The organism is Glycomyces albidus (genome assembly GCF_009451885.1).
GTDB lineage: Bacteria > Actinomycetota > Actinomycetes > Mycobacteriales > Micromonosporaceae > Glycomyces > Glycomyces albidus.
The window spans coordinates 114759-172429 of the sequence record NZ_WIAO01000004.1 but is presented as its reverse complement, the minus strand read 5'-3'; the positions used below and the strand labels follow the sequence as shown (position 1 = coordinate 172429).

At 70.5% G+C, this 57671-nt stretch carries 48 protein-coding genes, 2 pseudogenes and 1 riboswitch (1 of these 51 only partly in view); of the genes and pseudogenes, 35 read left to right on the top strand and 15 right to left on the bottom strand.

The genetic code is table 11. The annotated features are described in order from the left end of the window. Positions 1-2622, bottom strand: partial view of a LamG-like jellyroll fold domain-containing protein gene (locus tag GFD30_RS05425; protein WP_153024182.1) — the start only. 3312 nt of this gene lie to the left of the window's left edge; 2622 of the gene's 5934 nt are visible here — the first part of the coding sequence; the start codon lies at positions 2620-2622; its stop codon lies beyond the left edge, outside the window. A 213-nt stretch (positions 2623-2835) separates the two neighbouring features. On the opposite strand from GFD30_RS05425, the gene GFD30_RS27785 reads away from it, so the two are divergent. Beyond that, positions 2836-9768 (top strand): RHS repeat-associated core domain-containing protein, encoded by a 6933-nt coding sequence (locus GFD30_RS27785; RefSeq protein ID WP_153024181.1) that lies wholly within the window; start codon positions 2836-2838, stop codon positions 9766-9768. Between the two features lie 3 nt (positions 9769-9771). Then, positions 9772-10269, top strand: a complete 498-nt coding sequence (locus GFD30_RS05415) for a hypothetical protein (protein ID WP_153024180.1) — start codon at positions 9772-9774, stop codon at positions 10267-10269. 25 nt (positions 10270-10294) lie between these two features. Here the strand turns inward: GFD30_RS05415 and GFD30_RS05410 are convergent, their stop codons facing one another. The 3 genes from GFD30_RS05410 to GFD30_RS05400 form a co-directional block, all read right to left on the bottom strand. Then, a complete protein-coding gene (locus GFD30_RS05410) occupies positions 10295-11413 on the bottom strand; it encodes an ARPP-2 domain-containing protein (protein WP_153024179.1) in 1119 nt (372 codons plus the stop codon). Further along, complete coding sequence (locus GFD30_RS05405) at positions 11401-12852, bottom strand: hypothetical protein (RefSeq protein ID WP_153024178.1); 1452 nt, start codon at positions 12850-12852, stop codon at positions 11401-11403. The genes GFD30_RS05410 and GFD30_RS05405 overlap by 13 nt, the downstream gene beginning before the upstream one ends. A gap of 195 nt (positions 12853-13047) precedes the next feature. Then, positions 13048-14232 (bottom strand): homogentisate 1,2-dioxygenase, encoded by a 1185-nt coding sequence (locus GFD30_RS05400; RefSeq protein WP_322632976.1) that lies wholly within the window; start codon positions 14230-14232, stop codon positions 13048-13050. Positions 14233-14409: 177 nt separating this feature from the next. Here GFD30_RS05400 and GFD30_RS05395 point away from each other — a divergent pair, with 177 nt between their 5' ends. The 3 genes from GFD30_RS05395 to GFD30_RS05385 all read left to right on the top strand — a co-directional run bounded on the left by GFD30_RS05395 (position 14410) and on the right by GFD30_RS05385 (position 17641). Beyond that, the gene (locus GFD30_RS05395; RefSeq protein ID WP_153024176.1) at positions 14410-15213 is read left to right on the top strand and encodes a hypothetical protein; all 804 of its coding nucleotides are present in this window, start codon (positions 14410-14412) and stop codon (positions 15211-15213) included. Then, a complete protein-coding gene (gene fahA / locus GFD30_RS05390) occupies positions 15210-16433 on the top strand; it encodes a fumarylacetoacetase (protein WP_153024175.1) in 1224 nt (407 codons plus the stop codon). The genes GFD30_RS05395 and fahA overlap by 4 nt, the downstream gene beginning before the upstream one ends. 176 nt (positions 16434-16609) lie before the next feature. Next, positions 16610-17641, top strand: a complete 1032-nt coding sequence (locus GFD30_RS05385; RefSeq protein WP_322632975.1) for an SAM-dependent methyltransferase — start codon at positions 16610-16612, stop codon at positions 17639-17641. A 6-nt stretch (positions 17642-17647) separates the two neighbouring features. On the opposite strand, the gene GFD30_RS05380 is transcribed toward GFD30_RS05385, so the two are convergent. Further along, positions 17648-18145 carry an Lrp/AsnC family transcriptional regulator gene (locus tag GFD30_RS05380; RefSeq protein ID WP_153024173.1) on the bottom strand — a complete coding sequence of 166 codons (498 nt, stop codon included), beginning with the start codon at positions 18143-18145 and terminating at the stop codon, positions 17648-17650. Positions 18146-18293: 148 nt separating this feature from the next. On the opposite strand from GFD30_RS05380, the gene hppD reads away from it, so the two are divergent. From hppD to GFD30_RS05345, 7 genes are all read left to right on the top strand, one after another. After that, on the top strand, positions 18294-19457 hold the full coding sequence (gene hppD, locus GFD30_RS05375; RefSeq protein ID WP_153024172.1) for a 4-hydroxyphenylpyruvate dioxygenase: 1164 nt from the start codon (positions 18294-18296) through the stop codon (positions 19455-19457). A gap of 32 nt (positions 19458-19489) precedes the next feature. After that, a complete protein-coding gene (gene hutU, locus GFD30_RS05370) occupies positions 19490-21127 on the top strand; it encodes a urocanate hydratase (RefSeq protein WP_153024171.1) in 1638 nt (545 codons plus the stop codon). Beyond that, the gene (locus GFD30_RS05365; protein WP_153024170.1) at positions 21127-22377 is read left to right on the top strand and encodes an allantoate amidohydrolase; all 1251 of its coding nucleotides are present in this window, start codon (positions 21127-21129) and stop codon (positions 22375-22377) included. The genes hutU and GFD30_RS05365 overlap by 1 nt, the downstream gene beginning before the upstream one ends. Continuing rightward, positions 22371-23681, top strand: coding sequence for a formimidoylglutamate deiminase (locus tag GFD30_RS05360; RefSeq protein WP_322632974.1), 1311 nt, complete (start codon positions 22371-22373; stop codon positions 23679-23681). The genes GFD30_RS05365 and GFD30_RS05360 overlap by 7 nt, the downstream gene beginning before the upstream one ends. Next, positions 23678-24850: an imidazolonepropionase gene (gene hutI, locus GFD30_RS05355; protein ID WP_153024169.1), complete on the top strand. Its 1173-nt coding sequence runs from the start codon at positions 23678-23680 to the stop codon at positions 24848-24850. Before GFD30_RS05360 ends, hutI begins: the two co-directional genes overlap by 4 nt. 14 nt (positions 24851-24864) lie before the next feature. Beyond that, positions 24865-26403: a histidine ammonia-lyase gene (gene hutH, locus GFD30_RS05350; RefSeq protein ID WP_153024168.1), complete on the top strand. Its 1539-nt coding sequence runs from the start codon at positions 24865-24867 to the stop codon at positions 26401-26403. A 193-nt stretch (positions 26404-26596) separates the two neighbouring features. Then, on the top strand, positions 26597-27376 hold the full coding sequence (locus GFD30_RS05345; RefSeq protein ID WP_153024167.1) for a CHAD domain-containing protein: 780 nt from the start codon (positions 26597-26599) through the stop codon (positions 27374-27376). Positions 27377-27401: 25 nt separating this feature from the next. Here GFD30_RS05345 and GFD30_RS05340 read toward each other — a convergent pair whose 3' ends face one another. The 3 genes from GFD30_RS05340 to GFD30_RS05330 form a co-directional block, all read right to left on the bottom strand. Then, complete coding sequence (locus tag GFD30_RS05340; protein ID WP_322632973.1) at positions 27402-27809, bottom strand: type II toxin-antitoxin system VapC family toxin; 408 nt, start codon at positions 27807-27809, stop codon at positions 27402-27404. Continuing rightward, a complete protein-coding gene (locus tag GFD30_RS05335; protein WP_153024166.1) occupies positions 27806-28063 on the bottom strand; it encodes a type II toxin-antitoxin system Phd/YefM family antitoxin in 258 nt (85 codons plus the stop codon). The genes GFD30_RS05340 and GFD30_RS05335 overlap by 4 nt, the downstream gene beginning before the upstream one ends. A 160-nt stretch (positions 28064-28223) precedes the next feature. Continuing rightward, the gene (locus GFD30_RS05330) at positions 28224-28910 is read right to left on the bottom strand and encodes an IclR family transcriptional regulator (RefSeq protein ID WP_030157516.1); all 687 of its coding nucleotides are present in this window, start codon (positions 28908-28910) and stop codon (positions 28224-28226) included. Positions 28911-28977: 67 nt separating this feature from the next. Between GFD30_RS05330 and leuC the strand changes: the two genes are divergently transcribed. The 3 genes from leuC (at position 28978) to GFD30_RS27475 (ending at position 32083) form a co-directional block, all read left to right on the top strand. Next, the gene (gene leuC / locus GFD30_RS05325) at positions 28978-30405 is read left to right on the top strand and encodes a 3-isopropylmalate dehydratase large subunit (protein WP_153024164.1); all 1428 of its coding nucleotides are present in this window, start codon (positions 28978-28980) and stop codon (positions 30403-30405) included. Between the two features lie 15 nt (positions 30406-30420). Continuing rightward, positions 30421-31020 (top strand): 3-isopropylmalate dehydratase small subunit, encoded by a 600-nt coding sequence (gene leuD, locus GFD30_RS05320; RefSeq protein WP_153024163.1) that lies wholly within the window; start codon positions 30421-30423, stop codon positions 31018-31020. A 241-nt stretch (positions 31021-31261) separates the two neighbouring features. After that, entirely contained in the window at positions 31262-32083 is an 822-nt protein-coding gene (locus GFD30_RS27475) for an HU family DNA-binding protein (protein ID WP_322632972.1), read from the top strand. Here GFD30_RS27475 and GFD30_RS05310 read toward each other — a convergent pair. From GFD30_RS05310 to GFD30_RS05295, 4 genes are all read right to left on the bottom strand, one after another. Further along, positions 31990-33258, bottom strand: coding sequence for a D-arabinono-1,4-lactone oxidase (locus tag GFD30_RS05310; RefSeq protein WP_322632971.1), 1269 nt, complete (start codon positions 33256-33258; stop codon positions 31990-31992). The genes GFD30_RS27475 and GFD30_RS05310 overlap by 94 nt on opposite strands. A gap of 138 nt (positions 33259-33396) precedes the next feature. After that, a complete protein-coding gene (locus tag GFD30_RS05305) occupies positions 33397-34287 on the bottom strand; it encodes an NUDIX domain-containing protein (RefSeq protein ID WP_153024161.1) in 891 nt (296 codons plus the stop codon). 131 nt (positions 34288-34418) lie between these two features. After that, complete coding sequence (locus GFD30_RS05300; RefSeq protein WP_153024160.1) at positions 34419-34631, bottom strand: cold-shock protein; 213 nt, start codon at positions 34629-34631, stop codon at positions 34419-34421. Between the two features lie 113 nt (positions 34632-34744). Continuing rightward, positions 34745-34960 carry a hypothetical protein gene (locus GFD30_RS05295; protein WP_153024159.1) on the bottom strand — a complete coding sequence of 72 codons (216 nt, stop codon included), beginning with the start codon at positions 34958-34960 and terminating at the stop codon, positions 34745-34747. A 324-nt stretch (positions 34961-35284) separates the two neighbouring features. On the opposite strand from GFD30_RS05295, the gene GFD30_RS05290 reads away from it, so the two are divergent. The 14 genes and pseudogenes from GFD30_RS05290 to GFD30_RS05225 all read left to right on the top strand — a co-directional run bounded on the left by GFD30_RS05290 (position 35285) and on the right by GFD30_RS05225 (position 47386). Next, positions 35285-36055, top strand: a complete 771-nt coding sequence (locus GFD30_RS05290) for a lysophospholipid acyltransferase family protein (protein ID WP_322632970.1) — start codon at positions 35285-35287, stop codon at positions 36053-36055. Between the two features lie 11 nt (positions 36056-36066). Then, entirely contained in the window at positions 36067-37071 is a 1005-nt protein-coding gene (locus GFD30_RS05285) for an NAD(P)H-dependent glycerol-3-phosphate dehydrogenase (protein ID WP_153024157.1), read from the top strand. Further along, positions 37064-38125, top strand: coding sequence for a D-alanine--D-alanine ligase family protein (locus GFD30_RS05280; RefSeq protein ID WP_153024156.1), 1062 nt, complete (start codon positions 37064-37066; stop codon positions 38123-38125). Before GFD30_RS05285 ends, GFD30_RS05280 begins: the two co-directional genes overlap by 8 nt. A 174-nt stretch (positions 38126-38299) precedes the next feature. Beyond that, positions 38300-38944: a 30S ribosomal protein S4 gene (gene rpsD, locus GFD30_RS05275; RefSeq protein WP_153024155.1), complete on the top strand. Its 645-nt coding sequence runs from the start codon at positions 38300-38302 to the stop codon at positions 38942-38944. A gap of 440 nt (positions 38945-39384) precedes the next feature. Continuing rightward, the gene (gene infA / locus GFD30_RS05270; RefSeq protein WP_026929479.1) at positions 39385-39606 is read left to right on the top strand and encodes a translation initiation factor IF-1; all 222 of its coding nucleotides are present in this window, start codon (positions 39385-39387) and stop codon (positions 39604-39606) included. A gap of 26 nt (positions 39607-39632) precedes the next feature. Beyond that, positions 39633-39749 carry a 50S ribosomal protein L36 gene (gene rpmJ / locus GFD30_RS05265; protein WP_091053360.1) on the top strand — a complete coding sequence of 39 codons (117 nt, stop codon included), beginning with the start codon at positions 39633-39635 and terminating at the stop codon, positions 39747-39749. 168 nt (positions 39750-39917) lie between these two features. Beyond that, positions 39918-40292: a 30S ribosomal protein S13 gene (rpsM, locus tag GFD30_RS05260; RefSeq protein ID WP_153024154.1), complete on the top strand. Its 375-nt coding sequence runs from the start codon at positions 39918-39920 to the stop codon at positions 40290-40292. A gap of 11 nt (positions 40293-40303) precedes the next feature. Beyond that, the gene (rpsK, locus tag GFD30_RS05255; RefSeq protein WP_091053358.1) at positions 40304-40702 is read left to right on the top strand and encodes a 30S ribosomal protein S11; all 399 of its coding nucleotides are present in this window, start codon (positions 40304-40306) and stop codon (positions 40700-40702) included. Positions 40703-40827: 125 nt separating this feature from the next. Continuing rightward, complete coding sequence (locus GFD30_RS05250) at positions 40828-41874, top strand: DNA-directed RNA polymerase subunit alpha (protein ID WP_322632969.1); 1047 nt, start codon at positions 40828-40830, stop codon at positions 41872-41874. A gap of 66 nt (positions 41875-41940) precedes the next feature. Further along, positions 41941-42288: pseudogene (rplQ, locus tag GFD30_RS05245) on the top strand (50S ribosomal protein L17); the annotation flags it as partial. Positions 42289-42389: 101 nt separating this feature from the next. After that, on the top strand, positions 42390-43211 hold the full coding sequence (gene truA, locus GFD30_RS05240; protein ID WP_322632968.1) for a tRNA pseudouridine(38-40) synthase TruA: 822 nt from the start codon (positions 42390-42392) through the stop codon (positions 43209-43211). Positions 43212-43553: 342 nt separating this feature from the next. Next, positions 43554-44603: a glycerophosphodiester phosphodiesterase family protein gene (locus tag GFD30_RS05235; RefSeq protein WP_153024151.1), complete on the top strand. Its 1050-nt coding sequence runs from the start codon at positions 43554-43556 to the stop codon at positions 44601-44603. 222 nt (positions 44604-44825) lie between these two features. Further along, positions 44826-46325: a cytochrome ubiquinol oxidase subunit I gene (locus GFD30_RS05230; RefSeq protein ID WP_153024150.1), complete on the top strand. Its 1500-nt coding sequence runs from the start codon at positions 44826-44828 to the stop codon at positions 46323-46325. Further along, positions 46325-47386, top strand: coding sequence for a cytochrome d ubiquinol oxidase subunit II (locus tag GFD30_RS05225; protein WP_153024279.1), 1062 nt, complete (start codon positions 46325-46327; stop codon positions 47384-47386). The genes GFD30_RS05230 and GFD30_RS05225 overlap by 1 nt, the downstream gene beginning before the upstream one ends. A gap of 99 nt (positions 47387-47485) precedes the next feature. Here GFD30_RS05225 and GFD30_RS26175 read toward each other — a convergent pair whose 3' ends face one another. Both GFD30_RS26175 and GFD30_RS05215 read right to left on the bottom strand, forming a co-directional pair. After that, positions 47486-48517, bottom strand: coding sequence for a proprotein convertase P-domain-containing protein (locus GFD30_RS26175; protein WP_194201855.1), 1032 nt, complete (start codon positions 48515-48517; stop codon positions 47486-47488). Positions 48518-49052: 535 nt separating this feature from the next. Next, positions 49053-50009, bottom strand: a complete 957-nt coding sequence (locus GFD30_RS05215; RefSeq protein ID WP_153024149.1) for a hypothetical protein — start codon at positions 50007-50009, stop codon at positions 49053-49055. 379 nt (positions 50010-50388) lie between these two features. Between GFD30_RS05215 and GFD30_RS05210 the strand changes: the two genes are divergently transcribed. Continuing rightward, positions 50389-51003 carry a class I SAM-dependent methyltransferase gene (locus tag GFD30_RS05210; RefSeq protein WP_153024148.1) on the top strand — a complete coding sequence of 205 codons (615 nt, stop codon included), beginning with the start codon at positions 50389-50391 and terminating at the stop codon, positions 51001-51003. 95 nt (positions 51004-51098) lie between these two features. Here the strand turns inward: GFD30_RS05210 and GFD30_RS05205 are convergent, their stop codons facing one another. Continuing rightward, positions 51099-53192 carry an RICIN domain-containing protein gene (locus GFD30_RS05205; RefSeq protein WP_153024147.1) on the bottom strand — a complete coding sequence of 698 codons (2094 nt, stop codon included), beginning with the start codon at positions 53190-53192 and terminating at the stop codon, positions 51099-51101. Between the two features lie 237 nt (positions 53193-53429). Continuing rightward, positions 53430-53538: riboswitch (TPP riboswitch) on the top strand. On the opposite strand from GFD30_RS05205, the pseudogene thiE reads away from it, so the two are divergent. The 5 genes and pseudogenes from thiE to thiD form a co-directional block, all read left to right on the top strand. Next, a pseudogene (thiE, locus tag GFD30_RS05200) lies at positions 53532-54218 on the top strand (thiamine phosphate synthase); the annotation flags it as partial. It overlaps the preceding riboswitch by 7 nt. 356 nt (positions 54219-54574) lie before the next feature. After that, positions 54575-55837, top strand: a complete 1263-nt coding sequence (thiO, locus tag GFD30_RS05195) for a glycine oxidase ThiO (RefSeq protein ID WP_153024145.1) — start codon at positions 54575-54577, stop codon at positions 55835-55837. Next, positions 55834-56025, top strand: coding sequence for a sulfur carrier protein ThiS (gene thiS, locus GFD30_RS05190; RefSeq protein ID WP_322632966.1), 192 nt, complete (start codon positions 55834-55836; stop codon positions 56023-56025). The genes thiO and thiS overlap by 4 nt, the downstream gene beginning before the upstream one ends. 2 nt (positions 56026-56027) lie before the next feature. Then, positions 56028-56822 (top strand): thiazole synthase, encoded by a 795-nt coding sequence (locus GFD30_RS05185; protein ID WP_153024144.1) that lies wholly within the window; start codon positions 56028-56030, stop codon positions 56820-56822. Further along, positions 56819-57646, top strand: a complete 828-nt coding sequence (gene thiD, locus GFD30_RS05180) for a bifunctional hydroxymethylpyrimidine kinase/phosphomethylpyrimidine kinase (RefSeq protein ID WP_322632965.1) — start codon at positions 56819-56821, stop codon at positions 57644-57646. The genes GFD30_RS05185 and thiD overlap by 4 nt, the downstream gene beginning before the upstream one ends. Positions 57647-57671 lie beyond the last annotated feature (25 nt).

Sequence of the window (57671 nt, the reverse complement as noted above, 5' to 3'; positions counted from 1 at the left end):
GTAGGAGAAGACCCCGGTGACGTGATACCAGACGCCCGCCTCGGCGGTGATCTCCGAGCCGGCCGACACGGCGAGCAGTCCGCTCGAGTTCGAGTCCTGATTGGACGCCACCATGAGGAACGTGTGGCTCTCGCCGTCGTACTTCAGCATGAACGCCGAGTTCACGATGCCGTCCTGGGAGGCGATCGTGTAGTCGACGTCGGTCTGGTGGATCCGGACCCACGCCGAGACCGTGTACGAGGAGTTCGTCGCCACCACCGGAGCGGTCGTGACCGCCTGGTCGTTCCCGTCGAAGGTCAGGTACCGGAGGTGGTCGTCCGCCGCGTCGGCAGGGGTTCCACCGGTCCACTCGCCGCCGGTGACGGTGAGCGGGCGCGTCACGTCAGACGGGAACTCGGGGTAGTTCGTGTCCGCGGCCGTGGCGCCCTCGGTCTCGTCGAGCTTCCAGTGCGCGACGGGGGAGCCGTTCGGGTTGACCCTGAAGGTGTATGTGGTCTTGGTCGAGACGTTCCCGTGCGCGTCGAAAGCCCACACGCTGAGGTTCTGCACCCCGCTGGCCGCGGGGTCGAGTGCGATGGTCGCCGGGCCGCCCGGGGTCGACACCGGGGCGGTGTTGTCCCCGTACGCGTCCTGGAGGCTCCACGAGTAGCCGGCGGTGTCCGAGGACGTCGAGTCGACGGTGAAGCGGCCGGTCATCCCGACCGCGCCGTGTATGTTCCCGTCGGATGGATAGTCCGTCGAGGACACCGTCGGCGCCGCCGGCGGCGTTGTGTCGATGAGGACGGTGCAGCCGCCGGCGCTCGCACCGGTGGCGCGGGAGTCCTTGGCGGCGACGGTCGCCGTGTAGCTCTGTCCTGGTACGTCCGAGGACTTCACCGTCCAGGTGGCCCTGGCGCGGTCGGCGCCGGAGGAGGGCCACTGCTTGGCGACTCCGGTGCTCTTGTCGGTCCAGGTCAGGAGACCGTCCATGTTGTCGCCGTCGTCGTCGGTGAGTTTCGCGGTCACGGTCCACGAGGTGCCGGCGCCGAGCTTGACGGTCTTGCCCGAGGTGCACGACTGGCCGTCGATGGTGAACGAACCCGGCTTGTTCGGCGGTGTGTTGTATTTCACACTCAGGTAGAAGCCGGTGTTGCCGTCGCCGACCTTCTCGGGGCCGAATCGCCGGAAGCCGGGGCAGTTGTTGTACGCCGGGCAGGACTCCGAGGACGCCTGGAGTCCGAACTGGATCTTCCGGTCGCTGGTTCGGGCCACGTCCTGGACGTAGTCGGTCACGTCGGTCCAGAGCTGGCGGGGAGCGCCGCAGCCGGAGGCGACGCCCTCGTCGCGGGAGGCGATCTTGGTGCCCCAAGTGCCCTGGTCGTTCCAGGTCCAGTTCTTCAGGTTCCCCGCGTCGAGCTCGTGCAGGTCGGCGGTCACGTCGAGTCCGTCGCACGAGCGCACCCACGAGTAGGTCATGGTCATGCGCAGGTTCGCGTCGATGATGTCCTTGCCGCGGAACTTCGAGGTGCTGAACTCGAAGGCCAGGCGCCAGGTCTGCTCCATCGAGCCGTCGGCCCGGTGCGCGCGGCCGAGGCGGGCGGTGCCGTTGGGGTCCTTCTCGAACGAGCCGCCGTTGTAGTAGCTGCGGTTGCGATAGTCAGGGTAGTTCGAGACCATCGCCCAAGCACTGGAGTCGATCTTGACGACCTCAGGATCGATCCTGATCGGATAGACCGCGGTCGGGTCCGCCAGCATGGCCGCGTCGGGCGTGAGGGTGAGCTGCCCGCCGCTGTAGGCGGTGGCCACCGCGGCCGTCAGCGAGTACGTCGACGGCGACCAGTCGGTCGAGACGGCGTCGCCGACGCCTTCGTCGGGTGCGGCCGAGTCCCACATGGTCGGGGTGGGGCCGCCGTAGACGACGTTCCCCTCGTAGTCGCTGATCTCGAGCGCACCGGTCGCCCCGACCGCCGCGGTGTAGCCGTCGAGCGCGAGGCCGAGTCCGATGCTCGCGACGTCCGCGGAGGCGGCGGCCTCGGGGGTCTTCACCTCGAAGACCTTCGCGAAGCCCGTGTTCGTCGCCCGGACCTTCAGGTCCACGCCGGGGATGACCTCGGCGTACGTGGCCGTGTCGCCGTCGACCGTCGGCGCCGGAAGCGCCTGGTGCCAGGTGTAGGCGACGCTGCGGCCGTGGATGTCGGTGATGGTGATGAGGTCGGTGTCGCCGCCGTCCGAGAGCTTCAAGCCCAGGTCAGAGTTGAGCGGGGCGAAACCGCCGCCCTCGGCGGGAACCAGCGTGTTGTCGATCGCGGCCCAGACGCCGTCCTCGGTCTGCGCCTGGTACGCCTCCAGCGCGATCTCCTCGACGAACGTCCCGTCGGGCGCGGCGAAGACCTCCGATTCGGCGGTGGCGAGCGACTGGATCTCGACGTTCGCGCCGGTCTCCGCCGCCTCCTCCACCGCGTCCGCGATCTCGGTGTCGGTCTCGGTCTGGGAGGAGTCCTCACCTGGAGGGACGCCCTCGCCGGGAGGCAGGGTCTCTTGCGCGTACACGGGGGGCGGGGTCAGGAAGACCGACAGTGCTGCGGCGCCGACGGCCAATGCCGTCGCGCGCAGTGCCCTCGGCCTGCGGGGTATGGATCCCAAGGGAGGCTCCCTATTCGATTGGTTCGGGGTTGCCCGCAGCGACGTGACCGCTACGCGACAGCCGAGAGTATGCCAGAGAACTGTCGCGGTGGGACAGACGATGTCCCAAGAAATGGTAGATGCTCAGGTTTAACCCAAGAGTCGTTGATGTTCTGTGACGGCTCTGATACTGTCTCGCCGAAACAACTTCATGTAACCCCTTGGAGACCCCCTGTGGACGACGCCTCGCGCACGCCCTCTCCCCAACGCCCCCACGACGAACCCCGCTCACCGCGATCTGCGGGAACGGCCGGATCGGACCTCCCCTGGCGCGCCTCGCCGAAGACGCTGGCCAGGCGCGGTCTCGCGTTCGGCGCCATCGCCGCGCTCGTCACCGGGTTCCTCATGTGGGTGGGCGTATGGGAACCGGAGTACCGTCCTGAGGCGATCGACCAGGAATCCTCAGTGCCCGGTTCGGATTTCGAACCGGAAGACGCCGATCTCCCCGAGGACCACACCCAGGGGCAGGCGCTCGAAGGCGATCAGGCCGTCTCGTTCCCGGCACTCGATTCGGCCGAAGTAGAGCTTCACCCCGGAGAACCGGTGGAGATCGAGGCACTCGGCGTCACCCTCGCCCCGGCCGGCGAGCACCCGCCCGCGAGCGTCGAGATCGCACTCGACTCGGCATCGGCGGCCGACGGCCTCCACTGGGAGATCGAGCGCACCGACGGCTCGACCGAAGCAGGCGCCGTCGCCGTCACCTTCGACTACGACGGCTACCGGAACGCCGGCGGCGCCGACTGGGACGACCGGCTCAAGCTCTACGGCGCCGACGGCACCGAGATCCCCTCGGCGCACAACGCGATCGAAGGCACGCTCACCGCCGAGATCCCGCTGGCACCCGGCCGCTCCGGCGGCGGCTACGCGCCCGCAGGCGACACGGACGGCGGCGGCGCCCAGACCTCCACCGCGGCGGCCTCGGTCACCATGGCCGCCTCCGCATCAGGCGCCAACGGCACGTTCGCGGCGACCAGCCTCGCGCCGTCGTCAACCTGGTCGGCGGGCAACCCGACCGGCGACTTCGCGTGGTCCTACCCGCTCGACACGCCCTCCTCTGCGGGCGGCCTCGACCCTTCGATCGCCTTCGCGTACTCGTCCTCCGCCGTCGACGGCCGCAACGAGTCGACGAACAACCAGCCGTCGACCATCGGCGAGGGCTTCTCGTTCGACCCCGGTTACATCGAGCGCAACTACACCGCCTGCCAGATGGACGACGAGGACGGCGCCAACAACCCGCCCGAGGCCGAGACCGGCGGCGACCAGTGCTGGGCCACCGACAACGCCGTCCTCTCGCTCAACGGCTCCGGCGGCGAACTCGTCCGCGACGACGCGACCGGCGTATGGAAGATCGAGAACGACGACGCCTCCAAGGTCGAGAAGCTCTCCGGTGCGAGCAACGGCGACGACAACGGCGAGTACTGGAAGGTCACCACCGGCGCCGGCGTCCAGTACTTCTTCGGCCTCAACCGCCTGCCCGGGTACGGGACCGGCGACGCCGAGACCGAGTCCACCTCCACCGTCCCCGTCTTCGGCAACCACGACGACGAGCCCTGCCACGCGACGGCGTTCGAGGACTCGTGGTGCCAGCAGGCGTGGCGCTGGCGCCTCGACTGGGTCGTGGACACGCACGGCAACGCCATGGCGTACTTCTACGAGGGCGAGGCCAACCACTACCTGCTCGACCTCGACGCCGACAACCCGGTCGGGTACGACCGCGGCGCGAACCTGACCCGCATCGACTACGGCCTCCGCAGCGGCGACGCGTACGCCCAGGCGACCAACCGCGTCGTGTTCGACCTCGCCGACCGGTGCCTCGCCGGCGCCACGTGCGACTACGACCACCCCGAGAACTGGCCGGACGTCCCGCTCGACCAGTACTGCGACGGCACGGTCGCCGACTGCGAGGGCATCTACTCGCCGACGTTCTTCACCGACCAGCGCCTCGCCTCGGTCACCACGCAGGTCTACACCGGCGGGACCTGGAAGGGTGTCGACTCCTGGGCGCTCGCGCAGTCCTGGCCCGACCCGGGGGACTCCACCCGGGCCGGGTTGTGGCTCGACGGGATCACCCGCACCGGCCTGGCCGGGACCGAGCCGATCGCGCTGCCCGCGGTCACCTTCGACGGGGTGCAGCTCTACAACCGGGTCCAGAAGACCCTGGACACCAAGGCGCCCATGAACTGGTTCCGGATCTCCGCGATCCGCAACGGCACGGGCGGCGTCACCACGGTCAACTACACCGAGACCGAATGCGACGCGAAGACCGGCGTCATGCCCTCGAGTCCCGAGAGCAACGACATGCGCTGCATGCCGGTCGTGGTCACCACTGCGGAGGACAACGGCGGCACGCCCGAGTACGACTGGTACCACAAGTACGTCGTCACCGAGGTCGCCGACATCGACACCACCGGCGGCTCGCCGCCGGTCACCACCGCATACGAGTACGTCGGCAAGCCCGCCTGGCGGTACACCGACGACGACGGCCTCACCGACCCGGAGTACAAGACCTGGTCGGAGTACCGCGGCTACTCGGCGGTCCGGACCATCACCGGTGACGGCTCGGACGACAAGAGCGTCACCGAGACCACCTACTTCCGGGGCCTGGACGGCCAGAAGCTTCCGGGCGGCGGCACCACCGACATCAAAGTGGACGGCATCGACGACCACGACGAGTTCGCCGGCCGCCCCCGCACGGAGACCACCTACCTTGACGGGCAGGCGATCTCGAAGACGGTGACGACGCCGTGGCGCTCGGAGCCGACCGCGACGCGCGTCCGCGACTGGGGAACCACGTACGCCCGACACACCGGTACGAGTGTGGTCGCGTCCTCTTCGGTCCTCGCCGACGGCACGTGGCGGACGGTGACGGCGAAGACCACGTACGACTCGTACGGCATGGCGGTCTCGACCGAGTCCTCCGGGGTCGTCGGCGTCGACGGCGACGAGCAGTGCGTCAAGATCACATACGCGCGCAACACGGCCAAGTGGATCGTGAACCTGCCGGTGCGCACCGAGACGTTCTCCGCGAAGTGCGCGGGGCCGGTCTCGTACCCCGACGACCTGATCTCCGACGAGCGGGTCTACTACGACTACGCGACCTCGCACACCACCCCTCCGACCAAGGGCGACATCACCAAGACGGAGACCGCCAAGGACTACGCGAACGGCGCTCCCGTCTACCTCGTGACCGGTTCGATCACGGTGGACCAGTACGGGCGCGGCCTCACGTCGACCGATGTCCGCGGCTTCGTCACCACCACCGCGTACACGCCGGCCACCGGCGGCCCGGTCACCGAGGTGCTCACGACCAACCCCCTCGGGCACACCAGCAGGCAGGTCATGGACCCCCTGCGCGGCAACGTGCTCAAGTCGTTCGACGCGAACGACAACATGACCGAGATGGAGTACGACGCCCTCGGCCGCATCACGGCGGGCTGGACGCCCGACCGCACGAAGGCCGGCGGCTACGGGCCGGCGGCGGAGTTCGAGTACCTGCTGCGCGACGACTTCGCGTCGGCCACGATCACGCACGGCATCAACGCCAACAACACGTACACGACGACGATCGAGCTGTTCGACGGTCTGATGCGCCCGCGCCAGACGCAGATCCCGGCCCCCGACGGCGGACGCCTCATCACCGACACCGTGTACGACACGCACGGCCTCGTCCACAAGCAGTACGGCGCCTACTACAACGAGGAGGCGCCCTCGACCGACCAGTTCACGGCCTCGGACAACGACATCCCGGGGATGACCGCCTACGAGTACGACACGGCGGGCCGCGTCACCGCGGAGGTCTTCCTCTCGCACGGCATCGAGCAGTACCGGACCACCACGATCTACGACGGCGAGGAAGTCACCGTCATCGACCCGGACGGGCGCGGCGCGACCTCCGTCGTGGACGAGTCCGGCAACACCGTCGAGGTCCGCAACCTCCACACCGCGGACCCGAACGGCACCTACGACACGATCTCCTACGAGTACGACCACGCCGACCGCCTCGTGTCGATGACCGACCCCGGCGGCAGCGAGTGGACGTACGAGTACGACCTGATGGGCCGCCAGACCGCGGTGAACGACCCCGACACGGGCCGCACCGAGACCACGTACTTCGACAGCGGCCTGGTCGAGTCCGTGACCGACAGCCGCGGCGAGAGCATCTGGTACGAGTACGACGACCTCGGCCGGGTCATCTACGTCATGAAGGACGACTTCTACGGGGACCTGCTCGAAGCGTACGAGTACGACCTGTTCGGACTCGGCCTCCCGGCGACGACCTCCTCGTGGGACGAGGCCGGGAACCTCTACAAGACCCGCGTGCTCGGGTACGACGACGCGAGCCGACCGGTCGGCGTGCGGTACACGCTCGACGGCGACTTCGGCGGCCTCGACCGGTCGTTCGACTTCCGGTACACCTACAACCGGGACGGGTCCGTCGCGCAGGTGACGTACCCGGCGGCCGGCGGGCTCGCGGCCGAGGAGGTCGTGACGACCTACTCGGACCTCGGGCTGCCGCAGACGACCTACTCGCCCCGGCAGTGGTACGTCTCGGACTCGACCTACACCAAGTTCGCCGAGATCGCGCAGCTCACCATGGACCCCGACGGTCCGAACGTCGCCCAAGCGCCCGTCGCCTGGCAGGCGTTCTCGTACGAGGACGGCACCAGGCGGCTGACCGGGTCGTCCTTCGAGATCTCGACCGGTCCGGACCACGTGATCTCGGACCTGACGTACGAGTACACCGACGGCGGCCTGATCACCTCGATCGACAACCAGTCCGACCTCGGCGCCGACACGCAGTGCTTCGCCTACGACTACCTCAAGCGGATCACCGACGCCTGGACCGGGGCCACGCCCGCCGCCTGCGACGCGGAGCCGACGAGCCCGACCTCCGTCGGCGGCGCGGCGCCGTACTGGCAGTCCTGGACCTTCGACGCCGACGGCAACCGCGCCGGCCAGACCGACCACCTCGCGGGCGAGACGATCGGCTACACGTACGACGCGGAGCAGCCGCACACGGCCACTTCCGCGACCATCACCGACCCCTCCGGCACGAAGACCCTCTCGTACGCCTACGACTCGACGGGCAACACGACCACGCGTCCCGACGAGAACGGGGTCGTGCAGACGCTGACCTGGTCGCCCGAAGGTGAACTGGAGTCGTCCACGACCGGCGGCGACGTTACCGACTACGACTACACGGCGGACGGGAGCCGCATCTCGCGGACCGACCCCGACGGCACGATGACGGTGTTCCTGCCGGGCATGGAGGTCGTCCAGGCCCCCGACGGATCCGTCTCCGCCTCGCGGTACTACTCGCACGGCGGACAGCAGGTGGCGATCCGGACGAACGACGACAACCTGTCGTGGCTGTCGGCGGACCACCAGGGCACCTCGACCGCGACCGTCGACATGGACACGCACGCGGTGCAGGTCCGCTACTTCGACATCTACGGCAACGAGCGCGGGACCCCGGCCACCACCTGGGTCGACGAGCACGGGTTCCTCGGCGGCACCAAGGACCCGTCGGGCCTGACCCATCTCGGGGCACGCGAGTACGACTCTCAACTGGGCAGATTCATATCCGCCGACCCGGTCCTGGACCCGACCGACTCGCAGCAGATGGGCGGCTACGCCTACGCCAACCACTCGCCCGTGTCCTTCTCGGACCCCACGGGTCTGAAGCCGGGGTACACCAACGGCGGCTCCTGCATCGACGGCGACTGCTCGTACCACAACGGCGACGGCTCGCTGCGCGACAAGGAGGACTGCCAGCGGTACGCGGGCACCTCCGCGGCCTGCGGCGCCGGCAAGGGCACCGGCTCGGTCAGCGACAACGCCCGCGCCAAGGCCGACGCCGAACGCGACATCGACGAGGACCTGCAGCAGGACGCCGAAGCGGCGCAGGACATCCTGAACACCTCGATCGTCGACGTCGTGATCGACGTCGGCGCCGAGATCCTGCTCGACCTCATCGGCGTCAACGACATCATGTCGTGCGTCGGCGCGGGCGACATGATGTCGTGCGCATCGCTGCTGATGGACCTGATCCCGTGGGCGAAGGTCGCGAAGCTCGCCGGGAAGCTCTTCTCGGCCGCCAAGAAGATCTACAAGGCGGTCACGAACTTCCAGGAGAAGCTCTCGTGGGCGCGCAACACGATGAAGCGCTACGACGACGCCGTCGAAGAGGCCACCGAACGCGCGCGGAAGCGCCTGGAGGCCGGCGGCACGAGCGATGCGCCGTCATGCGGCGTCGGCAACTCCTTCACCGCTGAGACCAGAGTGGTGATGGCCGACGGCTCGACCAAGCCCATCAGCGAGGTCGAACCCGGTGACGAAGTGCTCGCCACCGACGAGGAGACCGGCGAGACGGTCGCCCGCGAGGTGGTCACCGGCATCGAGGGCACCGGTGCTCGCATCCTGGTCGACATCAGCGTGGACACCGACGGCGACGGCACGGCCGACGACACGGTGACCGCCACCGACGGCCACCCGATCTGGACCGCCGACGAGGCCGACCTCGCCACCGGTGAGCCCGGGACACTTCCCGGCTCATGGTCCGACGCCATCGACCTGAAGGCCGGCCAGTTCCTCCGCACCAGCGCCGGAACCTGGACCCAGATCACGGCGATCGAGGTCCACGCCGCCCACACCACGGTCTACAACCTGACGGTCGCCGAGGACCACACCTTCTCGGTAGGAGTAGCAGACACTGACTTCCTCACCCACAACTGCGGCGGTTCGCAGACCGGGCACCCGTCGGATTGCGTCTGCAACCCGTCTGATGACTCGAGTGAGATCATCGTTCAAGCTGGGAGTTTCGAAGGGGCTCGTAACAGAGCTTTGAGCGAACTCGGCGACATCGATCCTTCAACTCGGCGAGCTGACGTAGGTCGACTTCCTGCCGCGACATCGACATTCGGCAAAGTGATCGGATTCACTGCCCGCGGATTCGATGGTACATTCAAGCGCCTGCGCTTGGACTATGATCCCGCCAAGGGTCCGCATATCAATATCCAGATCGGAAAAGGCGTGGACAACAAATGGGCTATCCAGTTCCCTGGCACGCTCAAGTCATTCACGAGTCTCCTCAGGAGGAACACCTGAGTCATGGGAACGACTGAACGTTGGGACTTGCTTCCGAAATCACTGCAACTTCGGAAGCGGCCCGAAATGCTGGGCGGGGGGATCTACTCCTTGAACGAGACGGTGCACGTGAAGAGCCACGGGGAAGCGCTGGCCGCAACCGCTCGGATCCTCGGCCGACTTCCATCTGCAAATGCCGTCGAAGTCGACTGGGGTAGTGTTCCGCACGAAGTTCTCGGTACTCGTGATGGCGAGGAATCAGTACTGGTGGAATCCGTCACGGAGGCGCTGGCAGGCAATGCCCGACCGGACGAGCGAGTGCTCTTGTTCGCGCACGGGCTCTGCATCGAACTGGCCGGGGCGCTTCTCCAACTTCAGGTACATGAGTTGATTGAGAGCATTCCTGACTTTTCGGTCTACCTTCCAGGGCGGAGGTTGCTCATTGATGTCCAGTTCGACGGTTTGACGGTCATAGCGGATATCTCGACCTATGTCGACGTTGATTCAGGATCGACTCCTTGACACAACCTTGCGCGCTTTGGGTGGGCTAGCGGCGGCGGTGTCGTGCCAGGTTGTGGTCCAGCACGTCGCGGCGGAGCATCCAGGTGAGGTTGGAGTTGCGGAGGAGCGCGACGAAGGCGGGGGTCGTGAGGGCGAGGGCGGCGGCGGTGTCGTCGAGGTGCCATTCGTTCGCGGCCAGGGCTTGGAGGAGGCGTGCCCGGCGGATCTGGGTTTCGGAGAGGCGGAAGGACTGGAGGAACGCGGCTCGGCCGCGGGCGTCCAGGATCGCTTCGCCCACATGGGTTTCGCGGCCGGTCTCGAATTCGGGCCGGTAGCGGACCAGCTTGAAGTCGGCCATCGCGTATGTCTCGGTGAAGTGGTACTCGGGGTCGAGTAGGCCCGCGGCGAGGGTGCCGTCGTGGAACTCGGCCCAGTCGCGCTGGACGGCGGCGGCCTGGGCTCGCAGGTCCGCGAGCGAGTCCACCAGGGAGGCGTCGATGCGGGCCTCGAAGTCCTGCACCGAAGCGTGCAGCATGGCGTACCGCCAGATCAGTTCCCCGTAGGAGTCTTCGACGAGGGTCGGGTGCAGCGTCCGGTAGTCCTCGGGGTGCGGGGTGATGAGGACGCCGGCGAGGGCGTCGGCGACGTAGACGAGGACGCCGCACTGGCCGGGGTGGATCTCGAAGATGCGCAGGGCGTCCGCGAGTCCGTCGACGAGGAGGCCGGAGACCGTCCGGTCCGGTTCCGGCAGCATGCTCTGCGTGTAGGCGAGGCGGGACCACTCGGGCCAGGCGATGGCCGGGGCCTGGAATGCGAGCGGAAGGTACGTCTCGAGGGCGCCGCGGCGCGGGATGAAGCGGATGCGTGTGCGCCGGTCGGCGAACCGCGGCTTCGCCTTCGGGCGACGAGAGCCGTCGACTGTAGCGGTCGGCATCCGCAGTGCGGTGCCGAACGCGGGCACGGCCGAGCCGTCCCGGGTCCATTCGGCGGTGAGCCCGTGCGGGACGTACCAGCAGCCGTCCTTCGGCAGGTCGGTCTCCGGAAGCGCGCCCGGGTGCATGCGCAGTCCCTCGACGGGTGCGTCCCGCACCAGCGGCACGAGCCGCACGGCGCCCCAGACCTGGCCCGGACGTGTCTCAAGGCCCGCAAAGGTCAAGCGGCCCAAGGTTCCTCCTCCGCGAGCCAGCGTTCGACGCGGGCGTCGACGGCGGCCCGCAGTTCGTCGATGCCGGCCCGTCCGTCGTCGAAGCGCGCGAACGCCACCAGTTCGGGCAGGTCCTCGGCGTCGCGAATGCCCGCGGTAGGGACGCTCGGCGCGAGCCGGCGCACGCCGATGCCGTCGGCGTCGAACACCGGGTTCAGGTGCGCGATCGCGGTCCGGCGTGCGGGGTCGAGGCGGGTGGTCCACACCCGCAAGACCTCCGATGCGAGCCCGGCGGGCGCGTTGTCCCAGCCGTCCGAGACGACGATGAGCTGCTCGGGCGGCGTCTCAAGGGCGTCGAGGATCCGGTCGCCGAGCGCGGTGACGCCCCGCGGCTTCGCGAGCAGCGCGTCCTCGTTCCCCGAGAGCCAGAGCGGCCGGTACTCTCGCGCGAGCGCTTCGAGCAGGTAATGCGCGGCGAGCGCGACGACGAGCGGGCGGCGGCGCTTCTCGCCGGAGCCGCTCGACGAGTACGAGTCGTCGAGGACGGCCGCCACGGTGCCCCAGGTTCCGGCCCGGTCGCCGGCGGTCCGGCGGGCCGCGGCCCGCAGGGCGCGAGTCAGTTCCTCGCGCCGTTCGCCGCGCTCGGGTTCGGGGATGGCGAGCACGTAGGCGGCGAGCCTGGTCAGCGGCATCCGGCCGAGCGCGGCCGCGTCGAGCTCGACCGCGGCGCCGCCGCTGCGCTGGAGCCGCAGCCGCTCGTTGCGGGTCAGGAGCGGCGCGATCTGCTCGAGGAGCACATGGCGGGGGATACCGTGCTTGACCGCGAACCCCTCGGCGACGGTGTACGGCAGCTCGAACACGGCGGACCGCTCGAAGTGGGCGCGGCGCCAGGCCTCGAACAGCGGCGTCCGGTAGCGGCCGGAGGTCATGGGCGCGAACAGGAACGAGGCGACTTCCGCCCCGGCGTCCCCGGGGAGCCCGTCGAGGTCGAGATGGGCGTGGACGGCCGCGCGCTTGAACGCGCCGCGGTACTTGACGGCCTCGAACCCGAGGTCGGGCCGGGCCGACAGCCATTCGCGCATGACCGCGCGCGTCCGCCGGTTGTTCACCTTGGCCTTCTGCAACGCTGTGAACAGCCGGTACACGCGCGAGGTCGGCAGGTCCCGGAGCGCGCGCCGGATCAGCCGTCCTTCGACTGCCCGCTGAGCGGGCGACGCGTCAGCGCCGGTCCGCAGCAGTCGGAGCACGATCGCGGCCTTGTTCCGGTCGTTGATCCCGAGCGCGAGCGCGGCGGCGTACAGGTCCCGGTAGTTCACGAGCATGTACTCGTGGAGGAAGTCCACGGACCACTCCTGACGCCCCCTGCCGGTGTGGAACTCGTCCTGCCCGGTGGCGGCGACGGCCGCGTTCACGAACAGCAGCACATCTTCGGCGGCGACGAGGTCGGCGACGGACTCCATGGGGGCCTTCGGGGGTCGGGGGTGCAGGGGTGCCGGCCGGGGAGCGGGCGGCGCGATGGCGAAAGAGCGTTCACAAAACGGATCCGGAAATCGCACCTGAGTCCCGCGGCCGGCCCGTCCAATGTAGCGGTCCGATGCTCTTGCGCGCGAGGGGGAAACGGGACCGCCTCGGCAGGCGGCCCCGTCGCCGGAATGCTAGAGGCCCGGGTCGCGGTTCCAGGTCCAGGCGTAGTTGGTGTCCTCGACGTCGAGGGCCGGCTCGCACAGTTCGAGGGGGCGGAACGTGTCGACCATGACGGCGAGCTCGTCGAAGAAGTCGGCGCCGATCGAGCGCTCGGGGGCGCCGGGCTGGGGGCCGTGCGTGAAGCCGGACGGGTGCAGGGAGATCGAGCCCTGCTCGATGCCGGAGCCGCGGCGGGCCTCGTAGTTGCCGCCGCAGTAGAACATCACCTCGTCGGAGTCGACGTTGTGGTGGTTGTACGGCACCGGGATCGCGTCCGGGTGGTAGTCCACCTTGCGCGGCACGAAGTTGCAGATGACGAAGTTCGGGCCCTGGAACACCTGGTGGGCGGGCGGCGGCTGGTGGATGCGGCCGGTGATCGGTTCGAAGTCGTGGATCGAGAACACCCACGGGTACAGGCAGCCGTCCCAGCCGACCACGTCGAACGGGTGGTGCGCGTACGTGAACTTCGTCCACAGTGTCGAGGACCCGCGGCCCCGGTGCTGGACGTACACGTCGACGTCCTCGCCGTCGACGAGCAGTGGCTCCTCGGGGCTGCGGAGGTCGCGCTCGCAGTACGGGGAGTGCTCGAGGAACTGGCCGCGCACCGACAGGTAGCGCTTCGGCGGGGTGATGTGGCCGGTCGACTCGACGACGAGCGTGCGCAGCGGCTCGTCGGCCCCGGGGATCACCCGGTAGATCGTCGACATCGGCATGATCAGGTAGTCGCCCTGGGCGATGTCGATGGCGCCGAACGAGGTCTCCACATGCGCCGAACCGGACTCGACGTAGATGCACTCGTCGCCGATGGCGTTGCGGTACAGCGGCGAGGGGCGGTCGGCGACCGCGTACGAGATCCGGACGTCCGCATTGGACAGCAGGTGGTTGCGGCCCATGATCGCGTCGCCGGCGGCGTCGAGCTTGTGGGTGCGGAAGTGGCGCGGCTTGAGGGGGTGGTTCGGCACCGGCTCGGCCTTCTCGGGGCGGTGCTCGGTGCTGGCGCTGATCGCGGTGGGCCGGAAGCGGTGGTACAGGAGCGAGGAGTCCGAGGAGAAGCCCTCCTGGCCCATGAGCTCCTCGGAGTACAGGCTCCCGTCGTCCTGGCGGAACTGCGTGTGTCGCTTGTCGGGGATCTGCCCGACCGAACGGTAGAACGGCACGACGACTCCTTTGTCGGATCGCTCGGAGGCACAGGGTGCGGCCCCCGTCACGGATATGCCCCGAGAATAGCCCTCCCGCCGTTCGATTTCGACCGCTCTGCGCGCCTCCTGCGCGGCTCCGCGCATTCCGTGCGCGGACCGCTGGACCCGTGCGCGCGAGCGCTCTAGGCTCTGGGCATGGCTGGAGTGATCCCCGCGATGCTGCGGGGCCTGATCGACGACGCGGCGGTCTTCCCACCAGGAAACGCGCCGCTCGAAGCCGCAGTCCCCGCCCACCGCGGGTACCGGCAGTCCTGGTTCGCGCCCCTCGTGGGCCCGCTCCTCGTCCCGCAGAGCCGCCTCGGGGAGCTCGACCCCGGCAGGGGGGAGCTGCGCATCGGCGTGGTCGTCGACGGCGAGCCCGAAGCGGTCGCGCCGGCCGTCGCGGCCCTCGCGCCGCAGGTCATGGTGACGCACTACGAGTCGCGGCACGCCCTCGACCACCTCGTGAAGCACTTCTCCGGGAAGGCCGTGTACGCGGAGATCCCGTTCGGCGAGGACGCGCTCGACGCCGTCCGCCCGACCGGGTTCACCCCGAAGTTCCGCACCGGCGGGGTCGCCGCCGAGTTCTTCCCGTCCCCGGCGGTCCTCGCCGCCGCGATCCACGGCTGCCGCCGGCGCGGCATGCAGTTCAAACTCACCGCGGGCCTGCACCACGCGGTCCGCCACCGCGACCCGGCCACCGGCTTCGTCCACCACGGTTTCCTGAACGTGCTGCTCGCCGCCGACGCGGCCGCGAACGGCGCCGACGTCGACGCGATCGCCGAGACCCTGGCCTCCGAGGACGCCGAGGACCTCGCCTCCCGCGCGAAGCCGCTCCTGGGCCGGCCGCGCGCCCTGTGGACCGGCTTCGGCTCGTGCAGCATCGACGAGCCGCTCGGCGACCTCCTGCACCTGGGCCTGCTGCAGCGGGGTGCTGAACGAGGAGGGGACGACGCATGACCGCCACCAGCTGGGTCGAAGGCGCCGACCCCGGCCCGTACGGCCTCGCCCACCTGCCGTACGGGGTCTTCTCGACCCGCAAGGACCCGGCCCCGCGCATCGGGGTCCGCATCGGCGACCAGGTCCTGGACCTGCGGGCGCTCGCCACCGGCCAGTTCTTCCTGCCGTGGATCCGCCCGGCGTTCCACGAGCACGACCTGAACGCACTGCTCGCGATGGGCCCGCCTGCGTGGCGCCTCGTCCGCCACCAGCTCACCGAGCTCCTGGCCGACCGCCGCCACCGGGACCAGTCAGCGACCCTGCTGACCCCGGTCGACAAGGTCCGCATGCACCTGCCGTTCCGCGTCGCGGACTACGTGGACTTCTACGCCTCCGAGCACCACGCGACGAACCTCGGCCGGCTCTTCCGGCCCGACGCCGAGCCGCTGCTGCCGAACTGGAAGCACCTGCCGGTCGGCTACCACGGCCGCGCCGGCACCGTCGTGCCCTCCGGGACGCCGGTCGTGCGGCCCCGCGGGCAGCGCAAGACTCCCGACGGGCCGGTCGAGTTCGGCCCGAGCGCCCGCCTCGACATCGAAGCCGAGGTCGGGTTCGTCGTCGGCGTCGGCACCGACCTCGGGACGCCGGTGAACCCGGACGACTTCACTGAGCACGTCTTCGGCGCGGTCCTCGTCAACGACTGGTCCGCGCGCGACATCCAGGCATGGGAGTACGTGCCGCTCGGCCCGTTCCTCGGCAAGTCCTTCGCGACCTCGATCGGCCACTGGGTCACCCCGCTCGACGCGCTCGCGGCCGCGAAGGCCGACGCGCCTGTCCAGGACCCGGCCCCGCTCGGCTACCTCCAGGAGTCGGAGCGGTTCGGCTACGACCTGTCGATGTCGGTGCGCTGGAACGGCACCGAGGTGTCCCGGCCGCCGTTCAAGGGCATGTACTGGACGCCGGCGCAGATGCTCGCGCACATGACCGTCAACGGCGCCTCCCTGCGCACCGGCGACCTGTACGCGTCCGGCACCGTCTCCGGCGAGGCCGCGGACCAGCGCGGCTCGTTCCTCGAACTCACGTGGGGCGGCAAGGAGCCGGTGCGCGTCGGCGACGGCGAGTCCCGCACGTTCCTCGAGGACGGCGACACCGTGACCATCGCGGCGACCGCCCCGGGACCGGACGGCTCGGTCATCGGCCTGGGCGAGGTGACCGGCACGATCCTGCCCGCGCCGAACTAGGGCCCGCCTCGGCGGACCGCCGCCGAGTCGCTGCCAGGACCGTGGATACCCTCCGCGGCCCCGGCTCGTCGGCCGCCCGGGCGCGTTGCGGGCGGACCGCCTCGCCGCGACCGCCCGGCGTTCGCGCGACCGCGGGCGGCGGGTGAGCGGAAGGGCGGTGTGGAAGGATGTTCGGCGTGTTCGATGAGCAGCGAGTTGTCGTTTCGGCGGCTGAAGAGTCACTTCCGCTGGCGATCCGGGAACTCGAGCTCGACTTCGGCCCTGAGGCCAAGGTCGAGCAGATCGCTCCCGAGATGGCCGTGATCACCGCACCCGGGCTCACCGCCCAGGAGGTCGCCGACCGGTGCATCGAGGCGCCGCTGGTCTTCCCGCGCCACATCACCGTCCAGGCGGCGACGCTCGCCGCGGGCACCGGGATCGACCAGGTGGCTGAGGCCGCGCTCGCGGAGGTCCGCGAGGCCGGCATCGAAGGCGGCCTCGCCGTCCAGGTGTGGGCGAGCGGGCGCTCGGACTACGGGTTCGGGCCCGCCGCGCTGTTCGGGGCGATCGCCGGCGAACTCGAGGAGGCCGGCTTCTCGGTCGCCAAGTCCGGCCGCGACCACGTCCTCTCATGCTGCCTGACGCCGAACGGGATCCTCTTGGGCCTCAACGAGACCCGCGACAGCCTCAGCGACTGGCCGGGCGGCGGCGTGCGCCTGTCGAAGACCCGCGACCAGATCTCGCGCGCCGAGTTCAAACTCGAGGAGGCCCTCCGCGAGTTCGGCCTCGACCTCCCCGCCGGGGGCAGAGCGGTCGACTTCGGCGCCGCGCCGGGCGGCTGGACCCGGATCCTGCGGCAGCGCCGCATGCACGTGTGGGCCGTCGACCCGGGCGACCTCGACGAACGGGTCGCCCGCGACCCGCAGGTCAAGCACCTCAAGCTCACCGCCGGCCGGTTTCTGCGCAGCAACCGCACCGTCTTCGACGTCGCGGTCAACGACATGCGCATGGACCCGAAGCTCAGCTGCGACCTCATGGTCCGCGCCGCCGAGCACCTCGCGCCCGGCGCGCTCGCGATCGTCACGCTCAAGACCGGCAGCCGGGACGTGCTCGCGACGATCCAGGCCTGCCTGGCCTCGCTGGCCGGACCGTACGAGGTCCTGCACGCCCGCCAGCTCCGCCACAACCGGCACGAGATCACCGTGATCGCCCGCAGGACCGGCGAGTAGCGCCGCTCAGCCGCTCGCGGCCTCCTTGACCAGCGGCAGCGTCCGGTGGGGGATCTGCTCGGCCAGTGCGATCACCGTGGTGGCCCGCAGGACGCCCTCGCTCGCGAGGACCCGGTCGATGACGTCCTGGAGTTCGGCGTTCGTGCGCGCGACGATGCGGCACAGCATGTCGCCGGCCCCGGTCACCGTGTGCGCCTCGAGGACCTCGGGGATCCGCGCGAGCCGCTGCGCCATCGGCTGGTGCCCGACGGCCTGCCGCAGCTCCAGCGTCACGAACGCGGTCACGGGGTAGCCGAGGGCCGCGGGGTCCACGCGCGGCCCGAAGTCGCGGACGACGCCGCGCGAGACGAGCTTGTCGAGCCGCGCCTGCACGGTCCCGCGCGCCACCCCGAGCCGCCGGGCGCACTCGAGGACCCCGATCCGCGGCTCGGCCTCGAGGAGTTCGATGAGCCGTGCGTCGAGCGCGTCGACGCTCCTCCGTGATGAGTCCGTTCCACTGGTCATATCGACCAGTGTAAGCGCCTCCCGACTGGTACATCTGCGCAATCTGCACAGCTTCGGGCGAACGGCTTGCCCAGTCACCGCATGTGAACAATGATCAAGACCACAGCCGTTCACGCAGCCCACGAGGCTTCAGGAGCAGGAGGCCGCCATGGTCGACACCGCCAGCCGCACCACCGACGCCGACCTGGTCGGCGCGGTCGAGCACGACATCCGCGAAGACGCGTTCCCGATCAAGGGCTGGGACCACGTCCGCTACTACGTCGGCAACGCCCGCCAGGCCGCGCACTACTACTCGACGGCGTTCGGCATGACCCTGTTCGCCTACCGCGGCCCCGAGCAGGGCTACCGCGAGCACGCCGAGTACGCGCTCAAGTCCGGCGGCGTCGTGTTCGTCCTCGCGGGCGGCGTCACGGCCGACTCGGAGGCGACCCGCCACTACGCCGCCCACGGCGACGGCGTCATCGAGGTCGCCCTCGAGGTGCCCGACGTCGACGCGAACTACAAGCACGCGATCGCCCAGGGCGCCATCGGGATCGAAGAGCCGCACGACCTCACCGACGAGCACGGCACCGTCCGCCGCGCCGTGATCGGCACCTACGGCGAGACCCGGAACGTCCTCGTCGACCGCTCGAACTACACCGGGCCGTTCCTGCCCGGCTTCGTCGCCGCCGAACCCATGGTCGCCCCGCCGCAGAAGCGGTTCTTCCAGGCGATCGACCACGTCGTCGGCAACGTCGAGCTGGGCCGGATGCGCGAGTGGGTCGAGTACTACGAGCGGGTCATGGGCTTCACGAACATCGTCGAGTTCGTCGAGGACGCGATCGCCACCGAGTACTCGGCGCTCATGAGCAAGGTCGTCGCCAACGGCTCCCGCAAGATCAAGTTCCCGATCAACGAGCCCGCCGAAGGCAAGCGGAAGTCCCAGATCGACGAGTACCTCGAGTTCTACGGCGGCCCGGGCGTCCAGCACATCGCGCTCGCGACCAGCGACATCCTCGCGGCCGTCGACGCCATGCGCGAGCGCGGCGTCGAGTTCCTGGAGGCCCCGGACGCCTACTACGAGGACCCGGAGCTGCGCGAGCGCATCGGCACCGTGCGGGTCCCGATCGAGGAGCTCCAGCGGCGGCGAGTGCTGGTCGACCGCGACGAGGACGGCTATATGCTCCAGATCTTCACCAAGCCGCAGCAGGACCGGCCCACAATGTTCTACGAGATCATCGAGCGGCACGGCTCGCTGAGCTTCGGCAAGGGCAACTTCAAGGCCCTCTTCGAGGCCCTCGAGAAGGAGCAGGCCAAGCGCGGCAATCTGTGATCTGACGGTGTGATCTCGAGACCGGGAGCGACATGCACGCACCACACGGCGCCGACCTGCACTGCCGCACGTGGCAGGCCGAGGCGGCCTACCGGATGCTCCAGAACAACCTCGACCCGGCGGTCGCCGAGCGGCCCGAGGACCTGGTCGTCTACGGCGGCACCGGGAAGGCCGCGCGCAGCCGCGACGACCTGGCCGCGATCCTGCGGACGCTCCTCACGCTCGCTCCCGACGAGACGCTGCTCGTCCAGTCGGGCCGGGCGGTCGGGGTCATGCGCACCCACGAGTGGGCGCCGCGCGTGCTCATCGCGAACTCGAACCTGGTGCCCGACTGGGCGACCTGGCCCGAGTTCCGCCGCCTGGAGTCCCTGGGCCTGACCATGTACGGGCAGATGACGGCCGGTTCGTGGATCTACATCGGGACCCAGGGGATCCTCCAGGGGACGTACGAGACGTTCGCCGCCGTCGCCGCGAAGCGCTTCGGCGGCACCCTGAAGGGCACGCTCACGCTCACGGCCGGCTGCGGCGGCATGGGCGGCGCGCAGCCGCTCGCCGTGACCATGAACGACGGCGTGTGCCTCATCGTCGAGGTCGACCCCGAGCGGCTGGAGCGACGCCTGCGGACCCGCTACCTCGACACGGTCGCGGCCGACCTCGACGACGCGGTCGCGCAGGCGCTCGCGGCCAAGCGGGCCGGCACCGCGAAGTCGATCGGCCTGGTCGGCAATGCCGCGGAGGTCGTCCCGGCGATCCTGGCGCGCGGCGTGGAGGTCGACATCGTCACCGACCAGACCTCCGCGCACGACCCGCTGTCGTACGTGCCCGCGGGCGTGTACTACAAGGACGCCGCCGACCTCGCGAAGAACGACCCTGAGGCGTTCACCGAACGCGCCCGCGAGTCGATGGCCCGCCACGTCGAGGCCATGGTCGGGTTCCTCGACGCGGGCGCCGAGGTCTTCGACTACGGCAACTCGATCCGCGGCGAGGCCCTGGAAGGCGGCTTCGAGCGCGCCTTCGCGTTCCCGGGCTTCGTGCCGGCCTACATCCGGCCGCTGTTCTGCGAAGGCAAGGGCCCGTTCCGGTGGGCCGCGCTCTCGGGCGACCCGGCCGACATCGCCGCGACCGACCAGGCCGTCCTGGACCTGTTCCCGGAGAACCGGACCCTGCACCGCTGGATCTCGCTGGCTCGCGAACGGGTGGCGTTCCAGGGCCTGCCGGCCCGGATCTGCTGGCTCGGGCACGGCGAGCGCGACGTCGCGGGGGTGCGCTTCAACGAGATGGTCGCGGACGGGACCCTGAAGGCCCCCATCGTGATCGGCCGCGACCACCTCGACTGCGGCTCGGTCGCCTCGCCCTACCGCGAGACCGAGTCCATGAAGGACGGTTCGGACGCGATCGCGGACTGGCCGCTGCTCAACGCCCTCGTCAACACCGCGTCGGGAGCGAGCTGGGTCTCGATCCACCACGGCGGCGGCGTCGGCATCGGCCGGTCGATCCACGCCGGGCAGGTCACCGTCGCCGACGGCACCGCGCTGGCCGCCGAGAAGCTCGAGCGGGTCCTCTCCAACGACCCCGCCATGGGCGTCATCCGGCACGTCGACGCCGGCTACGGCGAGGCCGACCGGGTCGCGGAGGCCCACTGCCTGCGCATCCCCACCAGGGAGCGCTGATGGACGCCACGGGGTTCCGGCGCCTCTGGGACGAGATCGACCCGATCGGCAGGGCCGACACCGGCGGATACGTGCGGTTCTCGTGGAGCGACGCCGATCTCGCGCTCCGCGCCTGGTTCGACGCGCAGGCCGCCGAGCGCGGCATGCGCGTCGAGACCGACCGCAACGGCAACCGCTTCGCCTGGTGGGACCCCGAACCGGAGCAGGTCGTCGACCCGGCCGCGCCGCGCCGGCACGGCGCCGTCCTCACCGGCAGCCACTTCGACTCCGTCCCGCACGGCGGCGCCTACGACGGCCCCCTCGGGATCGTCTCGGCGTTCCTCGCCGTCGACGAACTGCGCCGCGACCTGCGCGCCACCGGAGCGACCCTGAAGCGCCCCATCGCGATCGCGGCGTTCACCGAAGAGGAGGGCGGGCGCTTCGGCATCCCGTGCCTGGGTTCGCGGCTCATGACCGGGGCCGTCGACGCCGACCGCGCCCGCGGCCTCACCGACCGGGACGGCACGACGCTCGCCGACGCGATGCGCGCCGCCGGCGCCGACCCCGACGCGCTCGGACCCGACCCCGAACGGCTCCAGCGCATCGGCGCGTTCGTCGAACTCCACGTGGAGCAGGGCCGCGCGCTCGACGGCGAAGGGGACGCGGCCGTCGGCGTCGCGAGCGCCATCTGGCCGCACGGGCGCTGGCGCGTCGTCGTCACCGGCGCCGGCGACCACGCCGGGACCACGCGCCTGCCCGACCGGCACGACCCGATGCTCACCTTCGCGTTCGCGGTCCTCGCCGCCCGCAAGGAGGCCCGACTCGCCGGCGGACTCGCCACCATCGGCCGCGTCGAAGCGGTCCCCAACGCCACCAACGCGATCGCCTCGCAGGTGACCGCCTGGCTCGACGCGAGGGCGCCCGACGAGGGGGTGCTCGGCGAGATCCTCTCCGGCTTCAAGTCCAAAGTGCACGAACGGGCGGCGCGGGACGGGACGCACGTGCGGATCTCGCGCGAATCCGAGACGCCCGTCGTCGAATTCGACCTGGAGCTGCGCGACCGCATCGCCGCGCTCCTCGGCGGCGCCCCGGTCCTGCCGACCGGGGCCGGGCACGACGCGGGCGTCCTCGCCGCGCACGTCCCGACCGCGATGCTCTTCGTGCGCAACCCCACCGGCGTCTCCCACGCCCCCGGCGAACACGCGAGCGACGAGGACTGCGCCGCCGGCGTCGACGCCCTCGCCGCCGTCCTGCGGGACCTCGCGTGCTGACCTACTGGGCCCGGCACGCCCGCCTCCCCGACGGCATCGCGGACGCGGTCGCGATCGACGTCGCCGACGGCCGCATCACCGCCGTCACCCCCGGGGCCCCGCCCCGCGGGGAGATCCTCGGCGGCCTCGTCCTGCCCGGGTTCGCGAACACCCACTCCCACGCGTTCCACCGCGCCCTGCGCGGGCGCACCCACGACCGGCGGGGGACCTTCTGGCAGGGCACCTTCTGGGACTGGCGGAACGGCATGTACGCCCTCGCCGACCGCCTCGACCCCGACTCCTACCACCGGCTCGCCCGCGCCGTCTACGCCGAGATGGCCCTCGCCGGCATCACCTGCGTCGGCGAGTTCCACTACCTCCACCACCGGCCCGGCGGCCGCCCCTACGCGAACCCGAACGCCATGGGGGAGGCCCTGATCCAGGCCGCCGCCGACGCCGGCGTCCGCATCACCCTCCTCGACGCGCTCTACCTCTCCTCCGGGTTCGGCAAACCCCTCGAACCGGCGCAGGAGCGCTTCGGCGACAACGGCCTCGAAGGCTGGCTCGACCGCGTCGAACGGCTCGAACCCCGACCGCACGCCCGCATCGGCGGCGCGGTCCACTCCGTGCGCGCCGTCCCCGACGACGCCATCACCGCGTTCGCGTGCTCCACCGAAGGCCGGCCCGTCCACGTGCACCTCTCCGAGCAGCGCGCCGAGAACGACGCCTGCCGCGCCGCCCACGGCTGCACACCGACCGAACTGCTCGAACGGTGCGGGCTCCTCGGATCCGACCTCACCGCCGTCCACGCGACCCACCTCACCGAGCACGACGTCCGACTCCTCGCCCGCTCCGGCACCACCGCGGCCTTCTGCCCCACCACCGAACGCGACCTCGCCGACGGCATCGGCCCCGCCCGCGCCCTCGCCGACGCCGGAGTGCGCCTCACCCTCGGCACCGACTCGAACGCCGTCGTCGACATGTTCGAGGAGGCCCGCGCCGTCGAGATGCACGAGCGCCTCGCCAGCGGGGAGCGCGGCCGCTTCACCGCCGACGCGCTCCTCGACATGGCCGGCGGCCACGACACCCTCGGCTGGAACGACGCCGGCCGCATCGCCCCCGGCGCCCGCGCCGACCTCGTCGCCCTCAGCCTCGACACCCCGCGCACCGCCGGGGCCCGCCCCGACGGGATCGTCTACGCCGCCACCGCGGCCGACATCACCGACGTCGTCGCCGACGGCCGCCACATCGTCCACGAAGGACGCCACCGGTACATCGACGCCGGAGCCGAACTGCGCGAAGCGATCGGAGACCTGTGGCAATGAGCCTGCTCATCGACTGCATCGGCGAGCTGTTCACCGCCGACGAGGACGGCTCCGTCCACTACGACGCCGCGCTCGTCGTCGAAGACGGCCGCATCGCCTGGATCGGCCACCGGCTCAACCGGCCCGCGGCCGACGACTACCTCGACCTCGGCTACAAGGCCGTCATCCCCGGATTCGTCGACAGCCACGCCCACCTCGTCTTCGACGGCGACCGCGCCGGCGAGTTCGACGCCCGCATGAGCGGCGAACCCTACGACGGCGGCGGCATCCGCACCACCGTCACCGCCACCCGCCGCGCCGACGACGAGCGCCTGCGCCAGAACTGCGCCCGCCTCACCGCCGAGATGCTCCGCCAAGGCACCACCACGGTCGAGATCAAATCCGGGTACGGCCTCACCGTCGAGGACGAGGCCCGCTCGCTGCGCATCGCCCGCGAGTTCACCCGCGAGACCACCTACCTCGGCGCGCACACCGTCCCCGCCGGCGCCGACGGCACCGTGATGGACGCCGACGAGTACACCGCGCTCGCCGCCGGCCCGATGCTCGACGCCTGCGCGCCCTACGCGAAATGGGCCGACGTCTTCTGCGAACGCGGCGCCTTCGACGCCGACCAGGCCCGCGCGGTCCTCACCGCGAGCGCGAACGCCGGCCTCGGCCTGCGCGTCCACGCCAACCAGCTCACCGCCGGGCCCGGCGTCCGGCTCGCCGTCGAACTCGGCGCCGCCTCCGCCGACCACTGCACCCACCTCACCGACGCCGACATCGACGCGCTCGCGAACTCGAGCACCGTCGCCACGCTCCTGCCCGGCGCCGAGTTCTCGACCCGCTCGCCGTACCCGGACGCGCGCCGACTCCTCGACGCGGGCGTGCGCGTCGCACTCGCGACCGACTGCAACCCCGGCTCCTCCTATACGAGCAGCATGGCGTTCTGCATCGCGCTGGCCGTCCGCGAGATGCACCTGACCCCGGCCGAAGCGCTCGAAGCCGCCACCGCGGCCGGCGCCGACGCGCTGCGCCGCCGCGATATCGGACGGATCACCGTCGGCGCCCGCGCCGACCTGGCCGTGCTCGACGCGCCCTCATTCGTCCACCTGGCCTACCGGCCCGGGACGCCCTTGATCGAGACCGTCTTCCGCGGCGGCGCCGTCGTACACGCGGCGACCCCGTGAATTGAGGAGCACCGATGTCCACCGTCCACATCAAGCCGGTCCCCGTGTCGCCCGAGGAGGTCCTCGCGGTCGCGCGCGGACGCGCCCGCGTCGTCATCGACGCCGAGGCCCGCGAGGCGATGGCCCGCAGCCGCGCGATCGTCGACGCGATCGAACGCGAAGGCCGCCCCGTCTACGGGGTCTCGACCGGGTTCGGCGCGCTTGCCAACACGTTCGTCGCCGCCGAGCGCCGCGCCGAACTCCAGCACGCGCTGATCCGCTCGCACGCCGCGGGCGTCGGCGACCCGATGCCCGTCGAAGTGGTGCGCGCGATGATGCTGCTGCGCCTGCGATCGCTCGCCATGGGCCGCTCCGGGGTCCGCCCCGAAGTCGCCGACGCGCTCGCGGCGCTCCTGAACGCCGACATCACCCCGTGGGTGCCCCGCCACGGCTCGCTCGGCGCCTCGGGCGACCTGGCTCCGCTGGCGCACTGCGCGATGGTGCTCCTCGGCGAAGGCTGGGTGCTGGCCGGGGACGGGACCCGCGCGGAGGCGGGCCCGGTCCTCGACGCCGCGGGCCTGGCGCCGATCACGCTCGCCTCCAAGGAGGGTCTGGCGCTCATCAACGGCACCGACGGGATGCTCGGGATGCTCCTGCTCGCCGTCGCCGACCTGCGGCACCTCCTGACGATGGCCGACGTGTGCGCGGCGCTGTCGAACGAGGCGATGCTCGGCTCGGACCGGCCGTTCCAGCCCGAGCTCCACGAGATCCGCCCGCAGCCGGGCCAGGCGCGGAGCGCCGCGAACATCCACCTGCTGCTCCAGGACTCGGAAGTCATGGACTCCCACCGCAACGACCTCGCCCACGCCGTCCAGGACGCCTATTCGATGCGCTGCGCCCCGCAGGTCGCCGGGGCCGCCCGCGACGTCCTCGACTACGCGGCGACCGTGGCCGCCAGGGAGCTGCTGTCGGTGGTCGACAACCCGGTCGTGCTGCCGGACGGCCGCGTCGAGTCCACGGGGAACTTCCACGGCGCGCCGCTCGGGTACGCGGCCGACTTCCTCGGCATCGCCGCCGCGGACGTCGGCTCGATCTCTGAACGCCGGGTTGACCGCCTCCTCGACGTCACCCGCTCTCGCGGTCTGCCGGCGTTCCTCAGCCCCGACCCGGGCGTCAACTCGGGACTGATGATCGCCCAGTACACGGCCGCGGGCATCGTCGCCGAGAACCGGCGCCTGGCGTCGTCGGCGTCGGTCGACTCGGTGCCGACCTCCGGCATGCAGGAGGACCACGTCTCGATGGGCTGGGCCGCGGGCTGCAAGCTGCGGACGATCATCGACAACCTCGGCACGCTCCTGGCGGTCGAACTCCTCGCCGGCGTCCAAGGACTGCAACTGCGCCAACCGCTGATCCCGAGCCCGGCGGCCCGGGCCGCGATCGCAGCGGTGGCCCCGATCGCCGGAAAACCGGGCCCCGACCAGTTCATCGCTCCGGTCATCGAACAGGTCAAGCACCTCGTCGAGGGACCGAACCTCCGCGCGGAGATCGAAGCCGCGGTCGGCCCGCTGAGGTAGGCGCAGCAGCTCTACCTCCTCGCGGGGTTCGCTTCAGTCGACGAGGCCCTCGACAGCGTCGCGGAGTTCTACCCTCCGCATCTGCTCAGCCCGAAGGCCGAATTTTCTGTCCGGGAACTACTCGCATAGCGCGCCTTGGAGTCGCGTCCATTCGGTGCTGTAATTGGGGCCGTTGCGAACTGGAGAGGACCCCATGAGTGAGATCGCCGGAGCGGGAGTGCACGCGTACCTCGCGGTGCAAGTGGCAGCGCTGCAGGAGTACCGGGAGCCGGTGATGCGGCGCGAGGAGGACGCGGTGCACCGGATGCGCGTCGCCACCAGGCGGCTGCGGTCGCTCCTGTCGACGTACGGGAGCCTGTACGCGGAGGTGCCGCTCAAGCGCCGGCGCCTGCGGTGGCTCGCCGACGAGCTCGGGCGGGTCCGCGATCTCGAGGTGCTGCGGATGCGGTTCGCGAAGCGGCTGGGGGACGAGCGCCCGGACTGGTTCGCGGCGCTGGCCGAGCAGGAGCGGCTCGCGTACGTCCCGCTGATCGAGGCTCTCGCGCGTGAGCGGTCCCTGAAACTGCTCGACGCCGCAGGGAACCTGGTCGCGTACCCGGAGTTCACGCCGGCCGCGGCGCGGCCGGCGGTCGAGGTGCTCGGCCCGATCGTCGAGGGGGCGCGGGTCGACATGCTGCGGGCGCTGACGGCGGTCAAGGACGCCGGCGATCCGGACGCGGCGCGCCACGCGGCCCGCAACGCCGCCAAGCGGGCCCGCTACACCGCCGAGGCCGCCACCGGGCTCGGCTCGGTCGCCGAAGCGGTCGCCGCGGAGGCCAAGAAGCTCCAAAACCGGTTCGGGAAGTGCCAGGACGACATCGTCGCGATCCGCTACCTCGAGGAGCACGCCCCCGACTCGCCGCTCCTGGAGGACGAACGCCGCCGCCACGCGAAGCACATCGCCCGCGCCGAGGCCGTGGTCGAAGCGCTCTGACCGGACCGGCCGGGCGGGCCGGGGTTCAGTCGAAGGGGTTCAGCAGCCGGGCCCCGGTCCGCTGGAAGTCCTTGACGTTGCGGGTCACCAGGACCATGTCGTGGACGATGGCGGTGGCCGCGATGTAGGCGTCGATGACCGGGATCGGTTCGGGGTCGTTCAGTTCGCCCCAGACGTTCGCGATCTCGGGGGTGATCGGCAGGACCCGCGACTCGTACGGCACGAGGACGTGGTCGAGCCAGAGTGCGAGCGCGGCGGCCCGTTCGGGGTCCTTGCGGCGCAGACGCGCCAGCCCTTTCCGGAACTCGCCGATGGTCATCACGCTCAAGTGCATGTCGGCGTCGGCGGCGGCCTCGTACCAGCGCTCGACGCCCCGGTTCGGCCGTGTCCGGCGCAGTTCGCTCAGCACGTTGGTGTCGAGCAGGTACTTCACAGGTCGAGCCCCAGATCGCGCTCGCGGGGCAGTTCCGCGCGGAGGTCCGAGGTGTCGGGGAAGTCGTCGATGTACGGCGGTTCCCGCAGCAGCGTCTTGAAGGAGGGGGCTCCGGCGAGCCTGCGGTAGTCCTCGACGCTGAGGATCACCGCCTCTTCGCGCCCGTGGCGCGTGATGAACTGCGCGCCTTGCGTCTTGGTCGCTCGGACCAGTTCACTGAAGCGCTTCTTGGCGTCCTGGACCTGCCAATGCATCGTTCGCCCTTCAAGGAGGAATTCTGACCAGTCTGACTATAATTTAGCACGCTCACGGCAGGTGAAACGAGCGTCGCCGGATGCCGTCGCGGCCCAGTGGGTCAGGTCTCACGAACGACGGTCCGGCAGCGTCTGCCGGACCGGTCGTCGGTTCAGCGGGTCAGAGTCCGGAGAGCTTCTGGCCGGCGCGGATGACGGCCATGCCGAGGCGGTCGCCGGGGCGGCGTCCGAGGCGCTCTATCGGGCCGGACACCGAGATGGCGGCGACGACCCGGCCGGTCTTGTCGCGGACGGGGGCCGAGACCGAGACGACGCCGGGTTCGCGCTCGGCGACCGACTGCGCGAAGCCGCGGCGGCGGACCTCGGCGAGGGTCTTGGAGGAGAACCGGCACTTGGGGAGCAGGGGGAGGATGCCTTCGGGCGGCTCCCAGGCGAGGAGCACCTGGGCGCCGGAGCCGGCGGTCATCGGCAGGGCGGCGCCGACCGGGACGGTGTCGCGCAGCCCGGAGGCGCGCTCGGCCGCGGCGACGCACACCCGCTCGTCGGCCCTCCTGCGGTAGAGCTGGGTCGACTCGCCGGTCTGGTCCCGCAGCAGGTTGAGGACCGGCTCGGCCGCGCTGAGCAGGACGTCGGCCGTGGACCCGGCGAGCTCGCCGAGCTTCGGGCCGGGACGCCAGCGCCCCTCGTGGTCGCGCTGGAGCATCTCGTGGGCTTCGAGCGCCTGCGCGAGCCGGTGGGCCGTGGCCCTGGGCAGACCGGTCTCGTGCACGAGTTCAGCCAGGCTGGCGCCGTTGGTGCACGCCGTGAGGATGAGCACCGCCTTGTCGAGGACGCCCACTCCGCTGATAGTATTCGTTCTCACGAGCTGAACATTACCTCCCATATTTCGAGAAGTCCAACGACTGGGAACAGAGATGTCACGTACACCACACGAAGCTGAGGGCGCACGACCGCAGACCCTCGCAGAGAAGGTCTGGAACGCCCATGTGGTCCGCACCGGCGGCCAGCAGCCGGACCTGCTCTACATCGACCTGCACCTCCTGCACGAGGTGACGAGCCCGCAGGCGTTCGACGGCCTGCGCCAGGCGGGGCGCAAGGTCCGCCGGACCGATCTCACGATCGCGACCGAGGACCACAACACGCCGACCGACAACCTCTTCACCATCGCGGACCCGACCAGCCGCAAGCAGATCGAGACGCTCCGCGCCAACTGCGAGGAGTTCGGCGTCCGGATCCACTCGCTGGGCGACGCGAACCAGGGCGTCGTCCACGTCGTGGGACCCCAGCTGGGACTGACCCAGCCGGGCATGACCGTGGTGTGCGGCGACTCGCACACCTCCACGCACGGCGCGTTCGGCTCGATCGCGTTCGGCATCGGCACCAGCGAGGTCGAGCACGTCCTCGCCACCCAGACGCTGCCGCAGGCGAAGCCGAAGTACATGGCCGTCACCGTGAACGGCTCCCTGCCCGAGGGCGTGTCCGCCAAGGACCTCATCCTCAAGATCATCTCGATCACGGGCACCGGCGGCGGCAAGGGCCACATCGTCGAGTACCGCGGGCAGGCCATCGAAGAGCTCTCCATGGAGGGCCGGATGACGATCTGCAACATGTCGATCGAGTGGGGCGCGAAGGCCGGCATGATCGCCGCCGACGAGAAGACCTTCGCGTACGTCAAGGGCCGCCCGCACGCCCCCAAAGGCGAGGACTGGGACGCCGCCGTCGAGTACTGGAAGACCCTCAAGACCGACGAGGGCGCCGTCTTCGACAAGGAGATCGTGATCGACGCGGCCTCCCTGAGCCCGTTCGTCACCTGGGGCACCAACCCCGGCCAGGGCGTCGAGCTCTCCGGGCGCGTGCCGGACCCGGCCGCGTTCGAGGACCCGATCGAGCGCACCACCGCCGCGAGCGCCTTGGAGTACATGGGCCTCGAGGCCGGCACGCCGATGCGCGAGATCGGCGTCGACGTGGTCTTCCTCGGGTCGTGCACCAACGGCCGCATCGAGGACCTGCGCACCGCCGCCGAGGTCATCAAGGGCCGCAAGGTCGCCGACGGCGTCAACATGATGGTCGTCCCCGGCTCCGCGAAGGTCCGCGAGCAGGCCATGGAAGAGGGCCTGGACAAGGTCTTCATCGAGGCCGGCGCCGACTGGCGCTTCGCGGGCTGCTCGATGTGCCTGGGCATGAACCCGGACCAGTTGACGCCGGGCCAGCGGGCCGCCTCGACCTCGAACCGCAACTTCGAGGGCCGCCAAGGCAAGGGCGGGCGCACCCACCTGGTCAGCCCGGCCGTCGCCGCCGCCACCGCCGTCACCGGGCGCCTCGCCGGCCCGGCGGACCTGTAAGGAAGGGCAAGGGACATGGACAAGTTCACGACCCACACCGGGCGCGTGGCCCCGCTGCGCCGCTCGAACGTCGACACCGACCAGATCATCCCGGCCGTCTACCTCAAGCGGGTCACCAAGACCGGCTTCGAGGACGCGCTGTTCGCCGAGTGGCGCGAGGACGAGAAGTTCCTGCTGAACCAGGACGAGTACAAGGCCGCGACGATCCTCGTCGCCGGGACCGAGTTCGGCACCGGCTCCTCGCGCGAGCACGCCGTCTGGGCCCTGAAGGACTACGGGTTCAAGGCCGTCATCGCGCCCCGCTATGGGGACATCTTCCGCGGCAACTCGCTCAAGAACGGTCTGTTGACTGTGGAGCTGCCCGAGGCGGCCGTGGAGGAGCTGTGGCGGCTCGCGGAGACCACCCCGGAGGCGGAGGTCACCGTGGACCTGGTGGCCTGTGAAGTCCGTGCGGGGGACCGCACCTGGGCGTTCGAGTTCGACGAGTTCCTCCGCTGGCGCATGATGGAGGGCCTCGACGACGTGGCGCTGACGCTGCGCGACGAGGACAAGATCGCCGCCTTCGAATCGAACCGGGACGCTTGGCGGCCTAGGACTCTCCCCGCGGAGGTCTAGGCCCGGACAGCCGATCCTTTTAGCCCTCACGTACGGAGCCGGTGGCGCTGCCACCGGCTCCAGGCGTGTTCGGGTCCCTCCCAACGGGGTTGCGAGCGTCGATTTCGGGCGGCCGAATAAAAATTCCCTGCGACACAACGGGTCTATTTTCGCGGAAACAGTTGCGTTCGCTTTCGAAACGTCATAACGTGCGCTTAACAAGCTGGTATGGCTCCAGAACCTTATCGGGAGGGTAGGACTCGTGAACAAGGCAGAGTTCGTCGATCGGATCGCCGCTCGCACTGGCGACCGGGCCGCCGCGAAAGAAGTCGTGGATGTGGCGATCGACGAGATACAGCGCGCGGTGGTGAAAGGGGAGAAAGTCTCCTTCGCCGGTTTCGGCGTCTTCGAGAAGCGCCAACGCGCCGCTCGCATGGCGCGCAACCCGCGCACGGGCGAGGCGGTCAAGGTCAAGAAGACCGTCGTGCCGGCCTTCCGGCCCGGCACCGGGTTCAAGGAACTCGTGACGGGCAAGCGCAAGGCGGCCAAGTCCGCTTCTGCCGCGAAGAAGGCCGCGCCGGCGAAGAAGACCGCGACCGCGAAGAAGACGACGGCGAAGAAGACCGCCAAGAAGACCACGCGCGCCGCTTCCACGGCGTCGCGTTCGACCGCCACGAGCCGCGTGGCCGCGAAGAAGACCACCGGGAAGAAGGCGACGCCGGCCAAGGCCGGGACCGCCAAGAAGGCCGTTCGCAAGACCGCCGCCAAGTCGACGACGGCCAAGAAGACCACCGCGAAGCGGGCTACCAAGCGCGGGCGCAGCTTATGCCGTGCCCCGATCCGGTTCGGGGCACGGTGGGGCACCCGTCCGACTCGCACGGGGAAGAGGGCATTCAGGAGCCGCCTGAATGCCCTCGCTGCTTTCCCGGATCGGTCTGCGCCGGCGCCGGCCGCGACTAAGCCGCGGCGCGGCCGACAGGCGCCGAGCCGTCAGCCGAAGAGGCCCGCGGAGAAGTCATTGAGGAACTTCCCCTCTGGATCGACTCGCGCGCGGAGATCCGCGAAGTCGCCCATTCGCGGATAACGCGAGCGGACCTCATTCATTGGTATCGAAAACAATTTGCCCCAATGCGGCCGCGCAGCGAACGGTTCCAATGCCGCTTCGGCCGCCGCCATCACCGGCTGAACCGATTCATGGTCGCTCACCCACGTGAAGTGGAGCCCCACCGTGTCGCGGCCGAACGCCGGCGACAGCCACAGGTCGTCCGCCGCCATCGTCCGCACCTCGCAGATCTGCACGACCCGCGCGAGCCGCTCCCCGATCCCCGCCAGCGCTTCCAGCGCCGCCGGCGCGTCGGCCCGGTCGACCAGGTACTCCGACTGGAGCTCGTCGCCCGCGCTCGGCGTGAACTCAGGTCTGAAGTGCGGCAGGCGCTCGTGCCACGGGCCCGTCTGGCCCTGCTGCACGGTGCACGCCTCCGGGTCCACGCCCGGCACCGGGTGCCGCGGCCCGTCCGCCAGCGGCGCACCGAACCGGTTCGAGGGCGGGAACGGGTGCGTCTGGTCCGCGGTCCGCTGCTTGACCCAGAACTGGAACTCCGGCTGCGCGCCCCACGGCGTGAACAGGCTCGTCGAGTACGCCGCGCCCGTCAGCTCGTCGAAGTTCGCCAGCACCGCGTCGAACGAAAGCCCGTCGTACACGTACTGGCGCATCTCGAACGCCGGCAAGAGCTCGAGCGTCACCGAGTGCACGACGCCCAACACCCCCAGATGGACCACCGAGCCCGCGAAGTCCGCGTCGCCGCGCTTGACGGTCCGCAGCTCCCCGTCGGGGCCGATGAACTCGACCGCGGTCACCGCCGTCCCGAGGTTCCCGTTGCGGTCCCCCGAACCGTGCGTGCCGGTGGCGATCGAGCCGGCCACCGAGATGTGCGGCAGGGACGCCATGTTGTGCAGCGCGAACCCGGCCCGGTGCACGGCCGCGCTCAGCGCCGCGTACGTCAGCCAGCCGGCGGCCCGCACCGTGCCCTTCAGGATGTCCAGTTCCGCGAACGGCTCCATGCCCGCCAGGGAGATCATCACGTCGTCAGAGGCCGCGATCGGGTTGAACGAGTGGCCCGAGCCGAGCACGCGGATCCGGTCCGCGCCGGCCACGGCCGCACGGGCCTCGTCGAGGGTCGCGGGCGCTTCGAAGCGGGCGGGGGAGAAGCCGATGTTCCCCGCCCAGTTGTGCAGGGGAGTGGGGGCGCGGTCAGCCACGGGGGATCCTCCTAGACAGCGCACGGCGGCGCACGGGTGCGGTTGCGCGGGCAACGGTACCGCGCGGCCCGCCCGGCACGGCCCGGATCGGCCCGAGGGGCGGGACGGCCGGCGGGACCTTCGCCGATCCGCCTCGCCCTACAGGCGCTCGATCCCCACGAGCTTCTGACCCGACAGCGACAGGACCCACGCCTCGCCCGACCGCGTCGACACGTCCGGCGTCTCGACCCCGTCCTCGTCGGCGAGGATCGCCACGGTGTCGCAGACGACCTCCGGCTCGGCGCAGACGATCGCGGCGCCCCCGCCGCCCGCGAGCTCGCGCACGCGCGAGCTGGAGCGCTCGGGGTTGCGTTCGTGCGCATCGGTGTCGAAGGCCGAGTCGCCGCTCAGCGTGCAGCGCACCGCCTGCGCGATCGGCTCGACCGTCTGCACGCTCGCGCGACCGGTCGCCGTGAACGCCCGGTCCGGCTGGTACAGCGACGCGAGGGCCGCCAACCGCACCGCCTGGTCCTGCCCGCGGGCGCTCAGCGGCCGCGTCACCGCCGGCCCGTCCCAGTCCTGCTCGACTTCGGCGGGCGCCACCAGGATCACCGTGGACGTGACGGCCGGAAGCGACGCGAACGCCTTCAGGACCTCCTGGTCGCGCGGGCGCGTCAGCGCCTCGCGGGCCTCCGCGAGCGTCAGCCACCGCCGCTCGCCGATCTCGTCGTCGGCGGTGAACACGGCATCGGGCTTCTCAGTGCGCATCGACCAGTAGTCGACCCACTTGAGCACGTCCCCTTCGGGGTTGGGGAGCACGTACTCGGCGCGGCACAGCCACAGCTGCGGGATGACCGGGATCCCGGTCTCCTCCTCGACCTCGCGGCACGCCGCCGCGAGCGGGTGCTCGCCCGGGTCGAGCTTGCCCTTCGGCAGCGACCAGTTCCCCACCCGGGGCCGCCACACCGCGACCACCTCGACGAGGCCGCGCTCGCCGTTGCGCCACAACAGGCCGCCGGCGGCGGCCACCTGCTTCTGCGTACCGCTCACGCCTCATACGGTACTGGGACTCACCCACAAGCGGGAACCTCGCCACTCGCCCGGAGGACCCGGCGCCCCTTCGCGGTCGCGACGGCCCGCCGGGGACGCGCGGTCACGGGCGCATGGTCAGGAGTGCATGCTCAGGGGTGCATGGTCAGGATGCGGACGGCGACGACCGTCCCGTCCGGGTCGCATTCGAGCGAGACGCGCTGGCCCGGGCGCAGGAACCGCAGCCCTGAGACGGCGAAGGCCGCCGCGTCGAAACCGACGCGGCGGCCGGCGTCTTGGGAAGGACTGTCGAGGACGACCTCGCCGGAGGTGTCCTCGTTGAAGTTCGAGACGGTGCCCTGCATGGGTTCAGCATGGACCCTGCGGGGCGGCGAAGGCCAGAGGCGGGGCCTTCCTTTTCCTGCCGGCCGCGCACCGTCGCCGGGAGTGCCCGTGGGCGGTGCGCGCCGGTCCGGGGCTACTTGCGGAGCTGGCGCCGTTCGGAGCCGCCGACGGCCTTGTAGCCCTTGTAGGCGAAGAAGCCGATGACGCCGATGACGCCGACCACGAGGGCGAACTTGATGAGGGCGCCGAGGGCGGCGAACGCCGCGCCGATGAGGCTCGCCACGAGCCAGACCGCGATGATCGCTCCGCCGAACAGGGCGGCGAGCCAGCCGAAGAGACGCCAGTTCATGTCACTCACTCCGAGTCGAGTCGTATTCCGAGCCGACTGGGATCGGTCGGCTATCTAGATGTCACTTTGACTCTATGATGACATCATAGCGGATTCGGCGCAAGCCTCGGGTCCCCGGCGCGCCCCGGTTCACCGCGGCGCGTACCTGCGGGTTCACGCCGCGTGAGCCGCGCCCCTCGCGCGGGGAGTCAAACCCCACGCTCCGCTTCCCGTCGCCCGCGCGCCCCGGTGCGGGCGTTAGAGTGCAATGCACTGACGATCCCGTACACAACGGCACAGGCCGAGCCCATGCGGCCCGCGCCCACCCAGAAAGCGAGCCAGCAGGTGACCGAGCCTAGCCCTGAGGCGCAGTACACCTTCCGCCGCCGCGGCGGCGACCGCATCACCTTCGACGTGCAGGTCTACGCCGCCATCGTCAAGGGCGCGATCCTGGGCCTGAGCCGCCGCAACTGGTCCGGCATGGAGAACATCCCGCTCCAGGGCCCCGCGATCCTGGTCTGGAACCACTACTCCGACATCGACCCGATCCTGGTCGTCCACTACGTTTACAACGCCGGCCGCCACCCCCGGTTCCTGCTCAAGGAGTCGATCGTGCGCGTGCCCGTGATCGGCGCGATCCTCAAGCGCTCCGGGCAGATCCCGGTCAAGCGCGGCAGCGCCGAGGCCGCCGACTCGCTGCGCATCCTCCGGCGCGAACTCGACAAGGGCCACGTCGTGATCATGGCCCCCGAGGGCACGGTCACGAAGGAGCCGAACCGCTGGCCCATGCGCGGCAAGACCGGCGTCGCCCGCCTCGCCCTCGAGTCCGGCGCGCCCGTGATCCCGATCGTGCAGTGGGGCGCCCTCGGCATCCACGACCGCAAGCGCGACCCGAAGTTCCGGTTCGGCCGCAAGCCCGTCACCGTCCGAGCCCTCCCGGCCGTCGACCTCTCCCCTTGGCTCGGCAGGGAACCGAGCCGCGAGGACCTCGTCGCGGTCACCGACCGCATCATGGAGGCCCTCCGCGACGGCCTCGCCGAAGTCCGCGGCGAAGCGGCACCCCCCCTGTTCGACCCCCGGCAGCAGCGACCCGAAGAAAGCGAGTCCTCTGAGTGAAAGCAGCCGTGATGGGAGCCGGTTCGTGGGGGACCGTGTTCGCCAAGATCCTCGCCGACGCCGGCACCCCGGTCACCATCTGGGCGCGGCGCGAATCCGTGGCCGCGGGCATCAACACCGAGCACCGGAACCCGGACTACTTCTCCGACATCGAACTCCCCGCGCTCGTCTCGGCGACCGCCGACGCGGCGGAGGCGCTCGCGGGCGCGGACCTCGTCGTCCTGTCCGTCCCCAGCCAGACCCTCCGCGGCAATCTCGCCGCGTGGTCTGCGCACCTGGAGCCGCACTCGACCCTGCTGAGCCTCATGAAGGGCATCGAACTCGGCACCACCGAGCGCATGACCGAGGTCATCGCCGAAGTCACGGGCGCCGCCGAATCGCGCATCGCGGTCCTGTCCGGACCCAACCTCGCGCGCGAGATCGCCGAGGAGCAGCCGACCGCCTCCGTGGTCGCCTGCATCGACCACGGCCGCGCCGTCGACATCCAGAAGGCCGTGACCACGGGCTACTTCCGGCCGTACACGAACACCGACGTCGTCGGCTGCGAACTCGGCGGCGCCGTCAAGAACGTCATCGCCCTCGCCTACGGCATGGCCGCCGGCATGGGCATGGGCGACAACACGAAGGCCACGATCATCACGCGCGGCCTCACCGAGACCACCCGCCTGGGCGTGCGCCTCGGCGCCGACCCGACCACGTTCGCCGGCCTCGCCGGCCTGGGCGACCTGGTCGCCACCTGCTCGTCGCCGCTGTCGCGCAACCACACCTTCGGCGAGCAGCTCGGTCTCGGAGCAACCCTCGAAGAGGCCGCCCGCGTCACCAAGCAGACCGCCGAGGGCGTGAAGAGCTGCCGCTCCATCACCGACCTCGCCCGCAAGGTCGGCGTCGAGATGCCCATCTGCGACGCCGTCGAGCGGGTCTGCCACGAGGGACTCGACCCCAGGGCCGCGGTCGCCGAACTCATGGGGCGCGAGACCAAACCAGAAACCGACAGTTTGAGGTCTGACAATGACTAAACCGACCGTCGCCGTCTTCTTCGGCGGGCGCAGCGTGGAGCAACCCGTGTCCTGCGCCTCCGGCTCCGGGGTCGCCAAGGCGCTGCGCGAGCGCGGCTTCGACGTCACCACCGTCGGCATCACCCGCAGCGGCGAATGGGTCGAACTCGACCCCGACTCGACCTTCGCGATCGAGGCGTCCGCGGCGCTCCCGGAGGTGACCGCCGAATCCGGCCGGGCCGTCGCGGTCGACCTCGGCCCCGGCTCGAAGCCCATCGCCGACATCGCCTTCCCGGTCCTCCACGGCCCGTACGGCGAGGACGGCACCATCCAGGGCCTGTTCGAGATGGCCGGCCTGCCGTACGTCGGCTCCGGCGTCCTCTCCAGCTCCGTGTCCATGGACAAGGAGTTCAGCAAGCGCCTCCTCGCCGCCGAAGGGATCCCGCAGGGCGCCTTCGCGGTCCTCAAGCCCGGCGAGGAGCTCGACGCGCACGCGGTCGTCGAGAAGCTCGGCCTCCCGATCTTCGTCAAGCCCGCCCGCGCCGGATCGAGCCTCGGCATCAGCAAGGTGAAGTCGGCCGCCGGCCTCGCCGAAGCCGTCGCGAAGGCCCGCGAGGTCGACGACAAGGTCGTCTTCGAGGCGTCGTTCGAAGACGTCCGCGAGATCGAGATGGGCGTCCTCGAGACCCTCGACGGCGACCTGGAGATCACCTACCCCCTCGAAGTGCTCGCCATGGGCGAAGAGGGCTGGTTCGACTTCGACGCCAAGTACCTCGACAACCCCGAGCCGTTCGACCTGCACCCGGACTACCCCGACGGCGTCGCCGACCGGGCCCAGGAGCTGGCGCGGACGGTGTTCCGCCTGCTCGACTGCCGCGACCTCGCCCGCGTCGACTGCTTCCTGGCCGCCGACGGCACCGTCTACCTCAACGAGGTCAACACCATGCCCGGGCTCACGCCGATGAGCGGGGTCCCGCAGGCGTTCGCCGCCGCCGGGGTCTCCTACGGCGATCTCGTGGAGCGCCTGGTCACTCTCGCGGCGGCCCGGGTGGGCGACCGCGAGGACGGCGCGTAACCTGGTCGGGTGCCGAACGTCTTCCCTCGGGAAGATCAAGGCCCCGATCCTTCCCTCGGGAAGGCTCGGTTCTCGCAACCTCGTGTGCGCGCCAGGCCCTGGGAACCCCCAGGTGCAGTCCTGAGCGCGCTACACTCACGCGTTTCTGCCGGTCAGAGACGTACTCCGCCTCGGATGCCGTTCGGGGCAACGCATGAATTACTGGAGAGATCATTGCAAGCTAAGGCGAAAGTCAAGCTTTCCCGATCCCTCGGCATCGCTCTGACGCCGAAGGCCGCCAAGTACATGGAGCGCCGTCCGTACCCTCCGGGGCAGCACGGCCGCGGCCGCAAGAAGGAATCGGACTACAAGAACCAGCTCGTGGAGAAGCAGCGTCTCCGCGCTCAGTACAACATCTCTGAGCGCCAGCTGCGGAACGCCTACGCCGAGGCCGTGCGCAAGCCCGGCAAGACCGGCGAGGTCCTGGTCGGCCTGCTCGAATCCCGCCTGGACGCCTTCGTGCTCCGCGCCGGCTTCGCCCGGACCATTTACCAGGCGCGCCAGTTCGTCAACCACGGCCACTTCACCGTGAACGGCCGCAAGGTCGACATCGCCTCGTTCCGCCTGAAGCCGGGCGACTTCGTCCAGGTCCGCAAGAAGTCCCGCGAGACCACGCCGTTCCAGCTCGCCGCCGCGGGCGCGTGGGCCGGCGAGACGACCCCGGCCTACATCGAGTCGCACCTCGAGGGCCTCATCGCCCGCTTCCTGTCGGTGCCCGAGCGCAAGCAGATCCCCGTGATCTGCGACGAGCAGCTCGTCGTCGAGTACTACTCGAAGTAAGCGGTACAGGCGAGTACTGCTCGAAGTAAGCGGTACGGCCGAGTACTGCTCGAAGTAGGCGGTGCTCGCGGGCACTGCTCGAAGCGATCGGTGCGGGAACGCACTGCCGCCGAAGCAGTAGCCGAAGTAATAAGCCTGAGCGTGCACTGGACGCCGCCGGGCCGGCCGCGAGCCGGTCCGGCGGCGCTCAGACGCCGCCCGAGTGCCCTCTGTCACGGTCAACCCCCTGGTAGGCGGTCTCGGGACGCGAGTAGACTCGCTCAGTGGTGCAGTGCGTCCCGTAGCGGGTAGCCGTGCGCTCCGGGGTCGTGACCTGGACGCACCCGGTGAAGCAGTGCATCATTCTCTCGCCCGCCCGAAGCCTCGGGTTGGCAAGCCAGTAGCTCCACACCTGCAACAGGCGTGGGGTTTCGGACCGAGTTGTCACGGTAGCGGAGGACATGCCGAAAAAAGACGGTGCCATCGAGATTGAAGGCAAGGTCGTCGAGTCCCTCCCGAACGCCATGTTCCGGGTGGAACTCACCAACGGCCACAAAGTACTCGCTCACATCAGCGGCAAGATGCGACAGAACTACATCCGAATCCTCCCTGAGGACCGGGTCGTGGTGGAGCTCTCGCCGTACGACCTGTCGCGCGGGCGGATTGTCTACCGTTACCGCTGACCTGACGACTACATGAAGTAGGACTCGTGAAAGTCAAGCCGAGCGTCAAAGTGATCTGCAAGAACTGCCGCGTGATCCGCAGGCACGGACGAGTGATGATTATCTGCTCGTCCGACCCGCGCCACAAGCAGCGTCAGGGCTAACGCAGCACACACGCCGAAGAAAGGCCCCAGAAGGGGAAACCGCCGCCAGTGCGCAAGCACAACCCTCGGCTCGGAGGCCGGGGCTCGCATCGCCCGTCAGGGCAGGGAGAACGGAAACCCGCGAGACGGCAGTGGTCAGACCTCCGACAACACTAGGAGTACGCCTGCATGGCACGCCTGGTCGGAGTGGACCTCCCGCGCGACAAGCGCCTGGAGATCGCACTCACCTACATTTACGGCATCGGACGCACGCGCTCGATCGAGACGATCACCGCGACCGAGCTCGACCGCGACAAGCGCGTCAAGGACCTCACCGACGAAGAGCTGGTGAAGCTCCGCGATTACATCGAGGAGAACTTCCAGGTCGAAGGTGACCTGCGACGCGAAGTCCAGGCCGACATCCGCCGCAAGATCGAGATCAACTGCTACCAGGGCCTCCGTCACCGCTACGGTCTCCCGGTCCACGGTCAGCGGACCAAGACCAACGCCCGAACTCGCAAGGGTCCGAAGAAGACCGTCGCGGGCAAGAAGAAGGCACGTTAGGAGAGCAGCTGATGCCACCGAAGACTCGCGGCGGTTCCAAGAACCCGCGCGCCAAGAAGAAGAACGTGCCCCACGGGCACGCTCACATCAAGAGCACCTTCAACAACACCATCGTGTCGATCACCGACCCGACCGGTGCCGTGATCTCCTGGGCCTCCTCCGGCCAGGTGGGCTTCAAGGGCTCGCGCAAGTCGACCCCGTACGCCGCGCAGATGGCCGCCGAGGCCGCCGCCCGCCGTGCGATGGACAACGGCATGCGCAAGGTCGACGTCTACGTCAAGGGCCCGGGCTCGGGCCGCGAGACCGCGATCCGCTCCCTCCAGGCCGTCGGCCTCGAGGTCGGCTCGATCAACGACGTCACCCCCCAGCCCCACAACGGCTGCCGCCCGCCGAAGCGCCGCCGCGTCTAGCGGACCGCTTCACGCGGAACCGAGGCGAGGCCCGCGAGCCTCGCCGAGGCGCCGAGGTCGACAACCGAATCCCATGTGTCTAGGCGTCAAATAGCGGGCGCCCCGAACAAAGGAAACACGCAACAGTGCTTATCACTCAGCGGCCCACGCTCACCGAGCAGCAGATCAGCCCGACCCGCTCCAAGTTCACGATCGAACCGCTGGAGCCCGGCTTCGGGTACACGCTCGGCAACTCGCTGCGGCGCACGCTGCTGTCGTCCATCCCGGGCGCGGCGGTCACGTCGATCAAGATCGACGGCGTCCTGCACGAGTTCTCCACCATCCCCGGCGTGAAGGAAGACGTCGTGGAACTGGTGCTGAACGTCAAGCAGATCTGCGTCTCCTCGGAGAGCGACGAGCCGGCCACCATGTACCTGCGCAAGGAAGGCCCCGGCGACGTCCTCGCCGGCGACATCCAGCCGCCCGCCGGCGTGCAGGTCCACAACCCCGAGCTCAAGCTGGCGACCCTCAACTCGAAGGGCCGCCTCGACATGGAGTTCGTGGTGGAGCGCGGCCGCGGCTACGTCTCGGCCCCGGCGAACAAGGCCGACACGAACGAGATCGGCCGCATCCCGGTCGACTCGATCTACTCGCCCGTGCTGAAGGTCGCCTACTCGGTCGACGCCACGCGCGTCGAGCAGCGCACCGACTTCGACAAGCTCACCGTCGACGTCGAGACCAAGCCGTCCACCACGCCGCGCACCGCGCTGGCGTCGGCGGGCTCCACCCTGGTGGAGCTGTTCGGCCTGTACCGCGAGCTCGACACCGAGGCCGAGGGCATCGACGTCGGCCCCAGCCCGGCCGACCAGCAGCTCGCCGCCGACCTGGCCCTGCCGATCGAGGACCTCGACATGACCGTCCGGTCCTACAACTGCCTCAAGCGCGAGGGCGTCAACACCGTCGGCGAACTCATCAACCGCACCGAGGCCGACCTGCTCGACATCCGCAACTTCGGGCAGAAGTCGATCGACGAGGTCAAGATGAAGCTCGCCGGCATGGGCCTCAGCCTGAAGGACTCGCCCGGCACGTTCGACCCCAGCGAGGCCGCAGTGGCCTACGGCGGGTCGCCCGTCGCCGAGTCCGATGAGTACGAAGACGACGGCGAAGACCTCCGCGAGACCGAGCAGCTCTAGCGCTGCGTGAATACGGCGGTCGGTTCCGTAAGACGGCCGGCCGCGTCAACCCAAGAGGAGTAAGAAATGCCTAAGCCCACCAAGGGCCCGCGTCTGGGCGGTTCGCCGGCGCACGAGAAGCTCATGCTCTCGGGCCTCGCCGCCTCCCTGTTCGAGCACGGCAGCATCACCACCACGGTGACCAAGGCCCGCCGCCTGCGCCCCTACGCCGAGCGTCTCATCACGTACGGCAAGAAGGGCACGCTGCACCACCGCCGACTGGCGCTGGCGAAGCTCCGCAACAAGGACGCCACGCACGACCTGTTCGAGCAGGTCGCCCCCCGCTTCGCGAACCGCGAGGGCGGCTACACCCGGATCATCAAGGCCGGGTACCGCAAGGGCGACAACGCGCCGATGGCGATCATCGAGCTGGTCGACTAAGACGGCCCGGGCCGGCAGTCGGCTCGCAAGTCAAGAGGACCGCGCGCAGGGCATATGCTCTGCGCGCGGTTTCGTTTTCTCGAGGAGGGATCGGCGTGGAGGACACGACGCGGCTGCGGCTCGGCATCGCCTACGACGGGGCCGAGTTCTCGGGCTGGGCGCTGCAGCCGGGGCGCAGGACGGTCGCCGCCGAGGTCATCCGGGCCCTCGAGCTCCTGTTCGGCGAGATCGGCGACTTCACGGTCGCGGGCCGCACCGACGCGGGCGTGCACGCGACCGGGCAGGTCGCGCATGTCGACGTCCCCTCCGGGAAGTGGGAGGAGCTTCGCGAGCGGCTGCTGTGGCGGCTGCGCGGGATCCTGCCGCCGGACGTGCGGGTCGTGTCCGCGGAAGCGGTCGACGCGTCGTTCAACGCCCGGTTCGCGGCCCAGTGGCGCCGCTACCGCTACCGCGTCGCCGACGCGACCTGGGGCGTGAACCCGCTGCGGCGACTCGACACGCTCGCCTGGCCGCGTCCGCTGGATGTCGAGCGGATGCACGCCGCGTGCCGGCGGCTGCTCGGCGAGCACGACTTCGTGGGCTTCTGCAAGCAGCGCGAAGGCGCGACGACGATCCGCGAACTGCTGCAGTACGACTGGGCGCGGGACGAGGACGGGACCGCGGTCGCCACGGTGCGCGCGGACGCGTTCTGCCACTCGATGGTCCGCAGCCTCGTCGGCGCCGCCTTGGCGGTCGGCGACGGGCGGCGGGACGAGGAGTGGCTCGCGTCGATCCTCACCATCGGCGAACGTGCCAACGACGTGCACGTGGTGGGGCCGCACGGACTGACGCTGGTCGAGGTCGCGTACTCCGCCGACCCGGCCGACTGGCGGGCGCGGGTGGACCTGACGCGCCGGGTGCGAACGCTCGAGCGGTAGGGTCCCGAAGCCTGCCCGCCTGCCCGCCTGCCCGCCTGCCCGCCTGCCCGCCTGCCCGCAGTTGCCGCGGGGTTCGCGGGTCGATGTGCGCACGCACTGAGGGCTTAAGGTTGTAGACCGTCCCTAGCCCCCACCCACCCAGAGGGGACCGTAGCGGCGATCCTTGCGCGCGGGTCCGACAAGAATCGGCCCAGCGGAGCCCGCGAGCCGAAATGTCACCCGGACGAGTGCCGAAGTCGGTTCCGAACGGGAGCGTTGCGGCTTCGATGCACCCGGACAAATGTCACCCCGAAGAGGGCGGCAATTCATCCCCGAGTCAGCCTTGGGTCCGAAGCTGAGGCCATGAGACGCTTCCTCACCGCCGGCGCGGTCGCGGCCGTCACCGCCTCCGCGCTGTTCATCGCCCTGCCCTCGCCCGCCGAAGCGCACCCCGAGCGCGACTTCGACCTCCAGGCCCACCGCGGCGGGCTCGGGCTGGTCGTCGAGAACACGCTGCCCGCCTTCGCGAACGCGCTCGAGCTCGGGGTGAGCACTCTCGAACTCGACGTCCAGATCACCGAGGACGGCCACGCCGTCGTCACCCACGACCGCCGCGTCGCCGCCGCCAAGTGCCTCGACACCGCCCCCGCGTTCGAAGGCGACCCCGAGTACCCGTACGTGGGCGAGTACATCACCCACCTCACCCTCGAGCAGGTCCGCACGCTCGACTGCGGCACCCTCACGCAGCCGAACTTCCCCGGCCAGGAGGCGCACCCGGGCGAGCCGATGCCGCTGCTGTCCGAGGTGTTCGACCTCGTCAGGGACTACCGCGCCCACGGCGTGAAGCTCAACATCGAGACCAAGGTCGAAGCCGGTGCGCCGCACGAGACCGCGCCGCGCGAGGCGTTCGTGGAGGCCGTCGTCGACGACATCCGCGACGCCCGCATCGGCCGCCAGGTCACCGTCCAGAGCTTCGACTGGGGCGCGCTCATGCTCATGGGCGAGACCGCGCCCGAGCTCCCGCTCGTCGCGCTCACCAACATCTCGTTCCTCCAGACCGGGCAGCCCGGCGCCTCGCCGTGGCTGGGCGGCATCGACATCGACGACTTCGGCGGCGACCCGATCGCCGCGATCGACTCGTTCGGCGCCGACGCGTTCTCGCCGGTCCACGGCTCCCCGCAGAACGGGACCGTGAACGACCCCGGCTACGTCCCGTACGTCACTGCGGCGATGGTCGACCACGCCCACGATTACGGCATCGAAGTGGTCCCGTGGACCGTCGACGACGAGGCCACCATGCGCAAGCTCATCGACGACGGCGTCGACGGCATCATCACCGACTACCCGGACGTGCTCCGGGACGTCATGAAGGACTACGGTCTCAAACTCCCCAAGCAGTACCGGTCCTGCTGACGCGAGCCCTCGGTCCGGCCCGGCGGCGACCCCGCCGGGCCGGACTTTCTCGGATTTGAGCGCCGGCCGGTCGGACCCCCTCGCCGGGCGGCGAAACCGCCGCGTTTCCTGCGATTCCGCAGGCCCAAGCGTTTTTGAACACGTTCGGAACGAGTACTCAGCGGCTTGTGAATGCTTTCACAAGAGCGTGGATTCGGTCATCCGAGCGAATAGCGTCAAGGCATGGACGCAACCCAGCTCCTCGCCCAAGCCTCCGATGTGGTCGCCGCAGCCGACCCCGCGGGGCTCATGCCCGCCCGGCAGCAGATGGCCCTGTCGCTCGGGTGGCACATCATCCTCGCCTGCTTCGGCGTGGCGTTCCCCGCGATCATCTTCGTGATGCACCTGCGCGGCATCCGCAAGAACGACCCCGTCGCGCTCGGCCTCGCCAAGCGGTGGGGCAAGGTCTCCGCCGTGCTCTTCGCCATCGGCGCCGTCTCCGGCACCGTCCTCAGCTTCGAGATGGGCCTCCTGTGGCCCGGCCTCATGGGCACGTTCGGCGACGTCCTCGGACTCCCCTTCGCCTTCGAAGGGCTCGCGTTCTTCCTCGAAGCGATCTTCCTCGGCATCTACCTCTACGGCTGGGGCCGCATGCCCCAGAAGCTCCACCTGCTCATGGTGCTGCCCATGGCGATCACCGGCGTCGTCGGCACCTACTGCGTGCTCGCCGTCAACGCCTGGATGAACGCGCCGACCGGCTTCGACATCGTCGGCGGCGAAGTCGTGAACGTCGAACCGTGGGCGGTCCTGTTCAACCAGCACGCGTTCCTCGCCTTCGCGCACATGTGGCTCGCCGCGTACATGGTCGCGGGCTTCTCGATCGCCGCGGTCTACGCCGTGGGCATGCTCAAGGGCCGCCGCGACCGGCACCACCGGCTCGGGTTCATGGTTCCGTTCGCGTTCGCCACCGTCGCGGCCCTCGCCCAGCCCTTCGCCGGGCACTTCCTCGGGCACGACCTGGCCGAACGGCAGCCCGCGAAGCTCGCCGCGTTCGAGTTCGCCGACGAGACCGCCGACGGCGCCACCCCGCTGACCATCGGCGGCATCTACGTCGACGGCGAGGTCAAGTGGGCCATCGAGATCCCGTACCTCAGCTCGGTCGCGTCGCTGAACTCGTTCACCGAACCCGTACCCGGCCTCGACCAGTTCCCGGAGGAGGACGAACCGCCGGTGAACTTCGCGCACTACTCGTTCCAGACGATGGTCGGCATCGGCCTGCTGCTCCTGGCGACCGTGCTCCTCTACTGGTCCCTGCGATGGCGCCGAAAGCAGGACCTGCTCGACAACAAGTGGTTCCTGCGGCTCATGGCCGTCTCCGGCATCCTCGCGGTCGTCGCGATGGAGGCCGGCTGGATCGCCACCGAGGTCGGCCGCCAGCCGTGGATCGTCTACGGCGTCATGCGGACCACCGAAGCGGCCGGAGACCACTCCGGCGAGCTGTGGGCGATCTACGGCGGATCGGTCGTCCTCTACGGCGGCATGACCCTCGGCGCGATCGTCGTGCTCAGGTCGATGGCCCGCCGCTGGCGCAAGGGTGCGAACGACCTCCCGAGCCCGTACGGGCCGCAGTCGCCGCTCGCGGCCGCCGACGGACCGGCCGCGGTCCGCGACTGCGCCGACGAACGCGATCTCTCCGGAACCGGCACCGGCACCGGCACCGACGACACGGAGGCCGGGCGATGATGACGCTCGAATTCGCCGTCGCCGCCGCGCTGTTCGCCGGGGTCCTGTGCTACGCCGTGCTCGGCGGCGCCGACTTCGGCTCCGGATTCCACGACCTCACCGCCGGCGACAGCCGCCGCGGCGCCGAAGTCCGCACCCTCATCGACCAGAGCATCGGCCCGGTGTGGGAGGCCAACCACGTGTGGCTCATCTACGTGCTGGTGACCTGGTGGACCGCGTTCCCGGAGTCCTTCGCCGCCACGATGACCACCCTGTACGTGCCGTTCACGCTCGCCCTCGTCGGCATCGTGCTCCGCGGCGCGAGCTTCGCGTTCCGCAAGTACAGCGAGACGCTCTGGCAGGCGCGGCTGTTCGGGATCGTGTTCGCGACCTCCTCCGTGCTGGCCCCGTTCTTCCTCGGCACCATCGCCGGCGCGCTCGCGTCAGGACGCGTTCCCGAAGGCGGGTACGGGGACGCGTGGACCTCCTGGATCGCGCCCACGCCCCTGTTCACCGGCGCGATCTCGGTCGGGACCTGCGCGTTCCTGGCCGGGACGTTCCTGACGGCCGACGCGGCCCGCCGCGGCCGGGAGGCGCTGGCGGAGCGGTTGCGGCGGCGCTCCCTCGTGGTCGGTGCGGCGACGGGCGTCATCGTCTTCGCGGCGCTCATCCCGGTCGAGCGCGACGCGCCGACGCTGTGGGAGGGCTTGATCGGCCGTGCCGCGCCGGTCGTGGTGCTGTCGGCGCTCGGCGGGATCGCGACGCTGGTCCTGCTGTGGCGCAAGCGTTTCGGTCCGGCGCGCGGAACCGCGGTGGTCGCGGTGGCGGCCGTCATGGCGGGCTGGGGGATCGGCCAGTACCCGTGGGTCCTGGTCGACCAGGTGACGATCGCCGAGGCGGCCGGTGCGACGGCGACCCTGCAGGGGCTGCTGGTGGCCGTCGGGATCGCGGCAGTGGTCGTCGGTCCGGCCCTGGGCTACCTGTTCTACCTGACGCAGACGCCGCAATGGAGCGACCAGGGGTACGGCGTCGAACCCGAGGGCCCCAAGCGGGTCCACTGGAGCGCGCGCCTCGACGATTGACCATAGAGGACATACTTGATCCTGCGGTGGATACAGTGGAGGGCCGGGCGCCGAGCGCCCGGCCCTCTGCGCGAGTCCTGGGGGACTGCGGGCGGAGGTCTAGATCGTCAGCGACCAGCTGTTCAGGGTGCCGCTGGAGCCGCCCGAGTAGGTGTCGGTGACACGCAGGGTCCAAGTGCCGGAGCGGGATTCGCTCGACAGGTTGGCGCTGTACGTGGTGTTGACGTTCGGCGTGGTCGAGCCGCTCGACGACTTGAGCGTGTAGCTCGAGCCGTCCGGAGCGATGAGCGCGATCGCGATGTCGCCGCTGTACTGGTGGGTGACGCTCACCGTGATCCGGCCGCTGGAGGATGCGGTCCCGGTGCAGGACAGGGTGATCGTCGAGTTCAGCGGCGGGCCCTCGGGGATCGCGGCGGCGGTGGTCTTCGATCCGGTGCAGCCGGTCGGGTCGCCGCCGGTCGAGCCGCAGTAGTTCGTCAGGTGCGACTGGATCGCGGACTTCTCGGCCGAGTCGACGGTGAGGTCGTACAGGTACTTGACGTGCGTCCACGCTTTGACGTAGTCGCAGCGCAGCCCGGTGGTGTTGACGGGCATCCACTCGGCGGGGTCGTAGTCGCTCTTGGCGGAGTTCGCGGAGGTGGTGGCGATCCAGAGCTGGGGCGAGTTGATGTCGTTGGCGAACGCCTGGCGCTCGGCGGTGGTCCAGGCCCAGGCGCCGGAGGCCCACGCTTCGGAGAGGGCCACGACGTGGTCGATGGTGGCGTTGGAGACGGTGGTCGTCCAGGTGTTGTCGAAGTCGGACTGCCAGCGGCCGGAGGTCGGTTGGCAGCCGTCGCCGGTGACGACGTTCTGGCCGTCGCGCTTGAGGACGTACTGGCGGGCGGTGCAGCTTCCGGTACCGCTCACGGACTTCCAGTGCGGGAACAGGGAGCGGTCGTAGCTCGAGCCGTGGGATTCGGCGGCGACCGTGAGGGCGTTCAGCTCGGCCTGCGCGGTCGCGGTCGAGGGGATGCCGGGCGGGCGGACCGCTTCGGCCGGTGCGGCGTCGAGGGCGAGGACGCCGAGCAGCGCGAGCGCGAGCGCGGCGAATGCGGCCAGCGCGCGGCGGGGGAGGAGGGACCAGGAAGGCATGTGCAGCTCCTGTGCGTGATGGGGAACCGGCGGATCCGGTTGCGGGGGAGCGGCTGACGGGGGATCGGGCATCGGCCTCCCTCGATGGAAACATGGGATCATCGGTTAAGGCAAGCCTTTCGGGCGAATGTTCACGAGCCGGACACGGCGCGGTCCCCGGCCGGCGGACGCGACGGCGCCGACGGGCCACGGGGTTCGGCGCTGCCTGGGCCATCGCCCATGGGGCGCGGCGCCGCCCCGGCGCACAACGCTGCCCGTGGCCGATGTCGGACGGTGCTGTCCCGGCCTACGGCCGGACGAGGAGACCTGACGGCGCACGGTCGGCGCGGTGGTCGGCAGCGCCGGCCGACGTCATCGGCCGGCTTCGCCGCGGTCGTCCACTTTCGGGTGACACCGGCGGCGCCGGGCCCGGTTCTTGTCGGACCCGGCGGCAAGGATGGGGTCTACGGTCCCCTCAGGGTGGGTGGGGGCTAGGGATGGTCTACGGCCTTAAGCCCTTAGCGCGCCTCGGCCATCAGACCACCGTCAGTCCCGGTCATTGCACCTCGCGGCGCGGGTTGAGCTGGTCCACGAACCAGATGTCGAGGATGTCCCCGACGATGGTCCGCACGGCGTCGTTCGCCTCCAGCAGCGGTTCGCCGTCGGTGTAGCCGATGACCACGTACATGAGGTAGTGCCCGTAGGTGTTGTAGCCCAGTTGGGTGTCGGCGCGCCCGAGCTCCTCGGCGCCGCCGTCGGCGCGCAGGACGGCGAAGCCGCCGTCGAGGCCCGCGGCGATGGCCGCGCGGAGCTCCTCCGCCTCGGCGGCGGTCGACAGGTTGAGTACTCCCGCGGTGGCGGCGTACTCGCCGTCGGGGTTGACGATCGTGGCGCGTACGGCCTGGGTGCAGTCGGTCTCCGCGAGCAGAGTCGCGAGTTCTTCGAGGCCGGCCTCGGCGCAGTCGGCGAGTTCCTCGGTCTCCAGGACCTCGTACGGACCGGCGGCGCCGGCGGGCGTGATCGTTTCGGCGCCGAACAGCTCCGCGACGGTGATCGGTGCGGCGTCGGTCTCGCGGCTCGCGATCGGGTCGACGACCTCGGGCGCGCCCGACGACTCGTCCCCTGCGGACTCCTGGTCGGCGGCCGTGCTCGGCGCGGCCGGGTCCCGCTCGCCTTCGCGGAGGACGATGAACGCGCCCGCGGAGCAGGCGGCCGCGACCGCGAGGCCGCTGACGATCGCGAGCGCGACGAGCCACCATTTGGTGCGGCGCCGCGCGCGCTGCGCGGCGCGGCGCAGAGGACGGGACGCGTGGATGTGGTCCAGGTGCGCCTCCATCTCCTCTTCGGGAGAGCGCTTGAGTGCGAGCTGCGCGAGCTCCTCCTGGCTGAGCCGGACGGTGGGCGCGTTCATCGGCGTCCGCTCGTCGTACTCAGCCCAGTCGAATCCCGGTTCCTGCTGGTGCCGGTGCCCCGCCTGCTGCGGGACGCCGAACGGGGACGGGCCATGTGCCATGGTGGCAGCTTAAACCCCGAAGCGGGCGAATCGGCGAATCGTTCCCTCGGGAGATGGACAGGTGAGCGTCGTTCATCTCGACGGGTGACCGCTCGGGTCGGCGCCGCGAGCGACATGTGACATGCCCTCGCTGAGCTGGGTGCTGGGTGCTGGGTGCTGGGTGCTGGGTGCTGGGTGCTGGGTGCTGGGAGTCGGGAGCCGGGAGGCGGACCTCGGCCTCGGTGGTGTCGTGGGCGGTCTTGGCACTCGCTCGTCCCCGGAACGTCGTCGCGGCATCGGCTGTGGCGCCATGTGACATGTGATATTCCACCGGGGCGGACCCGGGACGCACGCCTCTCCCGCCCGGTCCCGCCGACCCCGCCCGGCGCGGCAGGCGACAATGGTCGATGTGTCCGAGCAGCCAGAGCACTACTTCAGCGAGCAGCCCGCGGTCGGCGACCGCGAGCGCACCATCGGGTTCGAACTCGACGGCGTCGAGTACGAGCTGACGACCTCGACCGGCGTCTTCTCCGGCAACCGCCTCGACCCCGGCACGAGCGTGCTGCTGCACAAGGTCGTCCTGCCCGACACCGCCGGCGTCTTCCTCGACCTCGGCTGCGGGTACGGCCCGATCACCAAGGTCCTCGCCCAGCGCGACGACGCCGAGATCTGGGCCGTCGACGTCAACCGCCGCGCCCTCGAGCTGACCCGCCGCAACACCGCGAACGTCCCGGGCACGGTCCACGTGGCCGTCCCCGAGGAGGTCCCGGCGGACCTCCGCTTCGACGAGATCTGGTCGAACCCGCCGATCAAGGTCGGCAAGGAGGCCCTCCACGAACTGCTGGACACCTGGCTCCCGCGCCTCAAGGACGGCGGCGTCGCCTGGCTCGTGGTCTCCAAGCACCTCGGCGCCGACTCGCTCGCGCGCTGGCTCGACGAGCGCGGCTGGGCCGTGGACAAGCACGCCAGCGCGAAGGGCTACCGCGTCCTCCGAGTGGAACGCGGCGAGTCCTAGGCCCCGCCCCGCGCATTCCGGCCCGAACGGGCCGGATCCGCAGGGCGGACCCTAGGACTCCGGCGGGGACTCGCGAGCGAGCCGCCGGTGCTCCGCTACTGGATGCCCTCCTTGACGAGCCGCCACTGCTGGCAGGCGGCGCCGTTGGCGGTCCACTGCTGCGCGACCGCGCCGTCCGCAGTGGAGCAGCCGTCGATCTCGAGGAGCTTGCCGCTGTTGGCGTTCCGGAACGTCCACCAGCCGCTGCTCGTGACGGCCGTCCACGACTGCGTCGCGCTCCCTGTCGGTCCCCATTGGACTGCGTCGACGCCGTCGGCGGTCTGCGCGGACGGGATCTCCAGGAGCTTCCCGCTGTTGCGGTTGACGAGCTGGACGGTGCCGCCGCCGCTGACCGTCCACCGCTGGGTCGCGTGGTTCGTGTCGCCCCACTGTCCGGCGGCGGCGCCGTCGGTGGTCAGGGCGCTGAGGATCTCGAGGTACTTGCCGCTGTTGCGGTTCTGCACCTGGAAGACCGGGTCGAGCGCGGTGCTCCGGTACAGGTGGACGACGTCGAGCTCGGCGAAGTTGGTCCCCTTCGTGAACCGGATCGTGTTGGCGCCGGCGTTCAGCGTGACCGACTTCTGCGCCCAGCCGAACCGTCCCCAGTCCACTGTGGCCGGGTAGCTGATCGATGAGGCGCCGCCGCCGTTGACGCTGACGGAGTGGGTCGCGGTCGCGCCGTATCCGTTGTCGTAGCGGACGTTCATCGTGTACGTGCCGGCGGCGGGCACGTTGACGGTGAACTCGACGTAGTCGCCGGTGTCGTTGATGTTGCCGATCTTCGACCCGTTCGACGCCTGCACGTGGGTGACGGTGGAGACGCTGTTCAGGGCGGCGTTCTCCGCCTCGTACTGCTGCGCGTCGAGGGGGATCGAGCCGACGCGGATGTCGTTCAGGTCGGTGGCCGGGTTCTCGACGTTGACGGCCTGGTAGAGCGTGCGGCCGTCGGCGCTGACGTCGATGCCCTGCGCGAAGCCGCTGAAGTTCCCGCCCTGGGTGTCGGTGGCGTCGTAGGCGACCGCCATCGGCAGCCGCTCCCACGGGCCTTCGCCGAGGTTGTAGTTGACGTAGAAGTTCTGGCCGCCGTCGATGGCGCCGTTCGCGTCGAGGGACCACTTCGAGGCGACCACGACCATGCCCTTCGGCCCGCCGGTCGGCACCCACGTCACGTACGGCGAGGAGCCGATGCCGCGGCCGTCGGCCAGTTTGATCGGAGTGCCGATGCTGTTGGCATTGCCCCAGTTCAAGCCGTCGGCGGAGGTCTTGTAGTAGACCGGCGCGGTGTTCTGGGACTGGCTCGGGCGGTTCACGACCTCGAAGGTCGCGAGGTAGCGGCCGTCCGGCAGGGTGGTCACGGTGATCATGCCGGGGCGGTCGCTCTGGTTGGTCGGGGCCGAGACGTTCACGAGGGAGCCCCAGGTCTGGCCGCCGTCGGTGGAGCGGCGGTAGGAGACGGCCTGGAGGACGCCGTTCGCCTTCTGGCGCTCGTCGGAGAAGTACGCGACCAGGCCGCCGTTCGCGTCGATCGCGAGCGAGGGCTCCCACACGGTCGTGGTGGTCGAGGAGGGGCTCGGGTCGTAGACGGCCGGGCCGCCGGAGTCGATGGTGCTCAGGTAGCTCCAGCTCGTGCCCTGGTTCGTGCTCTTGTAGACGACCAGCCGGCTGCTGGAGCGGTTCTCCGGCATGATCATGCCCGCCAGGAGGATCGTGCCCGCCGTGAGGTTGCCGGTGGTCTCGGTGACCTCGTAGAGGAACGGCTGGGCCGTGCGGGTCAGCGCGGGGAACTGGTCGCTGGGGTTGACGTCGGTGACGTGGGTCCAGCTCGCGCCGTCGTTGGTGCTGCGGTAGATCGGGTAGACCTGCTCGCCGTTCTGGAGGACGAGCTTGTCGAAGGTGACGAGCTGGGTGCCGTTGGCGCTGCCGCTGTGCTTGAGCACGATGATCTTGGCGTAGGTGGTCCCGGCCGGGGCGCCGCCTTCGGGGTTGAACGAGCTGCCGGCCGCCGGCGAGTAGACGAGAGCGCCGTTCCCGGTGGTCACCGCCGCGGCCGGGGCGGGAGCCCACCCGACGGACGCGGCAACTGCGGCGATGAGGAGTGCCGCCGCGAGGAGGAGCGCGCCTCCCCGTCTGAGGTCTAGTGCATGTCGCATTGGGAGCTCCCATTCTTTTTACAACGTTGTAATAGTGATGGCGGTCATCGTAATCCCTGTCGACGCCGATGGTCAAGACCCAGGTCACAGAGGTGAAAGGGCTCGAAACGGGCTGCGCGGGGCAATGAAGACAGTCCGATCGGCCGTCCAGCGCGCGGCGGCAGGTTCGGTGTCCGCTTCCTGACACACCGCTTGCGAGTAGTGCTCGCAATGGCGTAGCGTGACGGCCGAACACGAATACACACCCACGGGAGTCCGATGCATCGGGCTGAGAGGGGACTCGGTAGTCCCGACCGTCGAACCTGATCCAGGTCATGCTGGCGCAGGGAGAAGGAGCTTATGCGAGCGATTCGTCTACCCCGGCTGCACGTCATCACCGACACGCGCGCACCGATCGCGCCACAGGCCGCGGGCCCGCACCCGGACGGCCCCCGAACCGGCAGCGAACCCGTTGCCCCGCAAGGCGACCCGCTGAACATCGTCGCGGCCGCGCTGGCCGCCGGCGCCCGTCTCGTCCAGGTCCGGCCCGAGGACCACTACAGCGACCGGGCGGCCTTCGACTTCGCCGCCTCGGTCGCGGCGCTGTGCGAGGCGCACGGCGCGGTGTGCCTTGTCAACGACCGGGTCCACATCGCCCAGGCCGTCGGCGCCGACGGCGTGCACCTCGGGGCCGAGGACCTCCCTGTCGACGCCGCGCGGCGGATCCTTCCCGCCGACGCGATCATCGGCGGCACCTGCCGCGACCCCGAGTCGGCCCGCGCCGCGCGCCGGGCCGGCGCCACGTACCTCGGAGTCGGACCCGTCTGGGGTACCACCACCAAAGCCGGTCTGCCGCAACCGATCGGACTCGACGGCCTCGCCGCGGTCTGCGAAGCCGTGGACCTCCCGGTCATCGCCATCGGCGGCATCACCGCCGAACGCGCCGCACTGTGCCGGGAGGCCGGGGCGCACGGCGTCGCAGTGGTCGGCGCCATCGCGGGCGCGCCCGACCCGGCAGCGGCCACGGCGGACCTGCTCGCGGCGGTCGGCGAGACGCCGGGGGCGCCGGAGACCAGCGCGGCATCGCACGCGGCGCTGCGGGAGACGTCGACTCGTGCTCGACTTGACGTCAATGCTGTCGTGGCGCACGGGCGCGTGTCCGAGCGATCTGCGGATGGCCGACGAGGGGGGCGTGAGGTGCCGGAACCGTCGAAGACGGGTCCGGGTCCCCGGCCGCCCATGGTGGACACCGCAGCCCCCGCGCCTGAACGATCGGCCGACGGCTCGCGAGCGCCGGGCGAACCGTCGAGGGCGGTTCCGGAAGCCGATGTGGCCCCGGGAGATGCCGCCGACACCGCGCCTGGCCGATCGGCCGGCGGCCTGCGAGGGGTGGGCGAGGTCTGATGCGCATCGCCATCGTCGGCGCCGGTTCCATCGGCCTTGCCGTCGCGTGGCGGGCCGCCCAGGCCGGTGCCGAGGTCGTCGTCCACGACCCGGAGCCCGGTTCGGGCGCGTCGCGCGTGGCCGCGGGCATGATCGCGCCCGTCACCGAATCCCACTACGGCGAAGCGGCACTGACGCCGTTCATGGCCGCCTCGGCCGACGCCTGGCCCGACTTCGCCCGCGAACTCGAAGCCGCTTCCGGCGTCCTGGTCGGCTTCCGCGACATGCCGACCATCGTCGTCGGCGTCGAGGACGGCGACCGGGCTGAGGTCGAGCGCCAGACCGAGCTGTACCGCCTCACCGCACGCAACGTCGAAGTCCTCACCGGCCGGGCCGTCCGGACCGCCGAGCCCCTGCTCAACCACCGGGTGCGGGCCGGCGTGCTCGCGACCGAGGACCGCGCGGTCGATCCGCGCGCGGTGCACGCCGCGCTGCTGGTCGCGGCCGAACGCGCCGGCGTCCGCATCGAGGCCGGCGCGGTGCGCGAACCGGGGGAGATCGACGCCGATCAGGTCGTCATCGCGGCGGGCTGCGGCTCGGCGCGGTTCGGGCTGCCGGTGCGGCCGGTGCGCGGCGTCGTCCTCCGACTCCGGGCAGCGGCGGACCAGGCCGTCCCGCGGACCACGGTGCGCGGCTATGTGAAAGGGCACTCGGTCTACATCGTCACGCGTGAGAACGGCGAGGTCGTCGTGGGCGCGACCAGCGACGAACGCGGCTTCGACCGCACGACCGGCACCGCCGGGGCGGTTCACGACCTGCTGCGCCGGTCCATCGAGCTCGTGCCCGAGACCGCCGAGTACCACCTCGACGAGATCAGCGTCGGCTTCCGGCCCGGGACTCCGGACAACCTGCCGCTCATCGGCCGCCTCGACGCGCGCACGATCGCCGCGACCGGCCACTACCGCAACGGCATCGCACTCATCCCCGCCACGGCGACCGCGGTCGCCGAGGTGCTGCGCGGCGGCGACCCGGGACTGATCCGCGCGTTCGACCCGGCGAGGTTCGGCCGGCCCGCGCCCGGCGCGGCCGGCAGGGCGGACGGGCCGGATTCCGGGAAGACCGAGGCACTCGAAGGCAGCATGCAGCGTCTTGACGCGCCGTTCTCAGGCGCCCCCGAATCAAATGTGCACGGCGGGTCCGACAAATCCGGTGCCGGCGATGTGCGGCGACGGAGTGAATCCGATCGCTCGAGTGAGGACGGAAGCGTGGAGGAAGAAACGTGAAGATCGAACTCAATGGCGAAGCACGGGAAGGGATCGCGACCGTCGCCGAAGCGATCGCCGCGGTGACCGAGGCGCGGCGGGGGATCGCCGCGGCCGTCAACGGCGAAGTGGTGCCGCGGTCGGAATGGGACCGGCCGCTCACCGACGGGGACGCCGTCGAAGTCCTGACCGCCACGCAAGGAGGCTGACCATGGAACCGCAGACCTTCGGCCGCACCGACCCGGCACTGACCATCGCGGGCAAGTCCTTCGGGTCCCGGCTCATCCTCGGGACCGGCGGCGCCGCCAATCACGCCCAGCTCGCCGAGGCGATCACCGCCTCAGGAACCGAGCTCGTCACCGTCGCCCTCCGGCGCGTCGACCCGAACGCCTCCGGCTCGGTCCTCGACGTCATCGAGAAATGCGGCGTCGACATCCTCCCCAACACCGCCGGGTGCTTCACCGCCGAACAGGCCGTGCGCACCGCCCGGCTCGCGCGCGAAGCCTTCGCGACCGACTGGATCAAACTCGAGGTCATCGGCGACGAGGACACCCTCCTGCCCGACCCCGTCGAACTCCTCGAAGCCGCCGAGATCCTGGTCCGCGAAGGCTTCACGGTCCTGCCGTACACCAGCGACGACCCGATCCTGGCCCGCCGCCTCGAAGAGACCGGATGCGCCGCCGTCATGCCGCTCGCCGCGCCGATCGGCACCGGACTCGGCGTCCGCAACCCGCACAACCTGGCGCTCATCTGCGAACACGCGAACGTCCCCGTCATCTGCGACGCCGGCATCGGCACCGCCTCCGACGCCGCGCTCGCCATGGAACTCGGCTGCTCGGCGGTGCTCCTCGCCACCGCCGTCACCCGCGCCGCCGACCCCGCGCTCATGGCCGCCGCTATGCGCGACGCCGTCAACGCCGGCCGCGCCGCCCGGCTCGCCGGACGCATCCCCAAGCGGCACTTGGCGAAAGCCTCCTCCACGTTCGAAGGGATGGCCGACCTGTGAACCGTTCCCACCCGCAACCGCCGATCGCGCTGACCATCGCCGGATCCGACTCCGGCGGCGGCGCCGGGATCCAAGCCGACCTGCACACGTTCGCCGCCCACGGCGTCCACGGCACGAGCGTCCTCACCGCGGTCACCGCGCAGAACACCCGCGGCGTCACCGCCGCCGAACCCGTCGCGACCGCACTCGTGCGGGCGCAGCTCGACGCCGTCCTCGGCGACTTCCCCGTCGCCGCCGTCAAGACCGGGATGCTCGGCGGCGCCGAGCTGCTCGCACTCGTAGCCGAATACGGACAGGCCGACCGGCTCCCGAACCTCGTCGTGGACCCCGTCATGGTCACCACCACCGGCGACCCGCTCTACGAGGGCGACCCGGCCGCGTACCTCAGCGGGCTCGGGCCGCTCGCGACCGTCCTGACCCCCAACCTCGTCGAGGCCCGGCAGCTCCTCGGCCGCGAGATCGACACCGTCGACGACATGCGCGAGGCCGCCCGCGCGCTCGCCACCTACGGGCCCAGGGCGGTCCTGGTCAAAGGCGGACACCTCGACCGGGACGGTGACGCGGCCGTCGACGTGCTCTGGTGCGACGGCCAGATGCTCGACCTCGCCGCCCCGCGGGTTCCCACCCGCAACGACCACGGCACCGGCTGCACCCTCGCCTCCGCGATCGCCGCCCGCCTCGCCCTCGGCCACCCGCTCCCGCAGGCCGTCGCCGGCGCGAAGGTCTACGTCACCGAAGCGCTCAAGGCGGCCGCCGACTGGCGCCTCGGCACCGGCCGCGGACCGCTTCACCACCACCACGGCCGCAAGAGCGCCGCCATATGAACCGCGGGCAGCACAGCCACCGCCC

Bases quoted from the DNA above. Each gene is read 5' to 3' on its own strand.
- GFD30_RS26175 (WP_194201855.1), bottom strand. From the start codon at position 48,517: ATGCCTTCCTGGTCCCTCCTCCCCCGCCGCGCGCTGGCCGCATTCGCC.
- GFD30_RS05235 (WP_153024151.1), top strand. From the start codon at position 43,554: ATGAGACGCTTCCTCACCGCCGGCGCGGTCGCGGCCGTCACCGCCTCC.
- GFD30_RS05280 (WP_153024156.1), top strand. From the start codon at position 37,064: ATGACTAAACCGACCGTCGCCGTCTTCTTCGGCGGGCGCAGCGTGGAG.
- infA (WP_026929479.1), top strand. From the start codon at position 39,385: ATGCCGAAAAAAGACGGTGCCATCGAGATTGAAGGCAAGGTCGTCGAG.
- GFD30_RS05395 (WP_153024176.1), top strand. From the start codon at position 14,410: ATGGCTGGAGTGATCCCCGCGATGCTGCGGGGCCTGATCGACGACGCG.
- GFD30_RS05225 (WP_153024279.1), top strand. From the start codon at position 46,325: ATGACGCTCGAATTCGCCGTCGCCGCCGCGCTGTTCGCCGGGGTCCTG.
- fahA (WP_153024175.1), top strand. From the start codon at position 15,210: ATGACCGCCACCAGCTGGGTCGAAGGCGCCGACCCCGGCCCGTACGGC.
- leuD (WP_153024163.1), top strand. From the start codon at position 30,421: ATGGACAAGTTCACGACCCACACCGGGCGCGTGGCCCCGCTGCGCCGC.
- leuC (WP_153024164.1), top strand. From the start codon at position 28,978: ATGTCACGTACACCACACGAAGCTGAGGGCGCACGACCGCAGACCCTC.
- rpsM (WP_153024154.1), top strand. From the start codon at position 39,918: ATGGCACGCCTGGTCGGAGTGGACCTCCCGCGCGACAAGCGCCTGGAG.
- GFD30_RS05205 (WP_153024147.1), bottom strand. From the start codon at position 53,192: ATGCGACATGCACTAGACCTCAGACGGGGAGGCGCGCTCCTCCTCGCG.
- rpsD (WP_153024155.1), top strand. From the start codon at position 38,300: ATGCCGTTCGGGGCAACGCATGAATTACTGGAGAGATCATTGCAAGCT.
- GFD30_RS05405 (WP_153024178.1), bottom strand. From the start codon at position 12,852: ATGGAGTCCGTCGCCGACCTCGTCGCCGCCGAAGATGTGCTGCTGTTC.
- GFD30_RS05210 (WP_153024148.1), top strand. From the start codon at position 50,389: ATGGTCGATGTGTCCGAGCAGCCAGAGCACTACTTCAGCGAGCAGCCC.
- GFD30_RS05295 (WP_153024159.1), bottom strand. From the start codon at position 34,960: ATGAACTGGCGTCTCTTCGGCTGGCTCGCCGCCCTGTTCGGCGGAGCG.
- rpsK (WP_091053358.1), top strand. From the start codon at position 40,304: ATGCCACCGAAGACTCGCGGCGGTTCCAAGAACCCGCGCGCCAAGAAG.
- hutI (WP_153024169.1), top strand. From the start codon at position 23,678: ATGAGCCTGCTCATCGACTGCATCGGCGAGCTGTTCACCGCCGACGAG.
- GFD30_RS05185 (WP_153024144.1), top strand. From the start codon at position 56,028: ATGGAACCGCAGACCTTCGGCCGCACCGACCCGGCACTGACCATCGCG.
- GFD30_RS05335 (WP_153024166.1), bottom strand. From the start codon at position 28,063: ATGCATTGGCAGGTCCAGGACGCCAAGAAGCGCTTCAGTGAACTGGTC.
- GFD30_RS05415 (WP_153024180.1), top strand. From the start codon at position 9,772: ATGGGAACGACTGAACGTTGGGACTTGCTTCCGAAATCACTGCAACTT.
- hutH (WP_153024168.1), top strand. From the start codon at position 24,865: ATGTCCACCGTCCACATCAAGCCGGTCCCCGTGTCGCCCGAGGAGGTC.
- GFD30_RS05365 (WP_153024170.1), top strand. From the start codon at position 21,127: ATGGACGCCACGGGGTTCCGGCGCCTCTGGGACGAGATCGACCCGATC.
- GFD30_RS05380 (WP_153024173.1), bottom strand. From the start codon at position 18,145: ATGACCAGTGGAACGGACTCATCACGGAGGAGCGTCGACGCGCTCGAC.
- thiO (WP_153024145.1), top strand. From the start codon at position 54,575: ATGCGCATCGCCATCGTCGGCGCCGGTTCCATCGGCCTTGCCGTCGCG.
- GFD30_RS05230 (WP_153024150.1), top strand. From the start codon at position 44,826: ATGGACGCAACCCAGCTCCTCGCCCAAGCCTCCGATGTGGTCGCCGCA.
- hppD (WP_153024172.1), top strand. From the start codon at position 18,294: ATGGTCGACACCGCCAGCCGCACCACCGACGCCGACCTGGTCGGCGCG.
- hutU (WP_153024171.1), top strand. From the start codon at position 19,490: ATGCACGCACCACACGGCGCCGACCTGCACTGCCGCACGTGGCAGGCC.
- GFD30_RS05285 (WP_153024157.1), top strand. From the start codon at position 36,067: ATGGGAGCCGGTTCGTGGGGGACCGTGTTCGCCAAGATCCTCGCCGAC.
- GFD30_RS05300 (WP_153024160.1), bottom strand. From the start codon at position 34,631: ATGCAGGGCACCGTCTCGAACTTCAACGAGGACACCTCCGGCGAGGTC.
- GFD30_RS05215 (WP_153024149.1), bottom strand. From the start codon at position 50,009: ATGGCACATGGCCCGTCCCCGTTCGGCGTCCCGCAGCAGGCGGGGCAC.
- GFD30_RS05345 (WP_153024167.1), top strand. From the start codon at position 26,597: ATGAGTGAGATCGCCGGAGCGGGAGTGCACGCGTACCTCGCGGTGCAA.